Source organism: Phormidium sp. CCY1219, assembly GCF_035615515.1.
Lineage (GTDB): Bacteria > Cyanobacteriota > Cyanobacteriia > Cyanobacteriales > Laspinemataceae > CCY1219.
Window position 1 is genome coordinate 1 of record NZ_JAJENT010000697.1, and the last position, 54,953, is coordinate 54,953.

Here is a 54,953-nt window from a genome sequence, read left to right on the forward strand (position 1 = left end):
TTTAACCCCTCCCAGCGCTCGTTACTTACCCAACTGACATCGGGCGATCGCACCGCACCATTGGGTAACGTAAAACCCGTGGAGGAGTCAAACCCTTTTCCCAATCCGGTTGTTTCAATCCACGCCCATAACTGACCGAGCAATCCAAAATTTTGATGTCCCGTCCAGGGGGTTGTCGGTGGCATAATTATCACTTCTCCAGACGCATTTCGTTCCAGTTTTAAGTCCCGATTGGCTTGACAGAGTTTCTCAAATCCTTCGGGGGTTAGATGGGGAATAGTTAACTCAATAGCATTCATCGCGGTTTTCTCCTTGCCTCATTTTTTACCCGATTCTAGCCACCGATCGGGTGGAAGAGGGCACATAGCCCTCTTGAGATTACGGTTTGGTTTCTTCTTCCGCTTTTTCCCAGTCCTCGATGATGTTTTCGAGGTTTCGCGCCGTGTTTTCCCAGCAGGTTTCTAGGGCTTCGGGCAGTCCAATTTGATTGCGACTGCGAACGGCATAATCGCGCAATTCTTCAGCCACTACTTTCAAACCATGTTTGGAGGCGATCGCGGTGAGCGTTTCGTTCAGTTGCTCGCGTTCTGTTGATTTATTCATCGGTTTTGTTCTCCGTTTCGATTGCTAAGTCGGCGGTCTAAAAAATCCGCTGGCTCAGAGGTTTAATCTTCAAGTGAGCTAGGGTTCAGCTTGAGTGGTAGGCATGCCCACCGGACTACTGATGCCCAACCGGATAATTTAGCCCCGACCGACCATTTTATCGCGCAGTTGTTTGATGCGATCGCGCAACTGGGCGGCTTCTTCAAATTCCAGCTTCTTCGCCGCATCTTTCATCTGCGCTTCTAACTGAGCGATTAACTGCGGAATTTCCTCCAAAGGTAAATCCTCCGCGATCGCGAATTTATCCAGCGCCGCCCCTTCCACCACTGCATTCAAGCGGCGAGACACATCCAAAAATGCCAAAATTGCATTGCTTGATTTTTTCACGATCGCCGTCGGGGTGATGCCGTGTTTTTCGTTGTATTCCAGTTGAATGGCGCGACGACGTTCGGTTTCGGCGATCGCTTTTGCCATGCTTTCGGTCAGATTATCCGCATACATAATCGCCTGACCGCAAATGTGACGGGCGGCGCGACCGATAGTTTGCACCAGCGATCGCTCGGTTCGCAAAAATCCTTCCTTATCCGCATCCAGAATTGCCACCAGAGACACCTCTGGCAAATCCAATCCTTCGCGCAACAAATTCACCCCAATCAACACATCAAACTGTCCCTCGCGCAAATCCTGAAGAATCTCGATCCGCTCGATCGAATTAATATCCGAATGCAGGTAACGCACGCGAATCTCTCGTTCTTGCAAATACTCGGTCAGATCCTCCGCCATCCGCTTGGTCAGGGTCGTGACCAGCACTCGTTCTTGGCGCGCCACCCGCTGTTTGATTTCCCCTAACAAATCGTCCACTTGTCCCTCGGTGGGTCGCACGAAGATTTCCGGATCCAGCACCCCGGTGGGTCGCACGATTTGTTCCACAATTTCTCCCCCGGATTGCTCGATTTCCCAGTCTCCCGGGGTTGCAGAGACGAACATACATTGATTCACTTTCGCCCAAAATTCTTCGGCTTTCAGGGGACGGTTATCTGCGGCGGAAGGAAGGCGAAATCCATGTTCGATCAGCACTCGCTTGCGGGACTGGTCGCCGTTATACATGCCGCGAATTTGCGGGACGGTTACGTGAGATTCATCCACCACCAGCAGCCAATCGGGGGGAAAATAATCGATCAAACATTCCGGCGGTTCTCCCGCTTGGCGTCCGGCGAGGTGGCGGGAATAGTTTTCCACCCCATTGCAGTAACCGACTTCGCGCAGCAATTCCAAGTCGTAGCGGGTGCGCTGTTCCAACCGTTGCGCTTCTACTAATTTGCCGGCTTTTTCCAATTCTTCCAGACGCGCTTCGAGTTCGAGTTCGATCGCTTCACAGGCAGATTCTAAGCGATCGCCTGGGGTGACGAAGTGACGGGCGGGATAAATGCTCAGGGTATCTGCACTCTGCAGGGTGCCCCCGCTGACCGGATCCACGTAGCGGATCGCTTCGATTTCATCGCCGAAAAACTCCACGCGGATAATCCGATCTTCATAAGCCGGCCCGATTTCCACCACATCCCCTTTCACCCGGAAGTTGCCCCGGGTCAGGTTGGTGTCGTTGCGATTGTACTGAATCGAGGCCAGGTCTCGCAAGAGCTGACGTTGGTCGATTTCCGCACCCACTTGCAAGGGAATCGCGGCGTTGAGATATTCTGCCGGCATCCCCAATCCGTAAATGCAACTAATTGAGGCAACCACGATCGCATCGCGCCGTTCAAATAGCGATCGCGTCGCCGAATGGCGCAACATATCGATTTCATCGTTAATCGAGGCGCTTTTTTCGATGTAGGTGTCGGTGACGGCGATGTAGGCTTCCGGTTGGTAGTAGTCGTAATAACTAATAAAGTATTCGACTGCGTTATTGGGAAAAAATTGCCGCAATTCGTTACACAGTTGCGCGGCGAGGGTTTTGTTATGGGCGAGCACTAGGGTGGGTCGGCCCAGTTTCTCGATCGTCGCGGCGATCGTGTAGGTTTTGCCGGTTCCCGTGGCCCCGAGAAGGGTTTGATACTGTTTCCCTTCCCGAGTACCGGCGACAAGTTGGGCGATCGCTTGCGGTTGATCGCCACTGGGTTTAAACGGAGCTTCCAGACTAAATTGCACCATTGTCAGATCTGCGGTGGATTCTCTTCTCTATTTTAGAGCGAACTTTCAGCGGCAAGAATTCACCGCCTCTGTCCACTCTGGAAACGATGAATTATCCTCCGCTCAATCCCCACTTCCACCTACACTCGGCGACTCGATGCGGTACAATTGCCTAGGCTTTACCCACTTCAACCCCCTATATAAAAATGTAGACGCCTCTGGCGCATGAATATACCTTTAGATAGAGGCATGTAGCTCGATCCCGCGCTACTATAAAAATAACGCTATTTTAAAGTTTACCCAAATTTTAAAAGCACGCAGTCACAACACTGGAGGATATCACATGAGTGTTGAGAATAAATTTCGCGCAACCGCTAAGAATCTGGAAGGAAAAGCCGAAGAAATGATGGCGGAAGTGACTGGCGATCCGGAACAAAAGATAGAAGGTAAAGCCAAACAAGCTGAAGCTGCCACGGAACATGCGGCAGAAAACTTGAAAGAAGAAATGGAAGACAAGAAAGAAAAGATTAAAGAAAAAGAATACAAAGAAGTCTAACGGCTTCTAAGCAATACAGAGGGGAACTGCCGGGGTTCCTCTCTGTTTTCATTGGTCATTGGTCATTGGTTATTGGTTATTGGTCATTGGTCATTGGTCACTGGTCACTGGTCATTGGTCATTGGTTGTTGGCGGTGAATCGTTTCTCCTTCACTATTATTGATACGTCATTAGACATAAGTCATTGCGTATAAATAATTGGACATAAGTCATTGGGAATAGGTGATTGGTGATGAGCCATCAATTATCGAGTATCATTCGTCTGGCAACCCTACCAAAACAAATGACCAATGACCAACCACAAATGACTAATGACCAATGACCAATGACCAACTCTTTAATCACTCTTCCGGTAGATGCGATCCCCGGTAAAAACTCGTTAAGGTAGGAGAAGGTTAAAGAAACCATAGCAAAACAAAAGGAGAAAAAATTTATGGGTACCGAAGAAAGAGTTAATGCCACTGCTAAAAATATTGAAGGTAAAACCAAAGAAATGATGGGCGACGTTACGGGCGATCCCCAACAAAAATCAGAAGGAAAAATGAAGCAGACCGAAGCTCAAGCTCAACATGCGAAAGAAGATATCAAAGATAAGGCAAAAGAGCATATCGATCGCGCCTAATTAATCATTTGATTTGAGAGGGTCTGGGAACCGGAAGGTTGACCCAGACCTTCTCGATTGTCTCGCCAGAGCGAAGAGGAAATCTGGTGGTTCGATTCATTAGCAATTTGGAGAAAATAATAATGCCTGGATTCCAGCGAATTCGGAAAGCGCTAACGGCATTCCTATTAGTGGGCGCGATCGCGGTGCTGACTGCTTGCGGTGGTGGAACGCCCCAGGCGCAAAAGCCGAATGCCATCACCCCCACCCTGACGAATACCCGCAGTTACTCGCAATTGGAGCGGGGAAATACCCAATCCGGTCAAAGTTTTGGCAATTGGGTAGTGACCACGGCGAAAGGTTTAGTGCAAGATGCCTACGTGCGGGATAACAACAAATTGGGAGTAGTTATTACGCCGCAAGTGCGTCCCAACGAAGTGAAAGATTTAGCCCGTTCTTTAGCCCAAGGGTTTCATAAAAATTTTCCCGATCGCGACTTAAAAGTGTTGATGTACGCGCCGGACAAACAACTCATTATGACTGCCGAATATGACGTGCAGTCCAATCGAATCAATTATAAAGCAGCCTAAATTGCTTGAGGCAAAAGGTTAAAAAAAGCAAGGGTTTAAACAGCCCGGAATTGACCGAATCGCCTCCGATAGAGCAGCAATAAAACGGAGAAAAAATAAAATGGCTACAAGTGAAGAATATAAACGAGAAATCATGCAGGATCTCTCGCGCGGGAGTGTGGAGAAACTGCCAGAAGAGCAACCGGTAGAGGCGAAATACCAATCGTTTGACGATTTTGCCAACCGTTCCACCCGCGAAGAGCGTCATCGGTTATTCAGCGATTCCCTACAGCACGATCGCATTCCACCGGCGCAGATGGAACCGGAACTGAGAAAGGCGATCGAACAGATTAAACCCAACGAACGAGATGACGTAGCGCGAGAATTTCTCAAGCATTTTAAGCACATAGGACTCAGCGATCGCGATTTAGAAAGCCGACTGGTGCTTTCCACACATCACGCCAGCAAAATGAACGCCGACGATGTGGCGAAATTGGCATCCTTCGCCTATCACTCTCACCCGGATATTTTCCGCGATGTACTAGCGGATAAACCCTGGATTGTCAAGTTCTTGAGTAATCCTGTAGTGGCCGGCATTCTCGGAATCGCAGCGGCGAAGTGGCTTAGCTCTCGTCGGTAAGCGTTCTCTAGCATAGAAAAATCGGGGCGATCGCCCCGATTTTTTTCGATCGCAATCATCAGCCCACCACCGGCTTATTCACAAAAATTTACATCAAGCAATCCGGGGGGATATGCGCTCAGCGATCCATGTCCCTTTATAATAATACGTAAGTCAAAACCCTTTTAACCATCGCGCGACCTAAAGCAGCGAGGAACGTGCCCGCATTTTCCTTCGCTCGAACGCAAATTGGGAAAGATTTATGAGCGATAATGCCACGATTAACGAAAACGAAACTGCAACCGATCGCAGTGAAACCGACCCAAATTCTCAGAGCAACCAGGAGACCAAAGTGACTGATTCCTCTATTCAAGACAAAAAGCCACAAAAAAAAGGAGAGATTCAGCTCCATAGCACCCATCGCCTCCCAAATAACCGTCCGATCGGCACCAGCCCCCTCAAATTCTCCGAAACGATTCACTTATCTGGTAATCGCCCGGTAGGGGTCAGCGATTTTGAAGTCACCGATACCCTCTCTGCTTCTGGAGTGCGCCCGATCGGATCGAGTACCATTACCTTGGTCAATAGCCTCAGCGTATCGGGAACCCGTCCCATCTCCACTAGCAATCTCGTAATTTATGACACCTTGATGGGCAACCGCCCGATCGCTTCTAATCAGATTGATGATAGCGAAAAGTTGATGGGGTACCTGGATTAAATTTAGTGTTTTCCGGCTTGGTTCTTGTTATCTCGTTCCTGGGCTTTGCCTGGGAACGACCGAACGAAGCGCCCTTTCAGATTTCAACCCGGCAACCCGTTAAGCTTCCCCGCCCGGGGGACAAGCAGGGGACAGTTCGGCCCTTAGTGCAATTTACGCATTGTTTTAAAGGATTGACAAATGGCCTGGTTTATGATAAAAAACCGCCTACCGTTTGCAGAGGATTTCCACAAAATTTCCGGAAAAGGCTTGACAAAGGTCAAATTTTGTGGTAATTAGCCATCGAGTGAAACGGGGATGCATGGGGAAGCATCCTGCCAAATTTTAATCGTATGGTCCCAACTTCCGGAGACAATTCGACGGTTATCCGGTGCGATCGCCACAGATCGAACCGCATCGGAATGACCGAGGAGGGCGATGATTTCCTCACCGGTGGCCAGATTCCAGAGTTTCACCCTGTTATCCGAACTCCCACTGGCGATCGTCCGCCCATCGGGACTAAACGCCACCGCATTCACCGCCTCCGAGTGACCGGAAAACGTACAAATTTCCCGATTGTGCGCCACATCCCACAGTTTTATCGTACTATCCCAACTGCCACTGGCCAACCGAGAACCATCGGGACTAAACCTCACCGAATTCACCCCGCCGGAATGGCCGGTGAGGGTGCTGATTTCCCGCCCGAGGCGAATATTCCACAACTGAATCGTGCCATCCACCCGACCGCCGGCTAAAATCGTGCCATTTGGGGCGATCGCCACCGATTGCACCTCCCCCACCTCCGAGGAATTTGGCTCAAAGGTGCGGATATTTTTCCCCGTGGAAATATCCCATAACTTAACCGTACCATCGCCGCTACAACTGGCAAAAAAACCGCCATCCGCACTCATCGCGATCGCCAAAATCGAGAGAGAATGACCGGAAAACCACCGTCCAAACTGGCGAATTTTCTTGCCCTTCGCCACATCCCATAAACAAAGTTTCTTATCAGCACTGCCACTCATTAATTGCCGACCATCCGGCGTAAATCCCACGGACAAAACCGACCCTTGATGTCCGCAAAAGCTGGTAATTTTTTCTCCAGAAGAGAGATTCCACAGGGCAATCGTTTCGTCCCAACTGCCACTGGCCAGACGGCTACCATCCGGGGCGATCGCCACCGTAGCAATCCGGTCTGAATGTCCTTTCAGGGTTTGGACGCACTCCCATTTCTTTGGATTCCCCATCACTTTTTTATCCTTCGCGATTGCTTGATTTTCAGGTGCTACGCTTCAGCACCAGAGCGTCATCAGAATGCATCCCTGAAAGCCGAAATTTTACATAATTACAGATTCGGCGTTTGTTTTTCTTCCCGTACCGTCATCGGCAGGCGAATTGTAAAGGTCGAACCGCGCCCCAGTTCACTTTCCACGGTAATTTCGCCGCCCATCATTTGACAAAATTTCTGACTGATGGCCAACCCCAAACCGGTGCCGCCATACTTGCGCGTGGTGGAAGTATCGGCCTGCACGAATGCCGCAAACAGTTTGTCAATTTGTTCAAAACTCATGCCAATTCCGGTATCGGTGACGCGAAATACAATCCAATCCAAGGGTGAATTGGAAAGCCCAAGGTAGCACAGCACTTGATTATCGTTACATTCCAAACAATTTTCCATACACAGAGGCAAGTTGGCTTTCACATCAGAAAAAATAGTCCCGACAGAATTGGGAGGCGAAGGTGAGTAGCGGGTGACTTCTAAAGTGACTTGACCGCGATCGCTAAACTTAGCCGCATTACTGAGCAAGTTTAAGAGTGCCTGCCTTACCTTCGTCAGATCTGCTTCCATCGTACCAATATCCGGCGGACATTTCACAATTAAATGATTGTCATTTTTTTCCACCAGCGGTTCGATGGTTTTGACCACATCTTCAACTAATGTGGGAACGTCAAAGGGTTCCAGGCACAGGTCCATGCGGCCCGCTTCAATTTTAGAAATATCGAGAATATCGCCAATCAGGGAGAGGAGGTGCTTTCCGGCGCGATTGATATTTTGCAGGTCGTCGGTAAAGGCTTCGTTTTCGAGGAGATCTTCTGCCTCTTCTTGCAGCAGTTCGCTATAGCCGATAATGGCATTCAGGGGGGTGCGAAGTTCGTGACTCATGTTGGCGAGAAAGGTACTTTTGGCGCGGTTTGCCGCTTCCGCCGCAGACACCGCCGCTTCTAATTCGCGAGAGCGTTGTTCGAGTTGTTCTCTTCGCACGTCCAATCCTTTGAGCAAGCAACTGACTTGCTGCCCCATCGTGTTGAGGGTGGAAGACAAGACGCCAATTTCATCGGCGGAAGTAAGGGGCGATCGCGCAGTTAAATCCCCACTGGCAAGCAATTGGGCGGTGTGGGTGAGTCCATCCAATGCCCGGGCGATGCGGGTAATGCCCACCCAGGCGATCGGGACCGACAACAGACTTAGCAGCAACAGGGCGATCGACCAAGATTGAGTGCGCGTCGCCACCGCGATCGCCGTTTCACTCCACTGGAGGATTTGCTCCCGGGGCAGAGGGGTTTCGCCCAGGGTCTCCACTAACGCCCTCATATTCTGTTGCACGGCGATCGCGCTGAACCATCCCACCCCCACCGCTATCCAGGAGATTGCCACCAACAGGCTAAACAGGGAGATTAATGAGGTGCGGATTCCCCGGCGGAACCCCTGGGGAGACAATCCCGCCGCCCAGGGATAGTTTTTCAGAAACGGATCCGGTGCAATCGGTTCGCCAGAATTCCAAATTTCGGCGATCGCCCCATCGGATTGAACCTGGCCGATTCGCACGGTTTTCCACAAATGTTGGGTTTTCCCATCGACTTTTACCACTCCTTCCGGTGCGAAAAACTCCAGTCTTTTCGCCGCCGCTTTCACTTTTTTTATATCCGTACAACCAGCTTTTTCTACTGCTTCTTTCCACAAATAAACCGCCATATAGCCCGCTTCTATGGGGTCATCTGTTACCCGATTTTCGCCGTATTTCGCTTTATAGGCGCTGACAAATTGATGGTTTTGCGGCGTATCCACGGTTTGGAAATAGTTCCACACCACCCAATGACCGGCCACGTTCTCTGACCCGATGGTGGCGATTTCTTCCTCGGCAACGCTCGCGGACATCACGGGCAATTTTTCTGGGGTAAAACCGGCTTCGCGAAATTCTTGGAAAAAGGCGATATTGCTGTCGCCGTTGAGGGTATTGAGGATGGCATCCGGTTGCACGGCTTCGATATGGGCGATCGCCGCGCTGACTTTTCTCGACCCCAGGGGAATGTATTCCTCCCCCGCTAATTCCCCCCCCTGCGCTACTAATTGCGCCTTGATAATCTGATTCGCAGTACGCGGAAAAATATAATCCGAACCGAGTAAATAAATATTTCGCTTCCCTTGGGAAAGCAAATACTCTACTGCCGGAATAATCTGTTGATTGGGCGCTGCTCCCAAATAAAAAATATTCGGCGACTGTTCGAGTCCTTCATACTGCAGGGGGTAAAAGAGCAATCCATTCAATTCCTCCAGTATCGGTAGCACCGCCTTGCGCGAGGCACTGGTCCAGCAGCCAAAAATCACTTCTACCTTATCTTCTAAAAGTAGTTTTTTCGCCTTCTGGGCAAAAATTTGTAAATCGCTCGCCCCATCCTCGATCGCCGCTTCCAGCGGACGCCCTAATACCCCACCGGCTGCATTGATTTCCTCGATAGCTAGCAAGGTGGCATCTTTGACCGATACCTCGCTGATGGACATGGTGCCGGTCAGGGAATGCAGCACCCCGACTTTCAGGGGCGCATTCCCTTTCTCCACGGACTCTCCTGCTCTCGCAATCCTGCGACTCATCAAGGTTTGGGTAAAAGTTGGGAAACTGTTCATTTGAGTTAATTTTTCCGCAAGCACTTAGTCCCGATCTGCTAACGCTGTTACCTCTGTTCCAGATCCTTTCTATCCCAATTCTGCCACAACTCTTAGCATATTCTCTTGTTTGAGTCGGTTTCCTCGATAAAATTTTGACAATTCATAACCTACAAAATTCCAATAAATTTCATATGAAATAAAGGCAAATATTGCAATGCATGGTCGGACGATTGTTTCATGTATCTGCAAAAATCCATCAGTTTAGATAAATTAATTGGGAATTGACTAAACCCAAACATTATCCAAATCCAGAATTACCAGTTAAATGACCCAAATAAATAATACCGCCTGAAAATGGATGTTTTTTTAGAAAAAATAATCGGCTAAAAAGTTAGGGTGAATTGAGGATTTCAAATTGGCGATAATGCAGTGGAATCGAACCAACAGAAACAAGAGTCAATCCCCCACTTCTTCCGGCGTCCCCCAGCGGGGAGGGTCTATCCTGCAATCAAACCTCTGCTTGCAGGATAAACCCTCCGAACGAGAATCTTCGCATCTGTGCTAGCCCAGTGCTGCTAAAATAAATTGAGCGAATGGACAGATAAACTGGGTTCGAGTCCAGGAACAGATCCAAAGCCGAATCATGCGGTCACTCATGGTTTCTCGATTGTTTGTTATCGTAAATCCGCACAACATCGAGAAATGCAAGGATGAAGCGAAAAAATTCTTTATTTGGCAGATTGCACCGTTCGCGATCGCTTCATCAAACCGCCCCTCGGATGTCGTAACTGCCAATTGTGTAAATTCAAGAGGTTATCCATGCCCCGATTTCGTTTAGTTTTTATAGCTTTTGTTAGCGTTATCCTGTTTGGTCTCGGATTGGTCGGCTGTACCAATACCGAGGGAACGGTGGCCAATCCCCAACTGGAAGAACAAGTGTTGCAAATTATCCGGGAGAACCCACAAGCGATCGTGGAGTCGGTACAGGCGTACCAGCAGCAAAGACAAGAGGAAATGGCCCAAGCCCAGCAGAATTTTTTAACCCAAATGGTAGAAAATCCATCCACGGCGATCGGGGATTCTCCTACCAAGGGTGCTGCGGATAAGCAAATCGTTCTGCTAGAATTCTCCGACTTTCAATGTCCGTTTTGTGCCCGGGCGCACGACACGGTAAAACAATTTATGCAAAAACATCAGGATGAGGTGACGTTGGCGTACAAGCATTTGCCCCTGACTCAGATTCATCCGGAAGCATTACCCGCCGCTAAAGCCGCATGGGCCGCTCAGCAACAAGGGCAATTCTGGGACTATTACGACGCCCTCTTCCAGCAGCAAGATAAGCTTGGGGAAGCGTTGTATCTGGCGATCGCTGAAGACTTGAATTTAGACCTGGAACAGTTTAACCGCGATCGCACCAGTCCCGCCGCCGAAACCGCCATTCAAGAAGATTTGGAACTCGCTCGCCGTCTCGGGATTTCCGGCACCCCCTTCTTTATTATGAACGGGCAAGTCTTCTCCGGTGCAGTGGATCTCTCGCAAATGGAGAGAGTTCTTTCTGAAGTCAAGCGCCCCGCCAGCTAAAAGCGAACTAATTCCCAGCCCATGCTGGGAATGCGTTCCTCCCCCCTAAGCCTCCGCTTTCTGGTCAATCTCGGCCAATCTCGGCGATGCCTTCCGGCAACAAAGGTGGCTTTTTTATATCAAAAGCTCGATTTAATTAACTGGATAAACTCCCTGAAAATATAACTTTTGAAAGAAGTTAGTGCCACAGAATTCGCGTTATCCTTGCAGTAAGTCATCCAGGCTCGACCCCGACTTTTTTTATATCCACTCCAGCCTTTGGCTGAAAACACGAGCCTAATCGATCCTCATCGCCTTGGCAAGACCTGTTGGTAGGCTTCAATTTTTTCTATAATTAAAGATAAAAGCTTCTCTGGAGTTTCTTAAGTCATCGCCAAACGCCAACTCCGATCGCCGTCGGTGTTGGATGCTAGAGCAACAGGAGCAACAGGGGCGATCGCGCACCGATTCGGAGTGTGGAACGATCCGGAAATTATCTGGTATAAAGAAGACAGCCTTCCACTGTCTGACGTTTCGCGTCCAACCACCAACTTCCCAAGGGCAAAGGAAAGTCCCCAGGAAAATCCATCACTTGTAAAAAAATTACAAACTGCATCTACAAGCAGACTCGCGAGAGTCTCCTTTTACGCTAAAAATTAGTTTTCCAGAGAATTTTAGACTCGTTCTCTAGCAAGATTCACCCAGAGTTAACCTCAATAGATATCGGAGCGGATGAGACAACCATGACTTATCAAAAACCCACCTATGTAGATTCTTCCCCTAGAATTGCCGAACCTGAATTCAATCAAACCACCGAATACGAACAAGTCATTTACAATTATTTCTTAGATTTAGTTAGAAATGATTCTTCGCAAATCGTTGTAGAAAAGTTCAAAAACTTGTTTTTGTATTTTATCAATGATGAAGAAAGTAATTCAGAAGCTCTCAATGCCTTGTTTCGCGTAATTTATGAAAATGACGAGGAAAAATTCCATAAATTACTTAATCGCTGTTGCTACATTTTGGTCAACAACTGGCAGTCAGCGCGAAATTATGGGGCAATTCAAAACCTGATTCAAGTTTTTGAAGACAAAACCCTCGATTACGAAACCACTTCCATGAGCTTGGAGCGCATTCGCGCTTGGGTGAAAAACTTTTCTCAGAGCCAAGACTACAAGGAACTCAAGCTGTTTACTTCCAGAGATGATGACGGACCGTGGAGTCATCGCTATTCTTCTTATTTGCTCACCCATCAATACATTTTTGGCAAGTCTAAAGAACAGCAAGAAGCCGCTAGAGCGCTTTCCCAGCAAATTAAAGAGCGCTTTAAGTTTGACCTCGCCATGTACACCGCCCGTTCTAAATCGGGCGGCGGCGATCGCACCGATGCCACTCCCACGGAAAACCCCACCCAGCTAGGCGAAGACGTGCTGCGTCTCATCAAAACTGTGGTCACAAAACGCGGCGCTTTTAGCTATATTAACTTTGCGAATATTTTCGTCAATCAAACCGAAGGGGTAAGCTACAAAGCCTTCAAACAAGCGTTAAAAAAATATTTGATATTTTCCGTAGAACACCAAGGCTTTGTCAAAACCCTCAACACCCAATTATCTGCCAAGCTCAACGACCTAAATACCGAATCCGAATCGGAAACCCTCACCGAGCCCCTGAAGCAAAATACTTGCCAAAAAGTCATCGAATACCTGACCACCGAAAATCAGCAAGAGCCGTCCCTCTTATTTGTGCTGTTGCTCAACAATGGCAATCCCTTAACCTTGGCGATCGTGCTGCTAAAAATCGTTCTGATTTGCGAAAAAAGTTATCCCCATCTCGAAGCCTGTTTGGCTAGCTTAATTCGCTACTATGAAGAAAGAACTCAATCGGAATGTCGATGGTTCATTTACTTCTTGGAAGTCGTGCGAATTACCTTCGCGATTTATGCCGATAATGTGGAATACACTGTGGTAAAACTCGATAAACCCTCCTGCAATAATCCGTCGGATAGTGACGAAGAAGAATATCGAATTTTTTCCTTTGTTAAAAAACGACTGCAAGAAAAAATCGCACTCATGGAAAATGGGTCGAATTCAAACGCTTTGGAAGAAAACCTTCCGGCGGAGTCGGGAAATTTGGCTTAAAACCCCTCCCAACTCGAATCCCTCAATCCGAAACAATCCAAAACCGCCCCAGAAAGCGAGACCCCTGGGAAACCCCTGGGGCGATCGCTCCGCTCCATCAGTCCCACTCTGCTAGCTTCATCCCCATCCCTCCTCACCCCTTCTCGAAGCTCGGTTATTGCATATTGTTAACAAATGATAAACTAACAGTTTCATAACCACAACAAGTGTATTTTGTCAATAGCTTGGCCAAAAGATATCAACTTTTATGAGTTTTTATCAACTTTCGGTCGAAAGGTTAACAAATCTTGACAAAATTCTTCCCTCAACTTATCAACTTTTATCAACTTTTATGCATTGACAGATTAGGGCAGCCTGCTTAACCTGGAAGCAAAAGCTCCAAACACAGATATCGAGATAGCCTTTTCTCGTGCGACTGGGTGAGGCATCTGCTCGGGATAAGCAAGTGCAAAGGTCTCAGTTCCTAGTCGCTATGGGCGGCAAATCCGGTGTTAATAACGCAGGAAAAACGCACCTCAAACCACTCGGAAACGCCATCGAACTTGCCACTCAGCGAGCATCGAACGCAACCTGTGTTGAGTAGAAAAGTAAGCGTATTGGCAGATTGAGGAATGGAACGATGAGTAAAAAATTTATTTCTCGCAAAAATAATTCGCACCACAGCGGTGAAGGCAAAAACCAATTTGCTTCTCGTCCCTTTGCGCCAGCACCCACACCGGAAGTGCAGGCAAAATCCGAGCCAAAAAACCCAGAGCCAAACCAGACTCCTGAAGAAATTCCCAGCAGCGATCGCCTGTCTCGAATCGAGATTACCCCACCCAACCCCATCCAACCGAAACTCACCATCGGCGCACCCGGGGATAAATACGAGCGAGAAGCAGATACCGTAGCGCGCAAAGTGGTCAGTCAAATGAATTCGCCTTCCCTGCGCGCCCCGCAACCCGAACAAACCTCTGTGGGCGAATCCATTCAGCCCAAAATCTCAATTTTGCCCAAATCAACGCTACAGCGCCGGGAAACAGAAGCCCCCCGGGATGTGGAATCTTCTATCCAACAAGCGCGCGGTAGCGGACAACCGATTTCCCCCACCATTCGCCAACCGATGGAACGAGCCTTTGGCGCAGATTTTAGCAGCGTCAGAATTCATGCCAATTCTCAAAGCGATCGGCTCAACCAATCCATTCAAGCCAAAGCCTTTACCACCGGTCAAGATATTTTCTTCCGCCAGGGAGAATACCAACCCGAAAGCCAAGGAGGAAAGGAATTACTCGCCCACGAATTAACCCATGTAGTGCAGCAAGGTGGCTCCACAGTTCAGCAAAAAACTGAACCCAAGATTCAACGAAATGAACCTACAACAAGCACCAGAAATAAAGAAATATTGAATGAAACCATAACGCAATTCACCAAGCTTTGTCGCGAGTGGAAGGATACAGTCAACGGCATACTGAATAATATGGCAAGAGATACTGGCGGCAAATTAGTATTTGCAGACGTGAAAGCAGACGAGCGAATATTCCTCAAAGCCCAGACAAAAATTAGCTGCGAGAATAAGACAGATATTACCAATGTAATCAAAGACATCAAAGATGTTTTGCGGAGTTCTATTGTTTATTCAACTTTTGAAAAATTGTCAGAGGGATATCTAAAAATCATTAATACAATGGAGGACTGGAAAATGATAGACAGAATCATTAAAGTTGAATCAACTTTTGAAAAAGGCCAACAAAAAAAATCCGGTTATAGAGATGCAAAATTAGTCTTCGGAATCAAACCACCCGGGTGGGAAAAGGACAAAAATAATCGCCCTTTCCTATGTACGCATCTTGCTGATTTCATTCCAGTAGAAGTGCAATTCCATGTAGGAGTGGGATTAGTAGTGAAAGAGGGAGCGCTATACGACCAGGCTGAACCCGACTACGACGAAAAGACTAAAACCGTACCTGAAGAAAAGCGTAAATGGAGCTTTATAGAAGTTTCAGGTGACACCAAAAAATTTAAAGCCAAAGAATTTTTGGAAAAAATAATTGCCAGATGTAACGAAAAAATGATGAATGAAAATACTGAAGCAAGCGACAAAAATTATGTAGCAAGATTGGAAACAGTTAGAAAAAAAGCTCAAGATTTAATAAAGGAGCTACCCACTGACACTACCTTACCATTGGATCATTACCTTTATGAGCAGAAGCAAGCGTGGGAGGCATATAAGAACAGCAAAGATCCGAATAAACAAAAACCTGCTATTCCAGAAAATGACATTGACAAATATTATGAACTGTACAAGAAGCTATATGAGGTAGCTTATGAGTATAGCAATTGGAATGAAGAGAAAGGCAATGAGCTGAGTAAAGTTTTGAAAAACATGACTGAGGGTCCAAAAATATTAGCTGTGCTTCAACGAGGAGGTTTCCCAAAAAAGAAGCCGACACATTAAACATCGAACGAAAAGATTGCAACAAGTTAAAAGCATCTGATGATAGAGTTCGCAATCCCGCGCAATCGACTCCTGTATGGCGTCGCAATAATGTCTTTGACCCTTTCTGCGATAGTGGCGATCGCGACAGTGCGATCGGATTGTCTAATTCGCCGCAATTCGCGATCGCCCTCAAACTGCCCACCCACACTCCCCCAACTCTTTCCGCAATTGTACGCTTCGCGGCGTTAGGGTCGGAAACCGATAGGGAATTAAAAACACACCCTTCGGGATTTGAGAATTCGTGTTGTGACTCCTGACTTCATACCCCATGCGACGCAAACCCTGAAGGCGATCGAACACCTCCGCCACCTCAACTCCCCATAACCACGCCATCTCTGTTGCTGGCAATTGTTTTGCCACCCCGATTCCCGCCACCACCGATTCAACCACCCGCCAGAAATCCGTCACTTCCAACCCCGGGTGAAAAGACAATTTGGCGCTAATTTTCGGCGCGTACTGATAATAACCCGAAAGCTGAACCAAATCCGCTTTACCAGTTATTTCAATTAGTTTTTCCTCAAATCCTTTCCACAACGCCGTAAAGACTCGCTTGTCCAATCCTTGCCCTGACAAGCAGACTTTCTCGGTACCCAATCCCCAACAGTGATGATTGTCAGCGGGAAAAATGGCGATCGCATAGTCATTTTCCCCCTCCCCAATCTCCCCAATTCCCGCTGTAATCCGCCAACACTTCGGCGTCAACGCATACTCAATCTCAACCCGCACGCTATCCAGGATTTCTGCTTCACTCCAACCAAAATCCACCGACAAAAATCGCCGCCTCTTTCCCTTACCACAATGCCGAGATAATGTCAATGGTTTGGGGGGTTTTTTCGGAAGCAATGCGATCGCCTCCCTCGCCTTTTGTTCGTATCGTTTCGTCAACTGGCGCTTGCGCCGTCGAAATCCCAACCGCTTATTTGTCGGCAAATACTGCATCGGAAACGGCAACTCATATCCCATCACCTGATGCAACAAACTCAGCCCCAACATCCGCCCCAATTGCGGCGGCACCGAATTGCCAATTTGTTCCCGACAAACCGCATCAGTTCCCACCAACTCATACTCATCCGGAAACGTTTGCAACCGCTTTAATTCCGCCACCGAAAACCGCCGATTTTCCCAGCTAAACGGGCCGGTATATTGTCCCCCTTTCGCTTTAATCGTTCGCACCGGCAGTTCCGGATCCGCCTTATAAAGAAAATCCGAAAACTTCGCTCGCCAACTAAAAATCGGCTGCGGATGACCCATCCGTTCCGTGTAAAAACTGTAATTCAACCCCGGCGGAATATCCTTTAATAAATAGCCGTACCGTCCCCCAAGCTCCCATTTTGCCTCAAAATTCTCCGCACCCGCCACCGCTTCCCCAGCGGTATAAAACGGTTCTTTTCCTGGAGAATCAAGACCATGCGTTGGATAGGGAAATAAATAGTTTCCGGATTTTAATCCCACAATAAACAACCGCTCTCGATGCTGCGGTACTCCATAGTCTGCCGCATCCAAAACGCGATAGAAAAGCTGATAACCCGCCGCTTGAAATGCCTGCTGAATTTCTTGCCAAGCGTCTCCCTTTTGCGCCCCAGTAATTCCCGAAACGTTCTCAAATAAAAAGCCTTTCGGTTGCAGGGTTTTCAGTAACCGGACGTACTCTTGAAATAGGGTTCCTCTGGCATCATGGGTTCCCGCCACCCCCGCCGCCCTACGCCCTGCAGCAGAAAAAGATTGACAGGGTGGCCCACCCACGATAAAATCGACTTTCAGTTCCGGACTCGGATAAAATTCGCGGATATCAATGCAAACGGGTTGCGCCTTTTCCAACCATTTTCCCGGTTGAGAATTGTGGGTTAACGTTTGAATGTATTTCCCTTCCACCTCCACCATCTGCACCATATCAAACCCACAGTCATGGAAGGCGATATCCAGTCCCCCGCCCCCGGAAAATAAGCTGAGGGTTTTGATAGGAGTATGCCCGGTTTTGATAAGCCATTGGCGGATAGATTTGCCAAAGCGATCGCACCATCCCGGTTCGCCACTGATTGCCAATGCAGTTAACATCTGTTTAAACCAACTTTCATCGCCTGCAGTATCGGGCAGTTCTAATGGTAGAGACAGTTGTTTCATGGGTTAAATTGAATGCAAAATACCCGCCAGGGATTAAAATCCCTGACTAATAGCTAAAGTCCTCTGAAGAGGACTCTGTTTTATTCTAGGTTTTTATGATGCGGTAGGGTGGACATTGTCCACCCTACTTCTCCTGACAAATTACCCGTAGGACTCCTCGGGTTCCGTTCCCGTGGGCATCAAAACGGGTCGTTTGGAAATCGACAGGGTTTCTAAAAAGGCAAAGGTCAGATAAACCGGATTTAACAACAAATATCGCTTCCACAAGCGACCCGGTTCCTGAGTCAATCGGTAAAACCATTCCAGTCCCCGTTGTTGCATCCAAGGGGGTGCCTGGGATACCGTACCGGCATGAAAGTCAAACGCTGCTCCCACCGCCATCAATGGCATGGGTAAATGATTTCGGTATTCGTAAACCCAGACTTCCTGACGGGGACAACCTAACCCAACAAAGGCGATCGCCGCGCCACTATTTTTAATCCGGTTAATCACTTCCTCTTTCTCATCCGCTGTTAACCGACGAAACTTAGAGGGTTCCGCACCGGCAACTTTTAACTCGGGTTCCTTGCGGTGCAAATTGTCTAATAGGCGATCTAAAGTCTCCGGTTTGCTGCCGTAAAAATAGACGGGTAGCCCTTCTTTTGCGGCTGCTTCCAAGACTTTTAATGTCAGGGTCGGACCATAGACGCGATCGGGCAGTTTAATCCCGTGGATCCAGTTGAGCGCCCAACGCACGGGTTGACCATCCGGCGTCACCATATCCAAGGCATTCAGGCGGCGACGATGCACCGGATCGTAGAACCCGGTCATCACCCCATGAACCGCCAACGCCGTCATTGCCAGAGGCGATCGCTCCTTCGCCGCCCGAATAATCGCATCAACACCATGTTCGTAATCGATGGCCGATATTTTTACACCCAAAACGGGGTATTGTCCTTCATTAATCACCCCAACCCCCTCATTTATGTAAGGAATTTTTATGGATTCTATTCTTAGCAATTAGCACCCTGGCTAATTGCTAAGGAGGAAACTTGAAAAAATTAGTAGAACACCCTGGATTTTGATAGCTGTTGGAGACGCGATCGGTGAAACAATAAAGCCGTTCAAGCGCTCCAGCGAGTTTTGTTAAAGTCGTAGATTTCTTGGAAAATGTCCCTGACACTAGGATAGCTTAGTTTCCATTCCGGATAGTGGGATTTGAACTTAGTTAAATCGCTGATGTACCAGATATGATCCCCCATGCGATTGGTCTCGGTGTAGCTCGTTTCCATTTTCTTACCCGTAATTTCCTCGCACATGTGGATCCCTTCGAGAACCGAGGTATTGCTCTCGCGACCGCCGCCGAGGTTGTACACTTCAGCAATGCGGGGTTTTTGGACAAATGCATCGATCGCGCGGATCACATCAGTGCAGTGGATCACGTCCCGGACCTGCTTGCCCTTGTAACCGATAACGGTGTACGGGGTGCCGGTCATGGCGCATCTCATCAGGTACGAAGGGAACCCGTGCAATTGGGCACCCGAGTGCTGCGGCCCACTGAGCACGCCGCCCCGAAACACGGCACTTTTGATGTTGAAATAGCGCCCGTATTCTTGGACGAGGAGATCCCCCGCCGCTTTGGAGGCCCCAAACAGGGAGTGCATGCTTTGGTCGATGCTCATCTCTTCCGGGATCCCGTTTTGGTAGGCATGGTTGGGGTTGATTTCCCAGCGAGTTTCCAGTTCGACCAAGGGGAGAGTGTTGGGGCGATCGCCATACACCTTATTGGTGGAACAGTGAGCGAATACCGCTTCCGGACAGAACTGCCGCGTCGCCTCCAGCAGTACCAGAGTACCATTGGCATTAATGGTGAAATCCGTAAATGGCTCCTTAGCCGCCCAGTCGTGGGACGGTTGCGCCGCCGTATGGACAATGGTGACGATATCCGATTTGTATTTCGAAAAAATCTCGTTAATGCTTTCGGTATTGCGGATATCGGCTTCGTAATGTTCGTACTTATCGCCGAGTTCTTTACCGACTCGTTCCCGATTCCAATTGGTAGAGGCGTCTTGCCCGAAGAAGTATTGGCGCATATCGTTATCGATGCCCACCACCTTGTAACCAGCTTTGCCGTAAAACAGGGCAGCTTCCGAACCAATGAGTCCGCCCGACCCGGTGACGATGACTACAGACATTGTTTTCTCCTGTGGTTTTGCTTTGCGTGGCAACCCGTCCCCCCGATTGCTGGGGTGAATTCTTCCCCTAGATTATAGGCAGGTAAAGCGATCGCAACAGATTTTCATCGGTTAGTGGAAATCTTTAGCGCGGGTGTAAATTTTCATCAATAGCTGATAATTGCGTTCAGCAGTGTATTTCGCCTCGAATTCTGCCCTCGCTTCACGGCGCATTTCGGCAAGTTCACGGGGACGATCCAATGCGAACTCCACTTGCCTTACTAGGTCATTGGCATCCCCGGGACGAAAGAAAAGACCCGTCCGTCCCCGATCCACCAATTCGGCGATCGCTCCGATATTTGCTGCGATCGCTGGCGTTCCCTTGGCAAACGCTTCTATCGCAACCCGGCCAAACGTCTCGTACCATTCCGATGGAAAGATAATAAATTTGGCTTCCCCCATCAGATCGTAAACTTCCGACAAAGGACGGCGACCCAACCATTCCACATTTGGCAGTCTCTGTACTGCCTGTTCTACCAGGGCAGCTAAGGGTCCATCTCCGACAATTTTTAGGGGAATCCGCTTGTCCAAACGTTCCCAGGCCGCTAGCATCGTCTCCAATCCTTTTTCAGGGGAGAGTCTACCCACAAAAAAAGCATACCCGCCTTTTCCCTCACCCACTCCAGGATCGGCGGAGACAAAGTTGGGTTTGACCACAATTTTCTCGGCGGGTAAACCCGCTTCGATAAACTTACTGCGGGCAAAATGGGTGAGGGTCACGTAAACATCCACCATTTTTGTCCAAGTCTGCAAGGCTCGGTGTACCGTCTGCATTGCCACCACCGTCGCCGAACCCGCACTATTGTCCCGATAGCAAGCGTGAACGACTCCCGGCCAAGGAATTACCTTACCCATACAGTCTTCGCAGACTCGTCCCTCGCGGAAAAAGAAAGAATTCGCGCACAACAGACGGTAATTCCGCAAGCTTTGAACCACGGGAATGCCTTCCGCTTTAGCGGCATAGTAGACCGAGGGCGAAATCAGGGGGAAAAAATTTTGAACGTGAATCAGATCGTAGGGATTTTTTTTGAGTCGTTCTCTGACACTTTGATAGCTTTCCATCGACCAGACGGTCCGGAGGGCAACGCGCAGATTTCCCAGTTGCGCTACGCGATCGTTGTGGTCTTCGTAAACATCCACTGTATGGTTGTTTTCCCGTAAAAGCCGTTCTTCCGCTTCTCGGGACTCGTCTTCTCCACCGCGAATCTGATAGCGATTATGTATGCTGAGAATGTTCACTTTATCAATCTCCTGTTAATTTTAAAAATGGAATAAATACCCTACATATTGAGGTATTTTTTAAGCCCCTGAATTTACAGCATTGCCAACACTCTAGTAAAAGTTTCTCCACATAATTTTACTCCCCATTTAGGCAGGTTTTTCCCCGAAGATTTTTTTTAATTGACACTTTTTTAACTCACTATTTAGTAATTCACCTCATCATCTATCTCATAATAATTTTTCAAAGTATTAATCTTGCATAGACTAAGAGCCTTTCCTGAAATAAAGCTCGCCTAGCATAATTTGTATTTTTTTTCCCGGATTATTAACAGTGAACGCTCGGGACTTACCCAACCCACCGATTTGTAGGGTAGGCAATGCCCACCATCTCCTAGATTTAGAGCAATTCCCAGCCCATTGCATACCTCCTAAAAGCTCTTGTTTGCAACCCGTTTTTTTTCTATAAAGTACGGCAGATTTCCACGCAACTTAACCCCCCTTAATGGGTTACGGTGACTACAGACATTGCAGTCTGCTGTTGTCTGGGTGTGTTTGGCAACCCCTCAGCCCTGTTGCTCGGGTAAATTCTTCCCCTAGATTATAGGCAGGTGGGTGTTTCTCTTCACCAGGGAGCCAGGGTATCCAGTTGTCTGCTTAACCGGGTTGGCGATCGAGAATAGCTCTTTCCCCCCTCACCCTTTATGGTTTAGCATTTCAAGACTTTATGATAAGCAAATTTCATTTTTTCCGCCAGTTTTTCCCAAGTGTATTTTTCCAGCACTTTATGATATCCTGCTTCACCCATTTCATGGCGTCGGGAAGGGTTATCCATTAGCTCGATAATTTTTTCGGCAATTTGAGGGGCATCCTGTGTGACTAAAAAACCATTGCTACCCTCATTGATGACTTCTCGAACGGCAGGAATATCTCCGCCAATGACTGGTTTTTTCATCATCCATCCTTCCGTGTAAACCCCACCAAAACTTTCCTGCATTGAGGGAACGCATAAAATATCGCTAGCGGCAATGGCATCGGTTTTGTCTTCTAAACTGACGCTTCCGAGTTCCAGGATCCTTGGTTCCTTGACTTCGGCAAACAGTTTTTTAGAAAAATCGGTGCGCGGGCCGATAAATACAAACCGGACATCAGCATGTTTTTGCCATACTGTTTCAGCAGATTTTAAGAGATATTCTACTCCTTTGTATTGATATTGCTGCCCCAAAAATAATACGACAGGATTTTCACCGATTGAGTATTTTTCCCGGAAGCGAGCGGCATCTGCTTTTTCTGCTAGCAGGGGTCCGATTCCCGTGACAAATATTTTTTCTTCTTTTACTCCCAGGTGAATTAACGTTTGCTTTTCTACGTTTGTTAGGGCAATTACGCCATCTGCTTCACGGTAAAGATTGATGTATTCCCGATAATTAAATCCCACCCATCGCGGATGATGTAGCGGGACGAATACGAAGGGAACGTTCATTTTTCTTGCCACTTTAAATGAAGCATAACTAAAGCCTTCTCGACCCATCCTGACGTTTTGAATTAGATCGGGATTATGGGCATATCGTTCTATTTTTGGAGCCAGAATGTTAGAGATTTTATCAATGGACTTTTTTTTGAAAGCATAATATCCCCAAACAAAGGGAATCAAAGCGTTTCGTTCTTGCTGAGTCAAGGTGATTTGTTTAACATCCACTCCCTCGATTTCATATTCTTTAATTTGTTGGGGGGATCTAAGGGTTGTTCCCAGCAACCAATCCGTGCGATTCTCCGTCCATTGAGTGAGGACTCTAACCCGATTTTCTTTAGCTAATGTCGAGACAATTTTATGAGTGTGGAGTTGAGCACCGCCAATGGCGGGGGGATAGGCAGTAATCGTGTAAAGTAGGTTCAAAGAAGAATCAGACATGCTGCTTGCATTGAGTAAAATAAGTCCCGGCTTCTATTATAGCGATTCTCATATTGGTGAAGTAGAGAATTTTTCTGGATTCGTTGCCTGCGCCGGAATGACAGAAACCGTTGCGTACCACATCAATTTGAGACCTGCTATCTTTCACAAAAGCTGTGATTTTTTTAATCTGTAAGATTATTTTCGTCTATGTTGGCACTCAAATTTAGACTCCATTACGGCGACACCAGCGCGGTAGAATCCCAATCCCCTAATAACAAGCCTTTTCGTAAATATCCATGAGCTGCTTCTAGTTTTGTGTTGCAGTGTAATTGGAGTTCAACCTCATTGTGACCTCTTGAAGCATCTTCTTCACTTCTTGTGGATTGGCTAAAATCAACGTTACCAGATCGCCCAGGTTGTGTGAATCCCCGGGAGAGAAGAGGATTCCCGTGGCAACCGAGGCACTATTTTTCCCACCAAACTATAATATCCTCGCCAGCAGGAATTTTGTAAAGGTTATCGAGTAGTAAGATTCTCATTGGGCGACGCTGTTGGTGAATAAGGGTGACGAGTTCATCTCGATTTTAACTGACCCAACACCTAGAGTTTTCTTGGACGAGCGCCCAAGTCAGCTTCCGTCAAGGGCCTCTTACCCTTTTCCCAAGCGCTCGACCTTTCGCCTGGTTGCGAAGGATGCTTTCAATCGTCTAAGTGAAAAGCGATCGCCTCTTCACTCCCCGATCCGCACCCTGACGCGCCGATCCGTACTTGTGCCCCTCGCCTTTCTCCCACTCCTTGGCTAATTGTGTAGTTTTTGTAAAATTATGGTTCCAAATCCCCACACCCCAACTAAAATTGATAGAATACACAGCACAGATCTTCAGGAACTCACGCCGAACTCGGTTTTTGGAGGGAAATCTCGAATCCCTATCTCCCTCAACTCCTTAACCTCGCTAAACCCCTAATTCGGAAGGGTATTTGCATTCTCGTCTCGGGGGGAGTCTTAGGGAGCGATAGATTATTTTTTCTGATTCTAGCAGATTATAGCTATCAACTGATGTTATTCAACAGTCTTCCTTTTTTACTGTTAGTTCTCCTAACTTTTTCGATTTACTACCTGCCGCGATTTCAAAGGGTTCAGGTTCCCATTCTCATTGTTGCTAGCTTTGTGTTTTATGGGTGGAGTTCTCCCTTGTTACTGCTGCTGTTATGGTTGTCGATATTCATTAACGCTATCACCAGCTTCAAAGTTGCCCAAACTTCTTGTAAAAAAAGGCGTTTGTTGTGGGCCACTTTGGGAGTTTTTAGCAACTTAACAATCCTCAGTCTGTTCAAATATGGTTCCTTGCTAACCAACCTGGGTCTAACCTTTTTTAATGTTGCCAATCCACCAAAGGGCATTATCTCCTTAATTTTACACTTACCCTTGCCAATTGGAATTTCGTTCTACACCTTTCAGGGGATTAGCTTGGTGATAGACGTTTTCCGGGAGGAAGAGATGGGGGCAGAAGCCATTTCAAACCCACAGGCAGTTGCTCCTGAAAATTTCAAAGAATATCTGTTTAAAACTTCCTTCTTTATTTCGTTCTTTCCTCAGCTCGTGGCCGGACCAATTGTGAAAGCCAAAGATTTTTACCCTCAGATACAACCTAAATATTGGCAAGAAATTCAATGGAATCTGGTCTTCCGCTCTCTCGTCACTGGCTATTTTCTCAAAATGGTGATAGCCGATAATTTGAAAGACTATACGTTCTGGATCGACTATCCTTATTACCAAGGTTTGGGAACGGTAACCAACCTAGTCTTGTTGTTTGGCTACTCGATGCAAATATTTGCCGATTTTGCAGGGTACTCCCTAATCGCGATCGGCATTGCCGCAGCTTTTGGATACCGTCTCCCCGACAACTTCAATTTTCCCTACATTTCTCGTTCGATTACCGAATTTTGGAGACGCTGGCACATTTCTTTATCGACCTGGTTGCGAGATTACTTATATATTCCATTGGGTGGCAATCGGAAGGGAAAAACGAGAACTTATTTTAACCTGATGCTGGTGATGACTTTGGGGGGACTGTGGCATGGAGCCGCTTGGAGTTATGCCGTCTGGGGAATTTTTCATGGTGTAGGGTTAGCAGTAGAAAGATTAGTGGGAATCGATAAGAAAGTCAAACATCCTAGGTTAACACCCAAACCATTTTGGCAGCAGTGTCTCGTCGATTTCTTAAGAGTTATTGGAGTTTTTTGCTTTGTTTCAATGGGATGGCTGTTGTTCAAATTGCCGCATTTTAGTCACGCCATCGATTTTATCGTCACCTTGTTTCGGAACGTCAACATCAAACCGGGATTAACCTACATCGTTCCCGTGATGATTTTTTCATTGCCGGTGATGCTTTATCATCTTCCGCATTTTCCTCCGTTCCAAAAAGCGATAGAAGTTTATGGAGATCGCTACTCCACAAAGCGAATTGGGAGGTGGTGTAACGACCTGATATTCGGAATAATGCTCGTACTTTTGTTTCTCAACAGTGGTAGCGCTAATGAGTTTATCTACTTCCAATTCTAAGGTTTCTGTGACATTTTGCCTCAAACAACCGATGCGATCGCTGCTGCGCCCCCTCGTAGTATGTCTGTTTTTCTTGGTGTTGTATTACACCTTAGTTGTGGGTGGAGTCATTCCCGCGAGTGATGGCATCAATCAACGTCAAGTGAACCAGATCAAAGCAGAACGCTACATGTATAGCGTTCGCGACCCTAACCTGGTTCTCGTCGGCAGTTCGATGACGGCGGTACTCCAAGAAAAATACTTTGATTATCCTCAAGTGACGAATATCGCTTTATCGGGAGAAAGCAGTCAAACCGGATTAAAATTGGTTGCCCTAAAAAACAAAAAACCCGAAATTTTGTTAGTTGAACTTAACTATACCCTAACTCTAGAAACCGATTCAGAAATCATCGGCGCGATTCAGCATCCCCTGTTACAGTTCGTAAAAACCTGGTTCCCAATTTTTAGAAACGAATACCAACCCGTCAGCGTCCTGGTTCATTATCTGAAAAGTCACTTCGGTGGGAACGCAGATTCGGCATCGGCTCAAATTCCCACTCAGGATTTGAGAGAAAAATTAATCGCCAGAGTCATCGAACGAGAACAGGATAATTTATCCCCTAAAACAAAAAAAGAGATGGCAAAACAATCCAAACTCATCAAACAACAGCTTATTGAAATTCAGAATAAAGGCGTGCGGGTTGTTTTATTTAATGTCCCTGGGGAAGTGCGGGTTGCCAAAACACCCCAAAGACAGCAGGAACGAGCGCTGATTCGATCGCTATTTCCGGCAGATACCTTTGAGTGGTTGCCAGAACCCGCTACAGAGGATTGGATCACTTATGATGGGATTCACTTAGTTCGTCCCGATGCCAAAAAATTTGCGCGATTTATCGAAGATCGAGTGATGAATTCTCAAGACTTCCAAACAGGGGCAATGTGAAATCATCAAAGCTTTTATGAGGACGAGCGCTCAGATATCGGATCCGATCTGCGAAGCCATGTTTTCCAATAAAATGGGACTCAGACCAATCTTTACGGAATCTCCTTGCCAGTAGTGGCGATCGCCACTCAACTCTCGCACCTGCTGGATCCCCCACTGGTTTGGTACTGACAACGAGAACTCCCGTTCTGGATTCCAGACAATCCAAGCCTGATAGCCGCGATCGCGTTCCAGGGGGCACACCCAGGTTCCATTCCACTTCGAGTAACAACCACTCATCCGTGCGCCCACCAACCATTTTTGTACCTCAGCATAGGCAACGCCAGCCGGTGTCAGGGTTGTATTGTCCGCTCGCGTTAATTTTATCCTCACTCCCCAACCCGAATCCCAACCAAACCAATAAACGCGCTTCACACCCGCCGCCCAATTCAAAATGTAAGAGCGAGCCACATAAGCGGCAGCTTCTTCCTCAGAAGAAAAGGTTCTATCCCCTAACCATCCCAACTCGGTGTTCCAAAGTGGCTTATTCTCCTGTCCGTGTTTCGCCATCACCCCTTGCACTTTTTGAATCAGCGGCACCATGTTTTCCGGAGGTCCGGGCATCACGTAAAAATGATACCCAATGATATCGGCATACTCCCCTCCCCCTTGACTCAAAAATTCGTCCAGCCACTCGACCCCGGGACTGCTACCCCAATCCCCCGTTGCCGATGGAGAAACCACCGTGATGGTCGGGTCTACTTCCTTGAGAATCTGGTACGCTTCTCGGCACAGTTCCAACATTTCTGCCATCGTACCCGTGTAGAAGCGCTTGTACCCATTCGGTTCGTTCCAGAGTTCATAGTAGTGAATGCGACCTTTGTAGCGCTCTGCAACGGTGCGGACGTAGTTGCGCCAGTCCTCTATGTTTTCGGGGGGTGCCGCTTTCCCCGGACCATACGCCGATGGCTCTTCAGGTCGTTTTGAAGCCCATCTCGGGGAAAAGCCAAGGTACATCAATGGCTCTACTTGATGCTCTTGCGCTAGCTGCAACGATTTGTCCAAAATCTCAAAATTCCATTGGCCTTTCTGGGGTTCTAAGGCAAACCACTCCACATGAGCCGCCACTAAGCGCCAACTGGCGATCGCAACGGAAGGCCAAGGGGTTAGTTGAGTAATGGGTGGGTCTGTGCGATAGGTGGGTATGGCGGCAACGTGATGCAGGTGCATCCCAAACAGGCTTGCGGGAACCTCGGTTCGAGGTTCCTCTAAATTGATACCTCCTTCCCCAGAAATGCCATTTAACCCCACAACAGTGCCTCCGGCGAAAAACAAGAACAGCACGAAAGCGGCAACCGGGCGCTGAATTCGATTCCAAACCATTTTCTCTTGGCTTTTAATCAGTTGTTCTTCTCAGGTGACGACCATCTACCGATCTTCTCGCTCTACTTGAAACGATTGTACATCCTCTCTATCCTACTACCCCTCCGCTCGCTACTCCTATTCTTCCCGCGCTTTAGCTATTTTTTGTATTTTTTATAGCAAGTAATGATTTTTCCAGTCCTAATGAGTTTTCTACAATAATTTTTCCCTCTGGAAAAAGTTCTTCCATCTCCTGTTTATTCAATAACCTTAATTCTGTTAAAAACTTTTCGCAATATTCGGTGCTTGGGCGCGTCAGCAGCCCCCATACTGTAAAATTTCGCAGTAATGGTCGCTGTAGGTCTTTCGGAAGCCAATGAATAAATGGTGTTAAAAAATGAGGCTCTACTGGAAAATATTTGCTGGGTGTTTGTATGAAGTATTGATGAGCTACTCTTTTAATTTCCTTGGCAAAATCAATTTGGGATTGCCAATCTTCCAAATGTTCTATCACTGAATTGGAGAAAGCTATGTCAAATTCTAAATCTTTGAATGGCAGTTTTTTACCATCAGCAACAACCCAATTTATATTGGGCGGCAATTCACTCTCGCTAGGATACAAATTGACAATAGTCACCTTGGGTAAACGGTACCCTTCTTTTTTGGCTAAATTCCAAAAAAATAAATCTCCACCTACATCCAACAACTTACTCGATTCATCTAGGAAAAAAAAATGATAGAACTTTTGCAATCTTTTCCGGCGAAAATACGTTAATATCGGACGATATATTTGGTGAATATTCATTGGCTGACCTACTCGGATGCAAACGGATTCATGGAAGTTGTCGATTCTATTTACTTTCAACCCATATCGAAGGGAAAATAGAAAAACCCGGTTGTGAAGGAGGGAGACTCTCAAGGATAAAAAGTTATTCAACAATATTACCAATTCCGAATGATTGTGTCAAGCACTTGCACCGCCTGTGGGTTTTTCAAAAATCAACGACTTTGAGGGAACGAACCCAACAGATGATATAGCCGAAGAGAATGCAATCCGATGTCCATTTCTCTAGACTGGCAATCGGATTCCAGACCGGGCTAGCAAACAAACCGAATCGCATCAAGGATGTTATCGGCAACAAAATCCGGAGTCAGGTGTTGGATGCGATCGCGCGCTTTCACCCTCATGGATTCCAGCTGTGCATAGGGGATCGACAGCGATCGCTCCAGTGCCGAATACATGTCCTCCGGGTCGTCCGGACGAAACTGCCACCCAGTTTCCCCCTCTTCCACTAATTCTTCTACCGATTGGCTGTAGGAACTCCCCAACATCGGCAACCCAGCCGCCATCGCCTCGTTTGCCACCACCCCCCATTCATCGGCCAAGGTCGGAAATGCAAAAATCCCCCCCTTTGCGTAAACCTCCGCCAGTTCGCTGTACTTCAAATTTCCCAGGAATCGCACCCCTAAATTAGACGGCCACATTTGCTGCTCTAAGCTCATCCGCAACGGCCCATCCCCCACCAGCCAAAATTCCACTTTCCGTTCCGGATGCCCTTTTGCCCAGCGTTTCAGAGTTGAGAAAAAGGGTTCGACCCCCTTGCGCTGCACCAACTGCCCCAGATACAACAGTCGGTAGGCATCTTCCGGCGCTCTCGAAAGGGCAACGGCCAAAAAAGGGTCAATATTAGTGGTGTAGGGTGCGAAAAAAATCCTCTCGTCAGCCACCCCAAACTGCCGGACGTAGCGCGCCCCACTTTGTCCGTTCACCAATACAGCATCTGCCTGGGGCACCAGAAACCTTCGCAATCTTTCCCTCAGCTTTCCCCTCCCCTGCTCGCTATACTCTGAAACCGTCGCCCACAGAATCATCCGGGTATCGGGATTCAACTTGCGATAAAGCAGCGCTTGCAAGGTTCGCATTCCCATTTCCCCAGAAATTACCACATCTGGCCGATACTGCCACAACGACCAAAGCGTATCGTAGGGGATGTGAACGTACAAGTCTTCAGAAAATCCATGAGGATGTTTCCACCTGCGGCGTACAGTCAGGTTTTTCTGTACTGTAACGTTCAACCTTTCCCAATTCGGCGTCCAAAGGCGATTGGCTTCCATTGGAGTGGAGATAAAGACTTGCAAGTCAGGAAGGCGATCGGCTAGTGCCTGATAAAGCGGTAACCGATGCGGTGGAATGAAGTTGGTTAACAAAGCAATTCGTTTAACCATTAATCTGACTCCCCATTTTTTCCCCGAAGACAGCAGCTAAAAGCAATCTGATATAGGGCAGCCCCCAATAAAATGGCCATAACGGCCCTGCATGACGCTGAGCGAACACTTTCCACTCCCCAACGGGCAAGCCCTTTGGCTGACTTACCTTTTTTAAACGTTGGGCGAAATTCAAATTTTGATTTTCCCAGATGTTATTGTCTGGGGAATTGGTCGAGCAGGTGCCAACATACCCAGGTGCTAGCCAGACCTGCCCCCCCTGTTGTCGCACTCGCAACCCATAGTCCATGTCTCCACTGCTGTGGATGAAGTTGGGATCCAGGTTGCCCACCACCTCTGCCACCGATCGCGGAATCAGTACGCAGTTACCGTTCATAGTATGGCAGGGTTGAGGCTCTTGGCTGGGTGGGAGCAACCGAAATTTCAGGGGATGCCACCAGGTACTTCGCACCATCCCGCCGTAGGTCAATTTGCCAGTGTCGGGGTCGCAGGTGGAACCGACGAGAATGTTTTTCGCCGAGGCGCGATCGCCTAAATTCTGGTAAGTGGAGAGCAATTTTGCCACCGCATCCGGGTAAAGCTTCGTATCGTCGTTAAACCAGAGATAGTAATCCGGATCGGCTTTTTCCGCTTCCCTAAAGGCCACCCGCATCCCGCCGTTCCAAAATAGGCTGCCGTTGCCCGGGATAGTTTTGACTTGAGGATACGTTTGTGCCACCGCCTCTGCTGTGCCGTCGGTGCTCGCATCATCCACGAGGTAGATGTTAAGCTCCACATCATCGGGGAGTCTTTGCTTGAAAAGCGCTTCCAGACTTGCCAGAGTTTTATCCTTGCGGTTGTGACAAGTGGCGATCGCGGCTATACTCTTCCGTTTCATCTCTCCAAACCTATGATATTCAAAATTGACTTACTACTATCATCCCCTAGCCGACTCCCTAGAAGATTCTAAAATTTCTTCATAAAGCTTCAAATAATTTCGCGCTTGAACTTTTAGGGTAAATTCTTCCTCTACTTTTTCTCGAGCGCGACGAGACAAACTTTGCCAGCGTTCTTCATCCTCCAACACCCAACGAATTCCATTCGCCAAATCCTCCGCACTAAAACACTCCGCTCGATAGCCATTCTTCTGATGTTCTACAATATCTTTTAATCCTGTCGAATCAAAAGACACCACCGGTGTCCCACAAGCTAAAGATTCCATCGCCGTCTTTCCAAATGCTTCTTGCAACGAAGGCACGATCGTCACATCAGCCGCCGCATAAAGGATCGCCAACGAGATGTCATCGTTCAGCCATCCCAAATAAGTGGTTTTCATCCCTAACTCGGGAGGATTTTCCGGTTCGGAAGAGCCGAACACCACCAATTCGATGCTTTCGCTCAGACCACTCAGCGCCAGTTTTTGCAAGGCGGGGACTAAATATTGAAATCCTTTTCTTTTTTCTGACGTAGCGTTTACTGCGCCAAACAAAACAATTTTTTTGTTGGGATTTAAGCCTAGTATATCCCTGACAACTTTTTTCGGCATCGGCTTATATTTTGATTCGTCCAATGCATTATGAATGACTTGTATTTTTTTGTTTTTGAAAATGCTGCTTTGCCTCGCACAGTCCGCCAGCCAATGACTAATCGTGACTCCTGTAAAATTTAATTTTTCCCATGCTTTAAACTTTTTATTCCAAAATATCCGCGAAATATCGTTTGGTTTACTAGAGTTTAAAGCGGGACAAGCCCCACACTGGTTTATATATTTTTTACAGTCTCCTGAATAATAACAACCGCCGGTAAAAGTCCACATATCCCGCAGCGTCCAGACAATTGGCTTGTTAAATTTTAACAGACTTTCCGGCGTTACAAACGCCAATCCTACCCAGTGCAAGTTAATAATATCCGGAGCAATCTGCGCGACTTTTTTGTGGGTATTTGTCGGCCACCAAGACAGAGAAAATAGCGGCTCTCTTTCTGGGTAAAGAGATAAAGGAAAACTATCGATTTTGCAGCGCAGGGCTTGCAATCCCTTCCTGACTTTTCCAGCCGGTCCCAAGACCGCTGGATCGTGGCTATCTTTAGAAGCCACTAGCATCTGAGATTCGACTCCTGCTTGTTGCAGCGCATTGTGCAGCCAAAAGGCTCCTCTGGCGGCACCACCTTCGATGTCAAATTGACTTAAATGCAAGATTTTCATAGTTTTTCTCCGATCGCTGCCCACATTTTTTCTGACTCCGCTTTTACCGTTTCGTTCACCTGCTGCAATTGAGTGCGAATCTCCGCTCGCTTTCCAGGATTCAGTAGGGTATCGAGACGCTCCATAATTTTGGGATCCGGTTCCAGGAACGAATATTCGGCTACGCCATAATTCTCAAACAGCATGGTGTATTTATGGGACCATCCCAAGGCGAGTGAAGGCACGTTTGAGGATAAAGCCGAGGCAAGGGAGTGGAATCGCGAACCGATAACGAACTGACTCTGAGCGATCGCTTCTTTCAGTTTCAGCGGATTTTCTTCTGTGACGATTTTTACCCGATCGCTATCGTTTTTTTCGACGATTTTTTGCGCCAGTTCGTTATCGAGCTTGCCAGTATCGTGAATGAGTACCTTAACCTCCAACTCCGTCTCGCGACAAATTTTCTCCACTGCCTCATGCAGCAATTTTTTATATTTCGTCACCCACAGTTGCGACCCTCTATCTAAAATCCGACCATTCGGAATTACGCAGCAATATTTGTCTAATTCGTTAGTTTTACTGCCATAGGTTAAAGTAATATCCGGAGCAATCTTAATTTTATCAGGGTCGTTCACCAGAGACATAACATACTCGTAAGAGATTCGATCTCTGGGAAACACCAAATGCGCTTTCTCCAACACCTGAGTCATATATTGTTTCATGCCTTCTTTTTCAAACGGGCCAAATGCTTGTGGCATGAAGATATATTTGCTATGATTTTTCAGCGCCCCATCTAAAAGGATATTGAGATTTTTTACGGGTCTTACGCCCCACTGATCGGAAAATGCAAACCCCGAAATATCAAAAATCGCGTCAACATCTTTCCATTTGATTGTTCCTTGTGGATCCTTTCTGAAAAATCGCAGAATGCTACCAAACTTGAAATAGCGCTCGAAGGTTTTCCCCGCCCCGACATGAAACAGAGGATAGTCCAAAATTTCCACGCCTAAGCTGTCTATTTCCTCTTTGGTCCCAATGGTGGGACTTACGCAAATCCGGCCCCCCGGAAATCTTTGCTTAAGTGCTGCAATGCTACTCAGCAACATTAACTGAGCACCTTTATTGTAAAAGTTTGCTCCCACAATCAGAAAATTCATGTCCCTCTTTTCCTGGTTGACGAATCCTGGTTGACGAATCTAGATACTCGGTAATTAACACCACCAAGTTCTTCTCTTTTCCTTGTCCTCTACTATTGACTTCCTCAAAATTTATTTCTCTCCATTAGCCTAGGGAGTTAATTTTCTCGACAGTTTACGTATTTTCTTTTTGATTTTGGTCATTAAACTTGGATTGTGCATTTTATTAAAATACAAGGTGTCTGCCTCATCTTCTCTAATAAAAAAATTAGGATGTACGATTGGAAACTTTAATTGGTGGACTTTTAATTTGCCAAAATCACCCGGACGTTCTGCCGTATGAGTTGAAGCCTCTTTTTTAAATCCGATATTTTCTACCATATTGGTATTGGGAATAATTGTGTAATTCCCATTCCACAAACAGGTAAAATGCCATTGATAATCCCAGGTATCCACTTCTCCGGCATAGACTTTATCAAAAATCTCAGTTTTTTTGTCCGCTTCTGGTTTATTGCCAACCATGTCTATCAGTCGGTTTTGTTTTTTCAGTTCGGGCCATAAACTCATGTTGACGTCGTAGTGCTGCCAAGCGCGACGCCAACTCGCCCATCCCCAAATATGAGTGCGTCTGGAAAAATAGTAGCTTTCTTGTGGATTTTTGCCAGTAATGCCGAAATTGCTCCCGGCGATATGCATGACTCGCGTATCCTGTCGGTAGCGCTGAAGAAGTTCCTCGCAGTAGCGGAAAAATTCCGGTTGAGGCAGGCAGTCATCCTCAAGAAGGATGGCTTCCTCAACGGTTTGGAATACCCAATCGATGCCACTGGAAACTCGGTGCTTGCACCCTAAATTGGTTTCGGAATAATTTTTGAGGACTTCGCAGTCCCAGTCTACGCGATCGATAATGGCCCGAGTGGCGGCGCATTTTTCGGCTTCACCCGGTCGGGTTTCTCGAGGGCCGTCAGCAACCACTAACAACTGGGGCGGTTTGGCTTGGCGAATGGCCTCAAAGACTCTTGCGGTGGTATCGGGTCGATTAAAAATAATAAAAGCAACTGGAGTGGTTAACTGCGAATCAGCCATTTAAACTTCTCCTCGATCGCGATTTCGGATATTTGGGTTCAGCCTATTCTTGAATAGCTTATTCTCTGAATAGATTGTAAAGCATTTGGTGGAACTCGTCGAGCGCCTGCCGCTTTCCTGGGCGGAGTTAGCTGACTCCGGCCAATTCGATCAGGCTTTTCAAAGAATTCAGTTCGATTTCAATATCTTCATCGACTTTATGAGGATCGATATTTGCTGGCGGTTTTTTTCCGTTCCCCGTTGCGTAATAGTAGTCCAGACCGAGATGGTTGCTGATTGTCCAAAAACAGCCATTGACATAGTTTGGTGAGAATAATTCTATGATTTTTGTACCGGGTTTACAAAATACAATATTGGTCAGTCCACCGCCATGAGGGGCTACAATTACTTTAGCCGATGAGAATAATAAAATTTGCTCGGCTAGGGGAAGGGACTCTAGTTGGAAGCTCTGAAATTCACGTTTTTCTAAATAGGTCACTACCTCCGCTTCATTAATGACTCTTCGGTGTGTTGCTTTACTTCGACTAATATATAGCCGTTCTGGACGGGCAGATTCCTGTAAGGGTTTTGCGTCTAAAAACTCATTTCTCAAAAACTCACACGCCCAAAGTGGGATGGCATTACCCGGTTTTCCGGGGATCGATGGAACCAACAGGGTTTTAGCTTTGATATGAGGATAGCGATCGCTTTCTATTATTTTGCTCTCCGGAATCCCTAACTTACTCAAAGTTTCTCTTTGAAAAGGATGAGAAATTCCATTGACTAAAAATTTATAGATTTCCTCAAGGTTACCGGTTCTTTTTCGCAACAAATCAATTCGAGGTAATACGTTCAACATCCAATGAAAGTAAACTTGACCCAAAGGAGCCGATAACAGTGCTACAGTCCCTTCTATTTTCTCAACCGACGGTAACTTCCATTTTGAAAATATTGAATGGTTCTCGATCGAGCGTCCAATTTCTTTGGAAACATCTGCTAAAATGCGATCGTCAGGAGTAATGACCGTACCTCCTTCACTGCACACCCTTCCCTCTTTTATCAGAGCTACAAATGCAGCGGGTGCTTCCCGTTGATATTGCGGCGGGAATTTCCAGTGAATCGTTTCATCCACTGTTCCGGGTGCAGAACGGTAAACCCAATTTTTTGGATAAATTTCTTTGTATTTTTCTGAAATTTTAGTTGGATTTTTTTCCGATTTAACAATCCAGTCCCATGTGGTTTGATAAACCCCTTTAGGAGGTCCGATTATTTCCGAAGTGAGGGGCAACATTCTAATGGGTTGAATCAAATACTTTTTCAGGGTTTTGGCAAAATTACGGAGCCTATGCCAATAGGAACGCAGTCTATATTTGAGCCTATTTTTATACATTTTATCTCCTCCCCTACTGCCAATATCAATGAAGCATTTACCAAATTCTTCGTTCAATTCACTGAACTATGAGTTATTGCTGGGGCGAATTCTTCTACATTGACCACTGAAACATGCTGGAGAATGTATTCCCTTTGCCCTTCATCGAATAGCTTGGCAAATTTCTCGCCATTTGCATTTCGGATCGGTTCGCCAGCCGATGCTTTCCAGGCCCACTCGTGTTCGCGGACGACCTGCTTGGCAGCTTTCCCATAGTCTTGAAGCATTCTTTCATCGAATTCTACACCCATGAACCCACAGAGTTTTGTCAATACTGATTGCGGGTCTTCTACGAGCTGTTCGTAGCGTACAAGTGTATGATTTGTCTTATCAAGGTGGCGACGAGAGACTTCTACATCCTTGAGCCAGGTCTGAATGCATTGGTCAACGCTCCAAGGACCCCCCCAGGTTTTTTCTGAATGTTTGCGCGAAGCCTCATACAGGGAGGATACCACATCAGTCCCATTGCGGATCAGGTGGATAAATTTGGCATCTTTGACAAATTTTTCTATGGTATCGATCTGGTGCAAGTGTTGCGGAGTTTTTTCCAGCCATAGACGCTTCCCTTGTTGGTGGGTAACGGTATCGAGAACTTTGATAAATCCAGAAGCGTACTGGTGACTAAACCACGCTTTTTCTGGTACGCATTGCTGCTGCATCTGTTCTTGACCGATAACCCTGAGAAACTTCTCAAACTGGGATTGCGCTCGACGCGAAGCCAATCCAAATACCGGTCCCCAAGGCCAAGAGGCATTGAGGTGTTCAAAAAAGTGGGATTCAGGAAAAGAAGCGATGTTTGGATGGGCGGCTATCATGCTTTGCAACAACGTGGTTCCCGATCGCGGGCAGCCAACCAGAAAGATTCGTCCTTGAATGTTTCGATCCATGATTCACTTGATGATAAAGACAAAAACGATTATTTATTGCTTCTTTTTCTTGCGGGAGAGGACCGAACGACCCATCTGCAAAGCTTGGAGAACCAGTTCGGCGTCTATCCACCACAGGATTAGCCCGTAGACTCCTGCTGAGAGCGGAATGCAAATTGCCAGTACCCCTTGCCAATTCAGCCAGTCACTCAAAAGGTATTTCGCCCCGCTAATGCTGGCGACCATTGCTAGGGAAGCCACTAGCGGTGTAGCAAATTGGTAGAGATAGGTGGTTAGCTCGATGGATATCAGCCGCCGAAGCATCCCAACCCGAATCGGTGTTACCAGATATCCGCTAGCCACCCGTCCAACCGCTACTGCTACGATTCCCCAGCGCACTGCGATCGCAAAGGCGACCACACTAGCTGTGGCGTTCACGAAATTGACCTTTAGGTTCCAGTTTGGCTTGCCCACGGCTGTAATGGCACTGGAGACAATCCCTTGGCTTAACTGCATCGGGCCAACGAATGCTAAAACTTGCATTGTTGGTACGCTTGGTAGCCACTGCTTTCCAAACAAACCGAGTACCAGTTCGGGAGCCAGTGCTGCAATACCAAAACACAGTGGCAATGAAATCAGGCTAGATAGCTTGGTCGCGTTATAAAGCCACCGTCGCATCCGTTCTGGTTCTTCCTGAAGCCTGGAAAATGTAGGCAGCACGACTTGGTTGGTAGTGCTGTAGAGCAACTGCGTGATCGTCAGCAGCACGCGGTAGGCTATCGTATAATAACCTAGTTCAATAGCACCAAGAAATTTTCCCACTAAAAAATCATCAGCACGGAGAACGAAGAAGGTCAGGAGCTGCGAACCCATGATATTCATCCCAAAGCTAAACAGTTCCCTACCGTGGCTGAGAGAAAATTTCAGCCCCGGTCGCCACTGACTGGCCCACCATAGAACTAGAACACCCCCTAAAGCATTGCTCAATCGTTGCCCTACCAGACTCCAGACGCCAAACCCGAGCAGCGCCATGACGACGCCCACCACACCGCCAACCAAGGTCGCAACGAGCGATCGTATGGATAAGGCTTTAAAAGCAAGTTGCCGACGAAAAAGGGTTTGCTGTACGTCGCTTAAGGCCGCCAACAAGAAGCTTGGGGACATCCATTGCAGGATCGGTGCGAGCTGGGGCTGATCGAACCAGTTAGCAATAGGCCCTGCAAACCCGATGGCAATCGCCATCAAAATTGTACCAATGCTCAGATTAATCCAAAATGCAGTGTCTAGATGTTCTGGTTCTAGCTCCTGTCTTTGGACGAGGGCATTGGCGAATCCCTGCCTCAGAAAAAGTTCCATAAAGGAAAAAAAGACCCCAGCCAAGGCAACCAGACCAAAGGACTTTGGGTCGAGTAACCTAGCAAGGGTAAAGAAGACGAGAAAGGAGATGGCTTGAGTGCCCCAATTCTGAATTGCAGACCAAAGGACTCCTTTAAGCGCCTGTTGCCGTAGGTTCATTCCTGACACAACTTTGGTGATTGCCTCCCCATGAATACTACAATGAGCGATAGTGTTTTGATGTGGTTTTGACAACCTGACTTCAAAACTTTTGAACTTTTTACCCCTCTTGGTTCTTAACCATTGGCATTCTTTTCTTTGTTGACTCACCCTGGGGATTGCTGTTGTTTTTTGAAGGTCTCAAAACCCATCGCCTCTGTATTAGCCCCTGAAATCCTTCCGAAGGCTTCTACCTTCGGAACTTCTCAACAATGCACCTGAAACCAAGCGGCTCTTCTTGCTGGGTCTTTTTCCAGCAAGCTGGAGGCTTGGCTCCCCTCTATGTCTTAGCAGTTTTTCATCTGCTCTCTATCTTAATCTATTTGAACGATAAATTAAACCCTCAAATAAATTTTATGATTTGGAGCTGTCCGATCTCTACCAATTTGTCTCCACCTGGAGTGCCGTTGCTTTTCGCGCTACCCGACCCGATACCTCGGAGGTGCCGGTCTCGCATCTATTCTATGTTGAAGCAAGCGCGAGCATCTGTTCTGGAGTTGGATAGGTAGATCCATCGGCGATCGCCCTTGGAGTCTCGTTGAACACTGCACTGGTCGTCGGGGAAGTCCAAGGGCGATGCGTTATCGAGCTTCTCTATCGAATGAATTTTCTCTCGGAATCGGTAAGTCAGGCCGCTCTTTGCTTTCTTTTTGGTTTAACCGCTTTCTAATCGGGTCGAGGCTGGTTCCCACTGCTACTATCACGTAAAAGCACCAAATTTCCGTTGGTTCTGTCAGGCGGCTAATCGTCAGGTTTGGGAAAATTACATACAGAAAAAGAATCATTGGTAGAATCGAGTCAATCTGTTTGTATCCAGGATTTTTCTGCACCAGACAGCGCACTGCACCAACTAAGGTCATAATAAAGGATAGAGCAAAGATAGAAAACCCCACCAAACCAAGATCCAAGATAATCTCCATGAAGCCATTATGCGCGTGAGGAGGTGCCCAATATCCATTTCCGGAAGGCATCCAGAGTTTTCCATCGAGGGCGTTAGCGGCTGGGTTGTCCTTACCGCGCCAAGGTTGCCAAAATCCGTGAAACCCATAGCCTAACCAGGGTCTTAAAGATATCTTTTCTACAATCAAATATTCCCAAAGCGGTGTCCGACCTGTTAAAGTTAAATCCTTGCCAAGTCCATCGACCACAATTGCTTCCAAATTTTCTGTAACGACAATCGATAACCCGATCCCCACTACCAGAAAAATGACGATTGTAAACATGGCCCATCTAAAATTTAAACGCTTGAGAAAGCGCGAAACCAATAACAAGCTTGCTAGAGCCAGAAAGTTCACTTTTGCTCCTGCAGATTTTGCACTTTCCAATGCATACAATGAAAATAAAGTCAATGCAATCGAAAGCCAACGACGTTTTGGATTGTTCAATGCTTCAAATAGCCACAAAGCCGAACTTAAAGCCATCAACGCGGCAAACGGATTTGCATGACTGTTGATTCCTTGCCAGCTATTTTTCGTTGCATTGATTCCCACCGAAGGAACGACAAGGGCGTAATAAGCACTCACGATCCCGTTGAGCGCTAGAGTAAACCGCAATATTTTATCGAGTTTTTCAAAACTATATCGCTTGCCGATATAAATAGAAACTACCGAAATAAATAGAAAAGACAGCGCCGCTTTTAAAGTATAGTCTGTCGTCTCCGACCAAAAGGCAGACATTAACACCATAAAGATGAAGCCTAACAAAAAGGGGTTGCCTACCGTAATAATTGACAAGCTATAAATTAAGTCTTTCAGGGTGCGACGCAACTGGGGTGATAATACCAAAAGAACCGCCGCGTAAAAAACAATTTGAGCGACTAAAGATGGAAGGGTTTTTTGCCGATTATAAAGCCCGATTGGATGTAGTTTTGGAAAGGGTTCTATGCTTAACCCTGGTATCATAAATAAAAACATAAATACTGCGGCATCTTCGATTAAACTCGCCAACTTATTATTCCAGCTTATCGCGTTATAGAATAATAAAAAATAGACGATACCACTCCCCAATACAAGAAGTAAAATAACCGGGTTTAAAAGTAACTCTTTCATCCAAATACCCTGGCTGCGAGCCAGGGATAAAGTGCTCTAAGCCGATTGATAATATTCTGCTGAATCGGGTATCTACCTCTAAATGAGGCTCGTGCAAGTACCTTAACAGCAGAGAAACGGTAAAACTTGCTTACCCCTTCTCCTAATTTTAACAGCCGTTCAAAAGCTGCCTAGATAATTGAGGATAAAAGCTGCATAATCTCTGGCATCAGCGCGAATCAAATGAACTCCATCGGTCGTCATCCAATCTCTAGAAGGATGTTCGGGTAACCACTCGTAAGTCTCAGGAGGGAATAGCTTTCTCATCAGTTCTTTTTCTTGCTTTCTTTCCGGCGTTCTATCTACAAGCGGATCTCCTGGTACATCGAATAAAATAACTCGTACTCCTTGCTTTTCAAGTTTAACTATCTGCTTTTTAAGGTTTTGGGCAACGCGAGTTAGCTTGTTTTTTTGCTTTTCATTTAACCCCTCTCGACGTTGTTCGATCGCCTGCTTTAACCTCTTTTCTCTCATCTGAGGATTTCTCCGTAACTCATTGACTCTTTGGTTTTCAATTTTTTCAGCAGTTATTCCCTTCCAGTTTTTGATTATTTCTATAGCGACTGCAACGGGCTGATACTCTTGTCTAAACATCGGAAAATAGAGACGAATAAAGTACAATATCGGGTGATAAGCTGCCTCTATTAGTTCCCGATTAACTCCTTGAATGAGGGTTCCGTTTGCCTCCAAGAGCAAGATTGACGGCTTGCTATGACTGCGTTTTACTAGCTCTAAACCCGTTTGAGAAGAACCCCCTCGTATTCCGACATTGGCTACCCGCTCTTTACCAAAGTAGTCAGCTTCAATTTTGGCAGTCCTCGAACTTCCTGCTACCAGGATTTCATAAGGAGACTGACTATAAGCATATTGCTCTACTTTAATGATATTAGATTGCTGTATGCTCAGCCCTTCGCTAGATGGCAACACTCCACTCACCACTAAAGTGTGGTAGAACGTCATAACAAAAAGAAAGACTAAAATCGGGCGAAACAAGGGGCGAATGCTATCGTTTAAGCCAAAACGCTGTCTGACCCTGCTAGAAGTAGATGGATTCATTGGCTCTCCCAGGATTCACAAAAATGATGGTTCAAAAAATTTATATGCAGTCTTTTAGCCGAAGATAGAGGTTTCTGTATGTCCTTGACCAGTTGCCTATCTGACTGGAGATGTAAAAGCCGCTTCAATCGCTCTGACTTATTCTTCAATTTTAAAGGTCGAATAACCCCATTTAAACCTGCAGTATAGGGCGCTTATTTTTGAGTATTCAAGAGCAAATTGAGCGGAAAAGTCAGCGGTGGTTTGGATGTTTTGTATTAAATTGACAGATAGATTATCCTCCTAATTTGGGGAGTCAGTTTGACCAGCATATTTGATGGCGGGCAGGAAAAGGTTGTCAAGATATCTAATTCTATCATAAAATAGGTGAAGAAGCCAGGAAACAACAAAACTGATGCCGGAAGACTAAATAGACCAAGGTCATGTAGGTAGATAGTACCCCAAAAGACAAGTATGGATAAGCAACAGTTAGATGGGACTCGGATTGAGGGTCGCTTTAATGTAAAACATCCCCACAAAAAAATCCCGTCAGTTATGGGAATAACCTTGTCGGCGGTGGCAGTGATGGCTTGCTCCTTTCCAAGTGTAGCGCAGCAACCGAGGGGAGAAGAAAGTTACCCGGAGCTAAGCCAAAGGGGTCCCGCTTTGCCACCGTCGCCCGCTTACACCCTGGGCGGTGGCGACCTGGTGAATGTCAATATTATAGGGCTTCCGGAGTACAGCGATCGCTACCAAATTCCGGTGGATGGCAGACTGAACTTGCCCCTAATTGGTACGATCAATGTGGAGGGGTTAACTTTAGAAGAAGCGAGTCAGAAAATCGAAGCCGCTTACCGACAGGTACTCAGGCGTCCCAAAATTGCAGTGAGTCTGGTGGCTCCTCGTCCCCTCAACGTTTGGGTGTCTGGCGAAGTGACTCGTCCGGGTTCTTACACGATGCGCCTGACTCCAGGAGCGGGAAACATTCCCGGCGTTCAATACCCCACTGTAGTGCAGGCTCTAGAAATGGCTCAGGGCGTGACGCTCGCCGCTGATATTCGTCAAGTCCAGGTACGGCGCTTCTCGAGAGCGGGTGAAGACCAAATTTTCACCCTCGATCTGTGGACGATGCTACAAACCGGCGATCGCAGTCAAGATATTACCTTGCGAGATGGAGATGCCATCTTCGTCCCCACGGCCCCCCAAGTCAACCTGGAACAAACGCGCCAACTGGCCACCACAAGCTTTTCCCGAGATACGGAACTGCCGCGCACGGTGGCGGTGGTGGGAGCCGTGGAGCGACCGGGAACCTACTCCATCCTCGGCTCGGATACTGGACAGGGAATCAGAGCGGCGGGTCTGCCAACTGCGACCCGAGCCATTCAGCTAGCGGGGGGAATTAAACCGGATGCGGATATTCGTCATATCCAGTTGCGCCGACCCACCCTCAACGGCGGCGACCAAATCCTGACTCTCAATCTATGGCAACTCTTACAAACGGGGGATTTCACTCAAGACCCGATTCTGCAAAACGGAGATACCATTTTTATTCCCACTGCTATTGAAATGAACCCCACCGAAGCGGCGATTTTAGCCAGAACAAACTTTTCTCCGGAAACCATCGAAGTGAATGTCATTGGAGAAGCAGTCCGAACCGGAAATATCAGTTTGCCTCCCAACACTCCTTTAAACCAAGCATTGTTGGCAGCGGGGGGATTCGATCCCAACCGGGCAAATCAAGACAGGGTTGAACTGTTTCGCCTTAATCCCAACGGTACCGTGTCGCAACGCATCATCCCGGTGGATCTAGATGCCGGAATCAACGAGCAAACCAATCCGATTCTCCGCGATAACGATATCGTTGTCATCAACCGATCTGGTCTAGCTACAATTGCTGACACCATCAATACGGCAACTGGCTTTAGTGCGAATGCCACTGGATTTCTGAGAATTTTTGACTTCTTTGGACTATTTGACTATCTGAGACTGCCTCGTCGGCGATGAGCGCCAGCAAAAAAGTTGGAAGATTTCATGGGGGACGAGTTTAAGCAAAAATTTAAAGGTGCCAATATGGATTACAACCAGCATTTCCAACAGTTTTCCCACCAACGTAATACTGAGAAGCTTCAATCATTATCTCCAGTCTACACCGAAAGAATGGAAGAAAGTGAGGAAGAGAAGTTCGATGTGGCTTGGCTGTTTGCCGTTCTCCGCAGAAGAGCGCCGATTATGCTATTTGTGGCGGTGGCCTTAAGCATTCTCGGTGGTGCGCTCATTGTTCGAAGTTCTCGTAATATTGTCCCCGTCTATAAAGGCTCTTTTAAGCTTTTGGTTGAGCCGATTACTGCTGAAGGTCGATTAGCCAGACAATACATTATGGCTCAAGGCCCAAATACAGGGAGCGAGCTCCAACGAGCCAGAATAGAAGAAACGAGCTTGGTGGACTACCAAACTTTAATTCGTGTTTTGCGAAGTCCAAAACTAATGGAGCCTGCGATCGCCCAATTACAAGCAAAATATCCAAAAATCAGATACGGGCCTCTCGTCAGTAATATAAAGATGAGGCGCATTACTGTGGGAAAAGGAGCGAACGAGCAAGGTACCAAAATTTTAGTGGTCAGTTATCAAGATCCAAATCCAGAAAAAGTTGAAGTGGTTTTAAACCACCTTGTTGATGCTTATTTAGAGTACAGCCTCCAGGAGCGCATGACAAGCCTGCGCCAGGGAATTAAATTTATTAATGATAGCTTGCCAGAGCTGCGTGAAAAAGTAGATACTCTGCAAGCAGATTTGCAAAAGCTGCGCCAACAGTACAACTTGATGAATCCGGATTTGGCAGATAGATATCTTTACGAACATTCGTTGATTATTCAGAGACAGCGAGTAGACCTAATTGCACAACTCCAGCAGCAGCGAACCCTCTACGCCAACCTACAAACACAATTAAGAGAAGACAATCCCGTTACCATTCTATCCCGAGAGCCGAAAGCCTACGAAACCTTAATCGGACAAATCCAAAAGCTAGAAACCGAGATGGCTTTGCAGTCAGCCCTTTTTCTAGACGACAGCGAGCCAATGGTGACTCTACGCGAGAAGCTGGATAACTTATATCTTCAGGCGCGTCAAGCTGCTCGATCGATTGTCAAACAGGTTGAAAGTCAATTACGCGAACTCGAGGCTAGGGAGCAAAGTCTTGCTGAAGCTGAAACGGCATTGAATCAAAAACTGAGAGAATTGCCATTAGTTTCACGCCAGTATGCCGATCTACAACGAGAATTAGAAGTGGCGACAAATAGCCTTCAGGACTTTTTATCGAAACGAGAAGCATTGCGCGTGGATGCTGCTCGCAATGAAGTACCTTGGGAACTCATCGATCCGCCTAACGTGCCCCGCGACGCGGCGGGCAACCCCCTTTCTATTACTGTTACGCAAACCAAGCGGCAGTTAGCTGTGGTGGTTATTTTAAGCAGTCTGCTAGCGATTGGGGTGGGTTTTTTAGTCGAGGTACTTCACACGGTTTTCCACACTCCTGCCGAAGTAAAAGCCGCAACGAAACTACCCGTACTCGGTGTGATTCCTTTTGCCAAAGAACTGAAAAAAGCTACAAAAAAACCCAAAAAGCTTGCTCCTGCTAACGCGGTCTTAGGCAGTTCGAGTCACCCCGCACCACATCTGGGGGCTGGTAATTTGCTAACGACTGCTCAAGTCCACCATGCTTCTGCATTATTGGAAGCTTTCCGAGCTTTACATACCAATATTCGTTTGCTCAGTTCAGGTTTCCCTATTCACTCTTTTGTGATTGCTGCAGCCGAACCTGGAGATGGAAAGTCTTCCGTGGCTTTACAATTGGCTCATACAGCTGCAGCGATCGGTCAGAGGGTCTTGCTGGTGGATGCGGATCTTCGCTCTCCGCAAATCCATACTCAACTAAACATACCCAATCTCCGGGGACTCAGCGATGCCATTTCTACTGATATTAGTCTCAACGATATCATTCAGCGACCGTCTGATGCAAATCCCAATTTGTTTGTATTGACCTCAGGTTCACTGTCGCACGATCCCATCAAGCTCCTATCTTCAAAAAAAATGCACTCTCTGATGGAGCAATTTCAAGACTTTTTCGATGTCGTAATCTATAATAGTCCGCCCCTGCTCGGACTGGCAGATGGTAGCATACTTGCTTCTCAAACTGACGGTCTTATTTTAGTGGTGGGACTGGCTAAGACGGATCGTTCTTCAGTAAAGCAAGCATTAGATGGATTAAAAATTTCTGGGTCTCCAGTGTTGGGTGTAGTGACCAATCAAATCAAAGGCTAAACTTTCAGCTAGAATCCACCTCCATAATAAATGCCGCACTTTGAAAGTGCGGCATTTATAACTATAATCGATTCTGTGTCTTTAGGCATTCAGTAGGTAGAAAAGACTTGCCGAGCTTATAAACTCCTCTCCTAACTTGAACTTAGGAGGCTTGCTTTTCTTTACGACGTCGGGAGAATGCCATTGCCCCAGTTACCACTCCTAAACCCAGTAACATGGTAGGTTCTGGTACTGAAACTTCTGCTGCGCTAGCGGATACTATAAAATCATCGTAGTCATTGTCGCCGGCAATACCATTATCTTCAAAGAACAGGTTCAGTCCGCTGAACAAATCCCCTTCAAACAAGACCCGATCGCGAGCATTTACAGTTCTACCGTTGAAACTGTCGTCGTAGTCATTTTCTGTTATGGTTTTCGAGGTATCCCACCAACTGGGATTGAGTGAACTTGTGGAATAAACGGTCCGGGTAAGCTCTCCACGGGTGCCATCTATTTTATCGTAGCTGTTTAGGAAAAAAGTGTATTCTGTGCCTTCACTGAAGGTGAAATTGGCCAAGCCTTCTTCATATTCTACTGCTTTATCAACACCTTCCGTTCCCAGGTTGTCGTTGCTTACCCCACTGCCCGGATCGACATTGAGTGATTCAGAAATCAGAATGGTTTCCATACCACTCGATAGATTTTTAACGCCAAAGTCACCGTACCAGTAACCGTGAGATTGAAGGAATTCAAAGTTGAGAGTGGTATCTTCCTCAAACAAGATTCCCTCGTTTCCAAAGGTAAAAGCTTGCGCCGAGCCGGCGGAAAGCAGACCGATCGCCGCTGCTCCAGCCGCTGCCGTTATAATGCGTCGTTGTAAGTTCATTGTTTCCCTCGCTTGTTTTAGCTACAATTGAAAATCTGTCAGTGCGATTGAGGCTGTGTGTCTTAAAATTTAGAAGATGCCTGGGGACGATCGCCAGACCCTCATCTTAGATCCTGGCATCTCGCTTTTCCTGATTCTATCTTAGACACTAACTCTGCTAAGGTGGAACGATCGAGATCACAACTTTAAAGACTCTTCATAATTCTCCCGATCTTCGTGAAGCTCATTTAAACTCTCCTCGCCAAAATTTCCCGGGCTTCTGCAAAGACGCCGCCCCTTGCTCTATCCAAGGCATTGTGGGACACCAACACGCGATCGCCCACCCTTCTCTCGCCGCCAGAGATGCCCTAAAAAATTCCCAGACATAAACCTTCCTATATCAAAAGGGGCGGGTTATTCCAATAAATCTTGGAGGTTTTCCCCTCGACTCTCAACCCGCCCCGACGCCGAGGAGAACTTGAACTCAAATTCCCTCAGCAGGTCACCAGTAACTTTACCTACTCCAAAAGATTGGCATTAGCCTTCTCTTGGCGCTTCTCGGCAGTAGCCATTACCTCATCCATATTCTCCAGCATTTCCCCTTGATAATTCTCCAAAACCTTAGTAGACAAGGAAATCCGGCCTTTCCACTCATCCACAGCGGTGACGATCGCCTTAATCGGTTGACCGATTTCAAACACCTCATTCAGAGACGCCACATAATTTTTACTCACCTGTTTGATGTGCAGCAACGCCGTGACGCCATCTAACTCCACAAACACTCCAAACGGCTTAATATTCACCACTTTCCCCTCAACCAAGTCCCCAACTTGCAGGGATTGGATCCGTTTGGCGCGAGCTTGTAACCGCTGCGACAACACCAACTTATTGCGATCGCGATCGGCTTCCAAAATACTCGCACTGAGATTTTCCCCCACCAATTGCTCCAAATTATGGCGCTCGATCAGGTGCGATCGCGGAATAAACCCCCGCAACCCCTCAACATCAACAGTCACGCCCCCTTTATTCACCCCCGTCACGCGCACCGGCACCGATTCATTGCTCTCTTGCAATTGAGCCAATCGATCCCAGACCTTCTTCAACTCCATCTGGCGAATCGAGACGATCGCCTGACCCTCAGCATTCGGTTCGCTGACAATCAAAAAATCCCGTTCCTCTTCCAAAGGAACCACTTCCGCTAAATCGCTCGTTGGCGACACCGAGGCTTCCCGCAGTGGCAAAAACGCTGCGGATTTGCCACCAATATCCACATAAGCCCCTTCCCCACTATATTCAAACACTTTCCCACGCACTTTCTGCCCTTTGCGAAAGTCATAGCTTTGTTCTTCCAAAGCTTTAGCAAAATCCTCAGCAGAAAATGACACTTCTGTCTTCTTAGAACGAGTCTGTTCGGAATTCATTGCGATTGACAAATTAAACAAAAATCAAATACATGGGGCACTTAACTAACCCCTGATTGGGCGGTGGGATTCGAGCGAAGCGACGCCGCCCACTGTCCGACGCTCGGCGCGTCATGGGGTGCCAGGTGGTTGCGCCCAAAGCGCCCGCGCTCAACAACACCCTCCACTTCTTCACCCCCGTCAGGCGCTTTCCACTCCTGCCTTCAGTGTAACAACCCCTCATCCAAACGGGACGAAATTATTCGGCGTCAGCACATCTGCATTCACCCCTGCCAACACGGCTAAAATTTCACCAGTGGACGCAATTCGCACCAGGGTATCCCCACCCGCCTGTTGCACGGCGAGACTCTCAAATTCTAGGGGAGCGGCCAACCCAATAACATCCTCAGCCGGATTAAAATCATTAATCAGATCCGTACCATCTCCCGGGGCATAGCCGAAGGTATCGCGACCCGGACCGCCGGCTAAGGTATCTGGTCCTTCTGCACCGACAATCGTATCCGCACCGGCACCGCCGACGATTCCATTCCCTGCTGGATTGCCTAAAATGTCATCATTCACCGGCGTGCCGATCAGATTTTCAATCGTCGTGCCAAACCCAATATAAGTCCCATAACTGCTCGCGGTATAGACGGCATTGCTCGGATCGTTAATTGCCTGGTAAGTCGCCGCATCTAACACACTTTTATTCGTATTTTGACCCCCTTCATTCAGATCGAAGAAGTAAGTATCGATGGGCGGCAGATCCGAAAAGTCGAGGGTATCAATTCCACCGGCATCCCAAATCGTTTGCTTGAGACCCACAAAATTGGTGCCATCAAAGTCGTAAAAACTATTCCCGTCGTTGCCTTCACTGAAACCATAGAGAAATTGCAGTGCCCGCATGTCATAAGGCATGGGGGTACTGGCTCCTACGCCGGCAATGTTGAAACTCATTGCCGTGTTGCTGTTGTTATCCTCTGAAAACTGGAGGGGCGTGCCTTCAATGGGAAAAGTGGGTCGTTCGGCGATCGCAATATTCGGTCGCCCCGGTAGGGGAACCACTCCGAACTCGGGAGGCACTGCATAAACATTTGGCTGTCTCAACCCCAAGGCATGGCCGATTTCGTGAACTAATCTTTGATAGCCAAAATTTCCCGCCCCTTGGGCAAACGACAGTTGGGGATCGGTTTCAAAATTGCGGCTTAAAACAATGTCACCCCCGGTTCCAATTCCCGGCGCATAGCTATAGGCATACTGCGGATCGTTAGCAAATAGAATGCGAATTTCTCCGGTGTTCGGCGGGCGATCGGGCACCTCAAGCAAACTAAAAGGCAGCACTTTATCGTACTCCTCCATAATTTGGCGAACGTTATTTTTAATCGCCTCGTTCACTTCACCCACGCCACTTTCCTGCCCTGGATATAAAAACGCACTAGCGGTATCCACAAAACTGTAAGTCAGTACCCCCCCAACCGGCGTATTCCACTTGACAAATGTCTCCTCTTGGAGGGTCTGCGCCGCAGAAGGAGTGTCTTCGCCGTTGGTCTCTTGCGCGTCTTCTGCGGTTTCTGCTGGAATAACTAACGCATCGATCGCCACCGGGTCGAAATACAACGACGATCGCCGTCCCTCTTGCAATCCTTCCTGTAAATATTGCTCGATTAATTCCGGTTGTTCGGTTAATCCTCTTGCCCGCAAATCTGGATTTTCGTTTAAATAAAATTCCGGATCGAAATTCAGGGAAGGGCGACGTCCCTCGAACACGCCTATCAATTCAAAGTGGAGCAGCGCTTCTTCTCTAGACAGACCAGCCGCCAACAAATCTGGGCTATTTTCCAGATAGAATGTCGGGTCAAAAATCAGAGAATATCGCCGATTTTCATTAATACCTTGCAGGACAAAATGTTCTAAAGCTTTTTGTCGATTGGTCGGCCCAAACAGTTCGGCTAGGTCGGGATTGCTGCTCAGATAAAATATCGGGTCGAAATAGGGGCTATAGTTAACGGAGGCTATCTCCCCCGGTTCGATAGGTAAGCTTTCAACATCTAAATCGGTATCGATGTTGAGTTGGGTTTCGAGAAACAGATTAAATAGATTTTCATTCAGCGTCGGTGGTAGCGGTCGATTGGGGTCGAACTCGATTAAATCCGATACCGGTGGCTCGACTTCCGGGGTAAGCTGGTCGATCAGTTCGGGATTGAGATCTTCGAGATTTTCCCGATAGAAATCGATATCGAAAACCGGGGAGAATCTGCGTCCTTGGTCTAAGCCGACGCTGATAAAATGGTCGAACAGTTCCCGAGGGGTTAAGTTGGCTAACTCGGGATTGGCGCGGCGATAAAAGTTCGGATCGAAAATGGGTAAAAATCTGCGCCCCTCTGCCACGCCTCGCTCTAGGAAGTGGGATAAAAGCTCATCTTCGCTAAGACCGCGCAAGTCTGGATTGGCAAGCCGATAAAATTCTGGAGCGAAGAAGTCTTCTTCTGGAGGGGGAAGTGGTTGTTCGAGTAGAACACCGTCTGGCATGGTTGTTTCCTATTTAAGATAGATTTAAAAAAAAGGAAGGGATGGAGAAATTGCGTCCTCGGTGGCGTTGTGGGAATGAATCTACAGGAGTTACAGCGATCGCCCTTTTGTGTTGCACTGGGTCGCCGCAAATCCACCCGGGCGATCGCAACTCCTGCGGACATATCGATGAAGGATTTAACCGGATTTCAGGGTCTCGGCGAATAGCCGATCCACCTGCGTCCAGGCATCTGCTGCCGCTTCGGGATTGTAGCTTTCTCTCTGGTCGCAGATGAAACCGTGTGTAGCCCCTTCGTATCGAAATACCCGGTGACGAATTCCCTGTTTGTTAAGTTCCGCTTCGATGCGATCGGGTTGGTCGTTGGGAATTAAGGGGTCTTCGGTTCCGAAAAAGAGATAAATCGTGCCGCTAATCTCTCCGGTACGGGTTAGGGTGGGTTCGCTTTCCCCGGGACACCAATTCACGATGCCGGCTCCGTAAAAGGAGGCGGTGGCTTGAATCTCGGACAGGGTGGCGGCAAGATAGGCCACATGCCCCCCAAAGCAAAACCCTATGCAGCCTACGCCGTCTTTTTTCACGGAAGGCAGGGTTTTGAGGTATTCCACTGTAGCTTGGGTGTCGCTAAGCAGTTCTGAGGCTTTGGTTTGCTCTTTGTACTCTCGCCCCACTTTCAGATCTTCGTCGGTGTAGCCGACTTCAAAGTCGGGGGCGGTGCGTTGATAAAGGGCAGGGGCGATCGCCACGTACCCCATTTTGGCAATTTTGTCGGTCACTTCCCGAATATGGGCGTTGACGCCAAAAATTTCCTGGAACACGATGACAGCAGGAAATGGTCCGACCCCCATCGGTTGGGACAGGTACGCAGAGATGAGCAAGTCCTGGTTGGGAACTTTCACCCAATCGCTTTTTATCTGTACGTCTACCATACTCATTGCATTCGCTTTTTTTACGCTCTCGCTTCTTAATTTACTGCGATTTTGCACCCGCTCTACTATGACATAAGCCCCAGAGTGGGGCGATACTGTATTTTTACTTATTTTTTTAAATAAGCCGTTTTCCTGCCATCCGTCACGCCCCACCGCCGATTTTTCCCCGCCTCCTCTCCTGTGCCCACACCATTTCTGTAGATTTCCCCTGACTTCTGTGCTGCCCCGCTTCACTTCTGCTCTGTGTCGAGGGATTATTGCGGAGAATTTAAGTTATAATTCAACCAGAATAAAACCTCGATTTCGGGTCAGTCGCTCACCAAAAATAACCGCAAAAACAGAAGGGTTGCTGACGGCTTTTATGCTCGCAATCAAGGGCTTCAGCAAAAGGCAATTCTATTGGCAATTCGGTGGGGTTCATCATTGGCGATCGCTCCGGTAGCTTTAGCGCACAGCACCTCATTCGTCCCTTTGATGTTGCGGGTTATCTAGAAAAAACAAGGGGATGGAACTCTCGGGGATTGACCGATGTCAAGGCTAAATTAATGACACGAAGAGAATATTGCAGTGAGTCAGAGAACGGTATAGGGGGCGAGTCACCTATGGGGGGAATCCCCTGCTCGACAAATGCCCGATTTAATTTATAGAACATAAAATAGAGCAGCGTTGCCCGGGTTTCCACCGGGATCGAAGCGCTGCTCGCTAATCGCTTTATGCCAGTGCCCTGGAGTGCCTAGAATGGTTCAATTTCAGATCAAGACCGATAGCGAAATTCCTGCATCGACTCAGTTGTTTAACCAAATCCGCTTTGCGATCGCCTCTCGGCAAATTCCGCCAGGAGACAAGTTGCCCAGTACCCGCGCTTTAGCCATGCAGACGGGTCTGCATCGCAATACCATCAGCAAGGTTTACCGTCAGCTCGAAGACCTGGGACTGGTGGAAGCTCAAGCCGGTTCGGGCATTTACGTTCGCGAGGACAGTCACGAACGGGTGGTGCGGCTTTCGTCTCCGTTGTTCCAAAAGTATCCCGATGCTTATCAAGTGGTGAAAAATAGCTTGGATGAGTTACTGCATCAGGGATGCTCTCTCAACCAAGCGCGGGAATTGTTTTTAACCGAAATCGACTGGCGCTTGCGCTGCAGTGCCCGGGTGCTGGTGACGGCTCCCACTCACGATATCGGCGCGGGGCAATTGATGGCGCACGAAATTGAGGCGGAATTGAAGATTCCGGTGCAGTTGGTGCCCCTGGAACAACTCGCGGAAGCCCTGGATCAAACCCCTACCGGGACGGTGGTTACCAGTCGCTACTTTTTCTCCCGCGCTGAGGCGATCGCTGGACCGAAAGCAGTCCGCACTATCCCCATCGATACCTACGACTATGCCGAAGAATTGTCCCTGGTAAAAGAATTACCGCCCAATAGTTCTTTTGGCATCGTCTGTCTCAGCCCCGGGATTATGCGGGTGGCAGAAGTCATTATCCACAGCTTGCGCGGCGAGGATGTGCTGGTAATGACCAGTCAACCGGACGATAAGTACAAGTTGAAAGCAGTGGTTCGCACCGCCCATACGATTGTTTGCGATCCGCCCAGTTATGACAAGATTAAAGCGGCGATCGAAGCATCGCGCGAGGACTTGATTCGCGCGCCTCGGGTGTTGAAAACCGATAATTACATTGGGTCGGAATCGCTGAATTTGCTCAAGCGGGAATTGGGGTTGGAATGATGAGATAATCGGGCGATCGCTACTTTTGCGACCGGGTGTTTTCTTCCATATTGCGATCGCCTCGCATCGCTTCTCTCCCCACCATCATCATCCCCGCTACCCCCAAACACACAAACCCAATATATTGATGCCAATATCGCAGCATTTCTTGCTCGAATGTCAGTCCGGGGTGCATCGCTTTTATGTAAAACAGTAGCGACATTAGTAGCAATGCCGAAAACCCGATAAACGTTAGCCCTACGTAAACTCGGGCGGGTTGCAATTCCTCATCAGTAATATTTTTTAGCGCGAATTTTATCTCCTCGACCCCCCACCGATCGCCCTCTAGGTCCTCTGACCTGGCGTCACTCACCGCCACCGGCAAGCAGGTATTCCGGGGTTGTTCCAACTGCACCGTACCTTCTCGCACCGGCAGCAGTTCTAGCGGTTCCCTTTCTGGATCCTCCGCAAAATCCAGGGTTTCCGGCAATTGTTCGGGTATCGGTTTCGGTTCCAATTCCATATTGCTTGAAGGAAATTCCACAATCTTAGGGTAACGCAATTCCCCCTCGGCCCCCTTCCCCCCCCCACACCCATTAGCGGGCGGGGAGAATTGAGAATTGAGGCGGCGGGGGAGTAGAAATCGAAACTCGGCAATGCTGACATTGAGAATTGATATTATATCCGAAGAAATAGTCGCAAAACGAATCACTCAGCGTCGGCGATCGCAAGCATGCAAAGGCGCGATTTCAATCGCCCACTTCTCAATTCTTCTCCATTAACTCGCGGTGTTTTGCAATTCATCCAACCGCGCCAGCACTTCGGTACTGTGAATTGTCGGTCTGACCCCGAGAAAGGTTTCGCGCAAAATGCCATCCGGGTCAATAATAAAGGTGTGGCGCATGGACATCGGCGCAATCCAAGACCCGTAAGCTTTGCTGAGTGCGCCATCGGTATCGGCTAATAGGGGAAATTTTAACCCTTCCGCATCGCAAAACTCGGCGTGGGAGTTTACCGAATCGGCACTCACCCCGAGAATTTGAGCGTTGCGATCGCGGTATTTGGGCAAATCTCGTTGGAAGCGCTGCGCTTCGATGGTGCAACCCGAGGTAAAGTCTTTCGGATAAAAGTACAACACCACCCATTGCCCGCGATAGTCGGAAAGGGAAATTTCCCCCTCCCCGGTATTGGTGGGTAGGGTGAATTCTGGCGCGGGTTCCCCCACGGGTGGGAGTTGACCCCCCAAAGCGTGGGCGCTGGGAGCAAGGGTGAACCCGGCGAGGAATGCCAGAATGCCGGCAAACAGAATGCGGAAAAAATTGCAACGGGACATTGGGATTAAGTCCTAGAAAAGCGTTTCTTTACATAAGTTTACACGCTGGCTCAGCAAAGCGTGGATTCTGGCATCGGATCCGGGGAGGGGCGATATCGCCACCGACTCCTCGCCTCTTTCTCCCCTGGACACTACCCGAGAAATACTTATAGCAGTTCTGATATGGGTGAGGTAACGAATTTTTTACCTCGGAGGTGCAAGCGCGGTTGGGACTATTCGGCTGCGGATCGCATCAAGCAACA

The 54,953-nt window shown here is 47.6% G+C and carries 42 protein-coding genes; 14 read left to right on the plus strand and 28 right to left on the minus strand.

Annotated elements, in window-relative coordinates:
• The 3 genes from LKK83_RS20340 to uvrB all read right to left on the minus strand — a co-directional run.
• Positions 1–299, minus strand: a 299-nt coding sequence (locus LKK83_RS20340; protein ID WP_324633145.1) for a Uma2 family endonuclease, incomplete at its 3' end; no start/stop codon positions are given.
• A 79-nt stretch (positions 300–378) separates the two neighbouring features.
• Positions 379–603 carry a hypothetical protein gene (locus tag LKK83_RS20345; protein ID WP_324633146.1) on the minus strand — a complete coding sequence of 75 codons (225 nt, stop codon included), beginning with the start codon at positions 601–603 and terminating at the stop codon, positions 379–381.
• Positions 604–741: 138 nt separating this feature from the next.
• Positions 742–2,751, minus strand: coding sequence for an excinuclease ABC subunit UvrB (gene uvrB / locus LKK83_RS20350; protein WP_324633147.1), 2,010 nt, complete (start codon positions 2,749–2,751; stop codon positions 742–744).
• 322 nt (positions 2,752–3,073) lie between these two features.
• Between uvrB and LKK83_RS20355 the strand changes: the two genes are divergently transcribed.
• From LKK83_RS20355 to LKK83_RS20375, 5 genes are all read left to right on the plus strand, one after another.
• Positions 3,074–3,286: a CsbD family protein gene (locus LKK83_RS20355; RefSeq protein ID WP_324633149.1), complete on the plus strand. Its 213-nt coding sequence runs from the start codon at positions 3,074–3,076 to the stop codon at positions 3,284–3,286.
• 433 nt (positions 3,287–3,719) lie between these two features.
• Positions 3,720–3,908 (plus strand): CsbD family protein, encoded by a 189-nt coding sequence (locus tag LKK83_RS20360; protein WP_324633150.1) that lies wholly within the window; start codon positions 3,720–3,722, stop codon positions 3,906–3,908.
• 122 nt (positions 3,909–4,030) lie between these two features.
• On the plus strand, positions 4,031–4,477 hold the full coding sequence (locus LKK83_RS20365) for a hypothetical protein (RefSeq protein WP_324633151.1): 447 nt from the start codon (positions 4,031–4,033) through the stop codon (positions 4,475–4,477).
• Between the two features lie 100 nt (positions 4,478–4,577).
• Positions 4,578–5,096, plus strand: a complete 519-nt coding sequence (locus tag LKK83_RS20370) for a hypothetical protein (RefSeq protein ID WP_324633152.1) — start codon at positions 4,578–4,580, stop codon at positions 5,094–5,096.
• A 241-nt stretch (positions 5,097–5,337) separates the two neighbouring features.
• Positions 5,338–5,793 carry a hypothetical protein gene (locus tag LKK83_RS20375; RefSeq protein WP_324633153.1) on the plus strand — a complete coding sequence of 152 codons (456 nt, stop codon included), beginning with the start codon at positions 5,338–5,340 and terminating at the stop codon, positions 5,791–5,793.
• A 275-nt stretch (positions 5,794–6,068) separates the two neighbouring features.
• Here the strand turns inward: LKK83_RS20375 and LKK83_RS20380 are convergent, their stop codons facing one another.
• Positions 6,069–7,019: a WD40 repeat domain-containing protein gene (locus LKK83_RS20380; protein ID WP_324633154.1), complete on the minus strand. Its 951-nt coding sequence runs from the start codon at positions 7,017–7,019 to the stop codon at positions 6,069–6,071.
• 98 nt (positions 7,020–7,117) lie between these two features.
• Positions 7,118–9,676: an urea ABC transporter substrate-binding protein gene (gene urtA / locus LKK83_RS20385; RefSeq protein ID WP_324633155.1), complete on the minus strand. Its 2,559-nt coding sequence runs from the start codon at positions 9,674–9,676 to the stop codon at positions 7,118–7,120.
• 801 nt (positions 9,677–10,477) lie between these two features.
• Between urtA and LKK83_RS20390 the strand changes: the two genes are divergently transcribed.
• From LKK83_RS20390 to LKK83_RS20400, 3 genes are all read left to right on the plus strand, one after another.
• Complete coding sequence (locus LKK83_RS20390) at positions 10,478–11,239, plus strand: DsbA family protein (protein WP_324633156.1); 762 nt, start codon at positions 10,478–10,480, stop codon at positions 11,237–11,239.
• Positions 11,240–11,961: 722 nt separating this feature from the next.
• Complete coding sequence (locus LKK83_RS20395; RefSeq protein ID WP_324633157.1) at positions 11,962–13,356, plus strand: hypothetical protein; 1,395 nt, start codon at positions 11,962–11,964, stop codon at positions 13,354–13,356.
• 619 nt (positions 13,357–13,975) lie between these two features.
• On the plus strand, positions 13,976–15,790 hold the full coding sequence (locus LKK83_RS20400; protein ID WP_324633158.1) for an eCIS core domain-containing protein: 1,815 nt from the start codon (positions 13,976–13,978) through the stop codon (positions 15,788–15,790).
• Between the two features lie 171 nt (positions 15,791–15,961).
• Here LKK83_RS20400 and LKK83_RS20405 read toward each other — a convergent pair whose 3' ends face one another.
• The 5 genes from LKK83_RS20405 to LKK83_RS20425 form a co-directional block, all read right to left on the minus strand.
• Positions 15,962–17,953: a DNA cytosine methyltransferase gene (locus LKK83_RS20405; protein WP_324633159.1), complete on the minus strand. Its 1,992-nt coding sequence runs from the start codon at positions 17,951–17,953 to the stop codon at positions 15,962–15,964.
• A gap of 141 nt (positions 17,954–18,094) precedes the next feature.
• The gene (locus LKK83_RS20410; protein ID WP_324633161.1) at positions 18,095–18,874 is read right to left on the minus strand and encodes a WecB/TagA/CpsF family glycosyltransferase; all 780 of its coding nucleotides are present in this window, start codon (positions 18,872–18,874) and stop codon (positions 18,095–18,097) included.
• Between the two features lie 182 nt (positions 18,875–19,056).
• Complete coding sequence (locus LKK83_RS20415; protein WP_324633162.1) at positions 19,057–20,127, minus strand: NAD-dependent epimerase/dehydratase family protein; 1,071 nt, start codon at positions 20,125–20,127, stop codon at positions 19,057–19,059.
• Positions 20,128–20,238: 111 nt separating this feature from the next.
• Positions 20,239–21,405 carry a glycosyltransferase family 4 protein gene (locus tag LKK83_RS20420; RefSeq protein WP_324633163.1) on the minus strand — a complete coding sequence of 389 codons (1,167 nt, stop codon included), beginning with the start codon at positions 21,403–21,405 and terminating at the stop codon, positions 20,239–20,241.
• 688 nt (positions 21,406–22,093) lie between these two features.
• Entirely contained in the window at positions 22,094–23,083 is a 990-nt protein-coding gene (locus tag LKK83_RS20425) for a glycosyltransferase family 4 protein (protein WP_324633164.1), read from the minus strand.
• Positions 23,084–24,335: 1,252 nt separating this feature from the next.
• On the opposite strand from LKK83_RS20425, the gene LKK83_RS20430 reads away from it, so the two are divergent.
• Both LKK83_RS20430 and LKK83_RS20435 read left to right on the plus strand, forming a co-directional pair.
• Positions 24,336–25,841, plus strand: a complete 1,506-nt coding sequence (locus LKK83_RS20430) for an MBOAT family O-acyltransferase (RefSeq protein ID WP_324633165.1) — start codon at positions 24,336–24,338, stop codon at positions 25,839–25,841.
• On the plus strand, positions 25,816–26,763 hold the full coding sequence (locus tag LKK83_RS20435) for a hypothetical protein (RefSeq protein WP_324633166.1): 948 nt from the start codon (positions 25,816–25,818) through the stop codon (positions 26,761–26,763). Before LKK83_RS20430 ends, LKK83_RS20435 begins: the two co-directional genes overlap by 26 nt.
• A 30-nt stretch (positions 26,764–26,793) precedes the next feature.
• Here the strand turns inward: LKK83_RS20435 and LKK83_RS20440 are convergent, their stop codons facing one another.
• From LKK83_RS20440 to LKK83_RS20495, 12 genes are all read right to left on the minus strand, one after another.
• Positions 26,794–28,125, minus strand: a complete 1,332-nt coding sequence (locus tag LKK83_RS20440) for a GH39 family glycosyl hydrolase (protein ID WP_324633167.1) — start codon at positions 28,123–28,125, stop codon at positions 26,794–26,796.
• 133 nt (positions 28,126–28,258) lie between these two features.
• A complete protein-coding gene (locus LKK83_RS20445) occupies positions 28,259–28,909 on the minus strand; it encodes a methyltransferase domain-containing protein (protein ID WP_324633168.1) in 651 nt (216 codons plus the stop codon).
• Positions 28,910–29,202: 293 nt separating this feature from the next.
• Positions 29,203–30,330 (minus strand): glycosyltransferase family 4 protein, encoded by a 1,128-nt coding sequence (locus LKK83_RS20450; RefSeq protein WP_324633169.1) that lies wholly within the window; start codon positions 30,328–30,330, stop codon positions 29,203–29,205.
• Complete coding sequence (locus LKK83_RS20455) at positions 30,323–31,207, minus strand: glycosyltransferase family 2 protein (protein WP_324633170.1); 885 nt, start codon at positions 31,205–31,207, stop codon at positions 30,323–30,325. The genes LKK83_RS20450 and LKK83_RS20455 overlap by 8 nt, the downstream gene beginning before the upstream one ends.
• Positions 31,208–31,246: 39 nt before the next feature.
• The gene (locus LKK83_RS20460; RefSeq protein ID WP_324633171.1) at positions 31,247–32,512 is read right to left on the minus strand and encodes a glycosyltransferase family 4 protein; all 1,266 of its coding nucleotides are present in this window, start codon (positions 32,510–32,512) and stop codon (positions 31,247–31,249) included.
• On the minus strand, positions 32,509–33,648 hold the full coding sequence (locus LKK83_RS20465; RefSeq protein ID WP_324633172.1) for a polysaccharide pyruvyl transferase family protein: 1,140 nt from the start codon (positions 33,646–33,648) through the stop codon (positions 32,509–32,511). Before LKK83_RS20465 ends, LKK83_RS20460 begins: the two co-directional genes overlap by 4 nt.
• Before the next feature lie 129 nt (positions 33,649–33,777).
• The gene (locus LKK83_RS20470; RefSeq protein WP_324633173.1) at positions 33,778–34,710 is read right to left on the minus strand and encodes a glycosyltransferase family 2 protein; all 933 of its coding nucleotides are present in this window, start codon (positions 34,708–34,710) and stop codon (positions 33,778–33,780) included.
• 127 nt (positions 34,711–34,837) lie between these two features.
• Positions 34,838–36,136: a glycosyltransferase family 61 protein gene (locus LKK83_RS20475; protein ID WP_324633174.1), complete on the minus strand. Its 1,299-nt coding sequence runs from the start codon at positions 36,134–36,136 to the stop codon at positions 34,838–34,840.
• Complete coding sequence (locus LKK83_RS20480; RefSeq protein WP_324633175.1) at positions 36,133–37,005, minus strand: sulfotransferase family protein; 873 nt, start codon at positions 37,003–37,005, stop codon at positions 36,133–36,135. Before LKK83_RS20480 ends, LKK83_RS20475 begins: the two co-directional genes overlap by 4 nt.
• Positions 37,006–37,038: 33 nt before the next feature.
• Positions 37,039–38,649: a lipopolysaccharide biosynthesis protein gene (locus LKK83_RS20485; RefSeq protein WP_324633176.1), complete on the minus strand. Its 1,611-nt coding sequence runs from the start codon at positions 38,647–38,649 to the stop codon at positions 37,039–37,041.
• Between the two features lie 470 nt (positions 38,650–39,119).
• Positions 39,120–40,586 carry an O-antigen ligase family protein gene (locus LKK83_RS20490; RefSeq protein ID WP_324633177.1) on the minus strand — a complete coding sequence of 489 codons (1,467 nt, stop codon included), beginning with the start codon at positions 40,584–40,586 and terminating at the stop codon, positions 39,120–39,122.
• Between the two features lie 159 nt (positions 40,587–40,745).
• On the minus strand, positions 40,746–41,681 hold the full coding sequence (locus LKK83_RS20495; RefSeq protein ID WP_324633178.1) for a hypothetical protein: 936 nt from the start codon (positions 41,679–41,681) through the stop codon (positions 40,746–40,748).
• Positions 41,682–42,134: 453 nt separating this feature from the next.
• On the opposite strand from LKK83_RS20495, the gene LKK83_RS20500 reads away from it, so the two are divergent.
• Positions 42,135–43,664 (plus strand): polysaccharide biosynthesis/export family protein, encoded by a 1,530-nt coding sequence (locus tag LKK83_RS20500; protein WP_324633179.1) that lies wholly within the window; start codon positions 42,135–42,137, stop codon positions 43,662–43,664.
• A 15-nt stretch (positions 43,665–43,679) separates the two neighbouring features.
• Positions 43,680–45,977, plus strand: a complete 2,298-nt coding sequence (locus LKK83_RS20505; RefSeq protein WP_324633180.1) for a GumC family protein — start codon at positions 43,680–43,682, stop codon at positions 45,975–45,977.
• A gap of 142 nt (positions 45,978–46,119) precedes the next feature.
• On the opposite strand, the gene LKK83_RS20510 is transcribed toward LKK83_RS20505, so the two are convergent.
• From LKK83_RS20510 to LKK83_RS20520, 3 genes are all read right to left on the minus strand, one after another.
• The gene (locus LKK83_RS20510) at positions 46,120–46,842 is read right to left on the minus strand and encodes a PEP-CTERM sorting domain-containing protein (protein WP_324633181.1); all 723 of its coding nucleotides are present in this window, start codon (positions 46,840–46,842) and stop codon (positions 46,120–46,122) included.
• 497 nt (positions 46,843–47,339) lie between these two features.
• Positions 47,340–48,242 (minus strand): S1 RNA-binding domain-containing protein, encoded by a 903-nt coding sequence (locus LKK83_RS20515; RefSeq protein WP_324633182.1) that lies wholly within the window; start codon positions 48,240–48,242, stop codon positions 47,340–47,342.
• A 219-nt stretch (positions 48,243–48,461) separates the two neighbouring features.
• The gene (locus LKK83_RS20520) at positions 48,462–50,750 is read right to left on the minus strand and encodes a hypothetical protein (protein WP_324633183.1); all 2,289 of its coding nucleotides are present in this window, start codon (positions 50,748–50,750) and stop codon (positions 48,462–48,464) included.
• A gap of 75 nt (positions 50,751–50,825) precedes the next feature.
• On the opposite strand from LKK83_RS20520, the gene LKK83_RS20525 reads away from it, so the two are divergent.
• A complete protein-coding gene (locus LKK83_RS20525; RefSeq protein ID WP_324633184.1) occupies positions 50,826–50,957 on the plus strand; it encodes a hypothetical protein in 132 nt (43 codons plus the stop codon).
• Here the strand turns inward: LKK83_RS20525 and LKK83_RS20530 are convergent.
• Complete coding sequence (locus LKK83_RS20530) at positions 50,928–51,677, minus strand: dienelactone hydrolase family protein (protein ID WP_324633189.1); 750 nt, start codon at positions 51,675–51,677, stop codon at positions 50,928–50,930. The genes LKK83_RS20525 and LKK83_RS20530 overlap by 30 nt on opposite strands.
• A gap of 738 nt (positions 51,678–52,415) precedes the next feature.
• Between LKK83_RS20530 and LKK83_RS20535 the strand changes: the two genes are divergently transcribed.
• On the plus strand, positions 52,416–53,399 hold the full coding sequence (locus LKK83_RS20535) for a GntR family transcriptional regulator (protein ID WP_324633185.1): 984 nt from the start codon (positions 52,416–52,418) through the stop codon (positions 53,397–53,399).
• A gap of 19 nt (positions 53,400–53,418) precedes the next feature.
• Here the strand turns inward: LKK83_RS20535 and LKK83_RS20540 are convergent, their stop codons facing one another.
• Both LKK83_RS20540 and LKK83_RS20545 read right to left on the minus strand, forming a co-directional pair.
• On the minus strand, positions 53,419–53,922 hold the full coding sequence (locus LKK83_RS20540; protein WP_324633186.1) for a hypothetical protein: 504 nt from the start codon (positions 53,920–53,922) through the stop codon (positions 53,419–53,421).
• 234 nt (positions 53,923–54,156) lie between these two features.
• On the minus strand, positions 54,157–54,711 hold the full coding sequence (locus LKK83_RS20545) for a peroxiredoxin (RefSeq protein WP_324633187.1): 555 nt from the start codon (positions 54,709–54,711) through the stop codon (positions 54,157–54,159).
• Positions 54,712–54,953 lie beyond the last annotated feature (242 nt).

What these genes read in the sequence shown, in the direction of transcription:
- LKK83_RS20345 (WP_324633146.1), bottom strand. Translation starts at nt 603, where the DNA reads ATGAATAAATCAACAGAACGCGAGCAACTGAACGAAACGCTCACCGCG.
- uvrB (WP_324633147.1), bottom strand. Translation starts at nt 2,751, where the DNA reads ATGGTGCAATTTAGTCTGGAAGCTCCGTTTAAACCCAGTGGCGATCAA.
- LKK83_RS20355 (WP_324633149.1), top strand. Translation starts at nt 3,074, where the DNA reads ATGAGTGTTGAGAATAAATTTCGCGCAACCGCTAAGAATCTGGAAGGA.
- LKK83_RS20360 (WP_324633150.1), top strand. Translation starts at nt 3,720, where the DNA reads ATGGGTACCGAAGAAAGAGTTAATGCCACTGCTAAAAATATTGAAGGT.
- LKK83_RS20365 (WP_324633151.1), top strand. Translation starts at nt 4,031, where the DNA reads ATGCCTGGATTCCAGCGAATTCGGAAAGCGCTAACGGCATTCCTATTA.
- LKK83_RS20370 (WP_324633152.1), top strand. Translation starts at nt 4,578, where the DNA reads ATGGCTACAAGTGAAGAATATAAACGAGAAATCATGCAGGATCTCTCG.
- LKK83_RS20375 (WP_324633153.1), top strand. Translation starts at nt 5,338, where the DNA reads ATGAGCGATAATGCCACGATTAACGAAAACGAAACTGCAACCGATCGC.
- LKK83_RS20380 (WP_324633154.1), bottom strand. Translation starts at nt 7,019, where the DNA reads ATGGGGAATCCAAAGAAATGGGAGTGCGTCCAAACCCTGAAAGGACAT.
- urtA (WP_324633155.1), bottom strand. Translation starts at nt 9,676, where the DNA reads ATGAACAGTTTCCCAACTTTTACCCAAACCTTGATGAGTCGCAGGATT.
- LKK83_RS20390 (WP_324633156.1), top strand. Translation starts at nt 10,478, where the DNA reads ATGCCCCGATTTCGTTTAGTTTTTATAGCTTTTGTTAGCGTTATCCTG.
- LKK83_RS20395 (WP_324633157.1), top strand. Translation starts at nt 11,962, where the DNA reads ATGACTTATCAAAAACCCACCTATGTAGATTCTTCCCCTAGAATTGCC.
- LKK83_RS20400 (WP_324633158.1), top strand. Translation starts at nt 13,976, where the DNA reads ATGAGTAAAAAATTTATTTCTCGCAAAAATAATTCGCACCACAGCGGT.
- LKK83_RS20405 (WP_324633159.1), bottom strand. Translation starts at nt 17,953, where the DNA reads ATGAAACAACTGTCTCTACCATTAGAACTGCCCGATACTGCAGGCGAT.
- LKK83_RS20415 (WP_324633162.1), bottom strand. Translation starts at nt 20,127, where the DNA reads ATGTCTGTAGTCATCGTCACCGGGTCGGGCGGACTCATTGGTTCGGAA.
- LKK83_RS20430 (WP_324633165.1), top strand. Translation starts at nt 24,336, where the DNA reads ATGTTATTCAACAGTCTTCCTTTTTTACTGTTAGTTCTCCTAACTTTT.
- LKK83_RS20435 (WP_324633166.1), top strand. Translation starts at nt 25,816, where the DNA reads ATGAGTTTATCTACTTCCAATTCTAAGGTTTCTGTGACATTTTGCCTC.
- LKK83_RS20440 (WP_324633167.1), bottom strand. Translation starts at nt 28,125, where the DNA reads ATGGTTTGGAATCGAATTCAGCGCCCGGTTGCCGCTTTCGTGCTGTTC.
- LKK83_RS20445 (WP_324633168.1), bottom strand. Translation starts at nt 28,909, where the DNA reads ATGAATATTCACCAAATATATCGTCCGATATTAACGTATTTTCGCCGG.
- LKK83_RS20450 (WP_324633169.1), bottom strand. Translation starts at nt 30,330, where the DNA reads ATGGTTAAACGAATTGCTTTGTTAACCAACTTCATTCCACCGCATCGG.
- LKK83_RS20455 (WP_324633170.1), bottom strand. Translation starts at nt 31,207, where the DNA reads ATGAAACGGAAGAGTATAGCCGCGATCGCCACTTGTCACAACCGCAAG.
- LKK83_RS20460 (WP_324633171.1), bottom strand. Translation starts at nt 32,512, where the DNA reads ATGAAAATCTTGCATTTAAGTCAATTTGACATCGAAGGTGGTGCCGCC.
- LKK83_RS20465 (WP_324633172.1), bottom strand. Translation starts at nt 33,648, where the DNA reads ATGAATTTTCTGATTGTGGGAGCAAACTTTTACAATAAAGGTGCTCAG.
- LKK83_RS20470 (WP_324633173.1), bottom strand. Translation starts at nt 34,710, where the DNA reads ATGGCTGATTCGCAGTTAACCACTCCAGTTGCTTTTATTATTTTTAAT.
- LKK83_RS20480 (WP_324633175.1), bottom strand. Translation starts at nt 37,005, where the DNA reads ATGGATCGAAACATTCAAGGACGAATCTTTCTGGTTGGCTGCCCGCGA.
- LKK83_RS20490 (WP_324633177.1), bottom strand. Translation starts at nt 40,586, where the DNA reads ATGAAAGAGTTACTTTTAAACCCGGTTATTTTACTTCTTGTATTGGGG.
- LKK83_RS20495 (WP_324633178.1), bottom strand. Translation starts at nt 41,681, where the DNA reads ATGAATCCATCTACTTCTAGCAGGGTCAGACAGCGTTTTGGCTTAAAC.
- LKK83_RS20500 (WP_324633179.1), top strand. Translation starts at nt 42,135, where the DNA reads ATGGATAAGCAACAGTTAGATGGGACTCGGATTGAGGGTCGCTTTAAT.
- LKK83_RS20510 (WP_324633181.1), bottom strand. Translation starts at nt 46,842, where the DNA reads ATGAACTTACAACGACGCATTATAACGGCAGCGGCTGGAGCAGCGGCG.
- LKK83_RS20515 (WP_324633182.1), bottom strand. Translation starts at nt 48,242, where the DNA reads ATGAATTCCGAACAGACTCGTTCTAAGAAGACAGAAGTGTCATTTTCT.
- LKK83_RS20520 (WP_324633183.1), bottom strand. Translation starts at nt 50,750, where the DNA reads ATGCCAGACGGTGTTCTACTCGAACAACCACTTCCCCCTCCAGAAGAA.
- LKK83_RS20525 (WP_324633184.1), top strand. Translation starts at nt 50,826, where the DNA reads ATGAATCTACAGGAGTTACAGCGATCGCCCTTTTGTGTTGCACTGGGT.
- LKK83_RS20530 (WP_324633189.1), bottom strand. Translation starts at nt 51,677, where the DNA reads ATGGTAGACGTACAGATAAAAAGCGATTGGGTGAAAGTTCCCAACCAG.
- LKK83_RS20535 (WP_324633185.1), top strand. Translation starts at nt 52,416, where the DNA reads ATGGTTCAATTTCAGATCAAGACCGATAGCGAAATTCCTGCATCGACT.
- LKK83_RS20545 (WP_324633187.1), bottom strand. Translation starts at nt 54,711, where the DNA reads ATGTCCCGTTGCAATTTTTTCCGCATTCTGTTTGCCGGCATTCTGGCA.